Raw genomic sequence first — 56585 nt, forward strand, 5'->3', positions numbered from 1 at the left:
CCGCCGGCTCCGGCTCCGCCGATACCGCCCAGGGCGTTTGCGCTTATCAGCAGCGACGGGGTCTGCACGCTGCCGCCGCCGGTGATCGACAGGCTGGCCGATCCGCCGGTGGCATCGCCCGTCGCGGCGTCGAGTGCGCTGTCGCCGATGATCGATACATTGCCCAGCGCGCCGAAGGTGCCGCCGTTCACATTGACCGCAGCGGTTCCGGCTGTGCCCCCGGCGCCGCTCGCCTGGACAGCCAGGCTGCCGGTCGCGCTGACGATCTGGTCGGCGTTGACATTGATGGTCGCGCTGACGTCGCCGAGGAAGAGGCCGTCGCCCTCGACCTGGATGTGACCCAGGTGCGGCGGCGGAAGGAAGGAGCCGCCGGTCGCCGGGATCGTCGCCATCGGCTGGCCCAGGAAAGCTCCGCTGGCATGGGCGGTGGTGCTGCTGCGAAAGATGGTGTCGGTGACAGTGATGCTCGCCGCGGCGGCGCCCGCGGGCGCCGCCGCGATATCGCCTCCGACGATATTATAGCCGGCCGAGAGCACCACCGCGCCGTTGGGGTCGACCTGGGCCACGGCGGCGTCATAGCCGATCTGGCCCGACACCAGCATGGTCACCGCGTCGTTCTTGGGAACCGCGACCATATAGATGCGGTTCCGGTCGGTATCGTCCTGCACGTGCGCCGGGCCGCCGGTCGAGCCGCTGTGGACGATTGCCTCGCTCCCTGCAGCGCCGACCAGCACATTGATGTCGAACAGGCCGCCGTTAATGCGGATATCGGCCTGCTCGGCAGCGACATAGGCCGTCGATCCGTCGGCAGTCACCGCGCCGTTCTGGACGATGCGCGGCGCGACCATAGCGATATAGCTGCCGCCGGGATTACCCGGAATCGCGGCATTGATCGCGGCGCCCTGGGCGATCTCGATCGCCGGCGCGTTCGCCGCGCTGCTCGCCGTGCCGCGAAAGCGGATTTCGCCATTGGACCCGTAAAGTCCCCCGGTCGTGTCGATGGCGTTGCTGGTCAGCACCAGGTTGCCGACGTCGATGGTCGCGGTCGCGCCGATCAGCAGGCCGCCGGCGTTATAGAACCAGATGTTGCCGCCCTGCACATTGCCGCCCGTCGCAAAGGGCGATCCGACATAGCTGCTGACCGTGCCGTTGAGCGCGACCGGCCGCGCGGCGGCGGCGGGGCCGATGAAGCGGTTGAGGACGGTATAGTCGCCGGTGCCGTAGAATTCTAGATTGCTGATCGTCGGCAGGAAGTCGATCGGGCCGCCGCTGGGCGCCGTATCGTCCGGCGTCCAGTTGATGACCGTTTGCGCGCCGTTCACCGTGACCTGCGTGCTGTTCGGCGGCGCGCCGGGACCGAGCGGGCCGGGCGGTGAGATGGTGCCGCTGCCGATCGCGAACTCGCCCGTTCCAGCGACCTGCGCCAGCGCCGAACCACCGTGGGCGAGCGCGGTCATCGCCGCGGCGATCGCGCAGCCCTGGAGCAGGCGCTGCCGGGCGCGGATCGGCGGGCGGGAAGCGGTGGCACGCATGGCGGTCATCCTCGATACGAAGCTCATGGGTCAGCGCGCCCTCACGCCGAACTGGGTGGTCAGTGTCACCAGCAGGCGCGGGTCGGGCCGCCGGGCCAAGAGGTCGCGGCGGGTGAGGGGGGCGGCGAGCGTCACGTCGAGCCGCGCCGCATTGCCCCAGGCGATGCGGATGCCGCCGCCCGCCGAATAGAGCCGCTGTGGGTTGAGGCCGGCGAAGGTGCTGTCCTTATTCCGCACTGCCGCGGCATCCAGAAAGGCGAAGGGCTGGATCGCGAAGCTGTCGCGGTTGGCGGGGATCAGCGAGCCGTAGCGCGCCTCCAGCGCCACCGCGACGCCGCTATCGCCGATCACCGTGCCGGGATCGTAGCCGCGCCCGACGGTGAAGTTGCCGCCGGAAAATTCCTCATAGGACAGCAGCGGATCGCTCGCCCATTGCTCGCGCAGCGCCGCCGACAGCGTCACGTCGCGCACCGGCCGCCATTCGGCAGTGATGTTGGCGCGCAGCAGGAAGGCGTCGGGTTGGCCCTCGAGGCGCGACAGCGGCACGCGGCCGGGGGCGAAGCAGGCCAGGCCCGACGGCCCGCAATCGTCGCTGGCGCCAAGAGCGCTCAGACCCTTGCGCGCCTCGAACGACGTCGCGAGCGACCAGCGCGGCTCGGCGGGGCTGTAGCCGCCGCGTCCGGCGATCGAGGCGGCATCGATCCAGCCCGCGTCGGCGCGCAGGTTCACGACGCGCAGCCGGTCGCGATTGAGTTTGACGCCGCTGAGCGCGATATCCTGATCGATCAGGTCGAGCCCGCCGCCGACGGTCAATTGATGCGCCTGGGTCAGGACGACCGGATAGGAGGCAAAGAGGCTGACGACCTGGGTGTTCGACCTGATCGGCAGCCCGGTCAGGTCGGGCCGCGTCCAGGCGTAGGTATAGCTGCCGCCCAGCCGCAGGCCTTCGCCGCCGACGCGGAATTCGTGCGCGAGTTGGAGCACCTGCTGCTCGTCGGTGTCGGCGGTGGTATAGAAGCTGGCGGTGGTCATGTCGCCCATGCCGGTCAGCCCGGTGAAGCGCGCGCGCGCGATGCCGCCCCAGCGCCCGACGTCGTGCGATCCGAAATTCTGGATATTGGCGTCGAAGATCATGGGGATGCGGGTGACCACGACCTCGCCCACCACCTCGCCCGGATTGGTGCCGGGGCGTAGCGTCAGCCGCGCATCCATGCCGGGAATGTCGCGCGCAAGCAGCAGATAGCGTTCGGCATCGTTGATGTTGAATACCGGCGCGTCGTCGAGTCGCGACAAATAGCGTTGCAGCAAGCCTTCGTTGGTGCCTGCATCGCCGCGCACCTCGACCCGCGTCAGCCGCGCGGCGAGGATGTCGAGATGGACGATGCCGTCCTCGATCCGCTGCGGCGGCACGCGCACCGCGGCGAGATAGCCCTTGGCCCGCAGCACTGTCGCGGCGCGGTCGCGGATGTCGCAGACGACGGCGATCGGCAGCTCCTGTCCGACGCGATCGCGCCAGCTCGCGTCGAGCATGGCGGGGTCGATCCCCTCGACGCTGGAAAATTCCACCCCTCGCAGGGTGATGCGGACATTGGCGAACTCGGGGTTGGCAAGCGGGCAGGGCGCGCGCTCGATGCTGTCGTCGGCGGCGACCACCCGTTCGGGCGGCGGCGCGGCGGGGGGCAGGGTCGGGCGCTGGATCTCTTCGCGGGTCGGGATCTGCGGGGTCGCCTGCGCCGCAGCCACGGCGGGAAGCGCGGCGAGGACCGGAGCCAGCGCCGCACCGATCGAAAGCCGCGTGCGCCGGGCCGGTCGGCTGCTGCCGCAATCGTCCGTGTCGAAATCCCCTGATTGCCTCATCGCCACCCCTTGCGTGCTGCCGCGCGACCGGAGCCGCGAGCCTGATATCGCGCGCCGCCGGTCGGCGGGCGTCCGCGAATTTATCGACCCAAGGAAAGGACTTGCCGCTCGCCTGGCGGCTTCCTGCCATCATTATCAGATGGTACGGGTCGGTTCAATGGCGGCCGGCTCAGCCGCCCGCCGCCTCGTTTTCGGTCATCGCGTCGACCAGCCGGTCGAGCTGCGGCGTGCAGCCCTTCGCCATCAGCGTTTCTGCTGCGCCGTCGGCAGCGTCGGGCAGCGCGCCCAGCGCCGCGAAGCGCACCGTCACCGGTGCCGCGAGCCCCGCGCCCGACAGGCGATAGTCGACGCCATATTCGACCGGCAGCGTCTCGGCCGGCCATTTGCGGAAATTGGCGCCGGCGACGAAGGCCACCGTCTCGGTCTTCGTCCCCTGCTCGATCTTCAGGAGCTGGTCGCTTTCCATGTGCGGGCGCCACAGCATCAGTCGCGCCGGGTCGGCGACGCAGAAGGTGCCACCCTCGCGATAGTCGAGCAGCCACAGGTTGGGCGCGCGCATCTCGGCCGGTTCCGGCACGTCGGGCCCGCGAGAGAAGCCGCCGCGCGAGCGCATCGTCGGACCCTGCGCCAGCATCCGCGACACGGTGGAGCCCATTGTCTGGCTGCCCTGCACGCTGCCGCTGGCGCTGAAGGTGCCCGGCCCCGACAGGGTGCGGGTCTTGCCGGCCTGCATCAGCACGATCCGGTCGCCTGCCGCCAGGGTCAGCTTGTCGCTGGCCTTCAGCTTGGCGCCGGTCGGATATTTGCTCGCCGACGGGCCGGTCGAGCGGACGACCATCGACTGGGCGGCGGCGCTGCCGGCGACCGCGACCGCGATGACGGCGGCGACCGATGCCAGGGCACGGCGGCGCATCGACACGTCAGGACAGAACATAGCTTTCTCCTCTTTCGGTCTCGTTCAGGCGTTCCAGCAGGAACATCAAGGCTGGATCGTTAGCGAATTCGTCGCGCACCGCTGTGGCGCAGGTCACAAAGGCCGATTTTTCGCCCGCCGCATGCGCCGCGACCAGATCGGCGATCCGCGCGCGCTGCGCCGGGGTCAGGTCGGGGCGCGGGGTCAGGACGTCGACGGGCCGCGCCCGGCCGCGCAGCGTCACCCGGCCCATCGGCACCAGATCGTCGCGCCCGGCGCTCGCGGCGGCCTCGGCAGAGATCAATATGCCGGTCTTCAGGCTCTTGTTCGCCGATTCGAGGCGCGAGGCGGTGTTCATGCTGTCGCCGAGCGCGGTATACTGGATGCGGTCCTCGCCGCCGAAATTGCCGACGATCGCGTCGCCGACGTGCAGGCCGACGCGCGTCATGCCGATCGGCGGCACGCCCTCCGCCATGTCGGTGCGGAAGGTCTCACCCGCGCGCGACATGGCGATGGCGGCCGCCGCCGCCCGCTCGCCATCGTCGGGGCGGCTGAGCGGCGCGCCCCAGAAGGCGACGATGGCGTCGCCGACGAACTTGTCGATCGTCCCGCCATGGTCGAGCACGATGTCGGACAGGCGGTCGAGATATTCGTTGAGCAGCCGTGCGACCGTTTCCGGCGTCACCGCATGGCTGAGCTTGGTGAAGCCTTCGAGGTCGGTGAAGACGCAATAGATATTGCGTCGCTCGCCGTGCAGCGAAAGCTGGTCGGGGTCGCGCATGATCTGCGCTGCGACGTCGGCGGGCAGATATTTGCCCAGCGCCGACTGAGCGAAGGCGCGCTGGCGGGCGCCGATCGTCCGCGCCGCGGTGCCGACCGCGGCATAGCCGAACAGCCAGCCGAGCGCCCAGCCGAAGGCGGGCACCGTCGTCGTGTCGATGCCGTGCCCCTGCATCCAGAAGGGAAAGGCGAGGAAGAAGACGATCTGGGCGACGAAGGCGAGCGCGACCCAGCGCGCGCGTAGGTCGATCAGACTGGTCAGCCCGCCCGCCAGCACGACGGCGACGGCGAGCGCCCACAGCGCCGGGCCAGGGATCGGCGTCGTCCATGCGCCGTCGAGTTGCTGCGCGAGCATATGGGCGTGGACCTCCAGCCCGATCATCGTCTCGTGCCGACCGGTGACGGGGTCGATGAAGCGGCTGAGCGGGGTGTTGAACTGGTCGTAATCGATGATGTCGCCGCCGATCAGCACATAGCGTCCCTTGACCAGATCGGAAAAGCCCGCGCGCATGTCGGCATCCATCGGCATGGCGAAAGTATCGATCGGAATGTTCGCGAACACCGGTTCCTCTTGCCCCTTCGCGGCGCGGGCCGGGAGCAGGAAGCGGATATTGCCCTGGAAATCGGCGTGCGCCGCATCGACCGGGGCCAGCGCATTGGCCATCAGCGGCGGCAGCTCGGGCGGGCGGTCGGGCCAGGTGCGGATCACGCCATCGTCGTCGGTGCGGAACAGCACGCTGGTGGGCTTCGTGCGGTCGGTCGTTACCTCCTTGAGAAAGGACTGGAGGAATGTCTGCTGTTCGAAGAAGATGGCGTCGGGATTGCTCGACTGTTCGGCATAGGCGAGCCAGGTCGGCGTCCGCATCGCGCGAAGCTGATCCTTCAGCAGATCGTCGTCGGGGCGGGGCGAATCGAAGACGATGTCGATGCCGATCGCCTGCGCCCCCATCGCGTCGATATTCTCGAGCGCGCGCGCGAGGATGGTGCGGTCGAGCGGCGAGCGGATACCGGTGTTGAACAGCGTTTCGTCGTTATAGGTGATGAGCAGGACGCGCTTGTCCTGCCCAACGTGCGGCGCCATCGCGGTCGCGCGGGCGTCGTAGAGCGCGCGTTCGGCATCGCGGGTCAGCGGCAATTGCCAGCCGAGCCGGGCGATCAGCGCTGCGACGAGCAGGAACAGCAGCGTCCCGATCAGCCGCGCCGGGCCGAGCTGCGAGAGGAGCTGGCGGAGCCGCTTGCCGACTGGCACCCGCGCCGGCGCCTCCTCTGTCCTGTCGTCCCCCCTGGCCATCGGTTAGCCGCCGACGGCTTTCGTCGCTGCCGCGGCCGTCGTGGTTCCGTTGTGGAGCAGCGCCTGTGCGCCGTCGCCGACGATCGCGAAGCCCGCCCAATAATAGGGGTGCGAGGTCGCCTTGTCGTCCATCAGTTGCTGCTGCGTCGTCCACAGCGCATCGGCGATGCTTTCGCCCTCGCGCGCCGCGAACAGCCCGCCGATCAGTCGCTTGGTCGCGTCGAAATCGTCGGGCGCGGGCCAGTGGCTGGCGATGACCGAGCGGCCGCCGGCGCCGATGAAGGCGCGCACCAGCCCGTCGAGCGCATTGCCGCCGCCGCGCGCCACGCCCGCTTCGCGCGTCGCCGCGACCGAGGCCGCGCCGGCGGTATCGCATGCCGAGAGGATGACGAGATCGGCGTCGAGCTTGAGGTCGTAGATTTCCTGAAAGCTGAGCAGCCCGTCCGAATCGCCGCCGCCGAACGAGGTGACGAGCGCCGGGCGCGCCGGGCAGGCGGCGCGCGGCGCGGTGACGAGGCCGTGGGTCGCGAAGTGGATGATGCGATACTGATTCAGGTCGGCGCGATCCTTGACCGCGGTGTCGGTGAAGGCGGCGCCGGTCAGCAGCATCGCCGCGTCGGGGCTCATCGTCCGGCTGGCCGTCACCAGTTCGTCGGCGGAGACCGGCCGGTTCCACTGGCCGACGTCCCACCGGCAGTCGCCGTCGATGCTCCCCGCCAGCCCGCCGCGTGTGCCCACTGAGGGCAGCGCGCCGGTCACCGGCTGATTGTGGCCGAGGCCGAAATATTGGTGCGTCGCGCGCGACGGCGCCGCCTCGCGCGCGTTGCGGAAGGCGAGCGCCGACACCGAGGTGCTGGGGCGCACCGTCCGGCCGAGCCAGACGATCTGGCGCATGTCGAACGGATCCGCGTCGGGGTCGACCAGCCGCGCCTCATAATCGGCGAGCCCGCGGTCGGAGGTGACGAGCAGGTTGATCGGCAGCCGCAGCATCGCGCCGTCGGGCTCGAAGATCAGATGCGCGATGGTCGGCAGCCGGTCGGCGACCGGGCCGAAGAGCTGGGTATAGAGGTTGCGCGCAGTCGCGGCGTCGAAAGGATAGGTGACGCGCCGCCCGTTCTCGACCGTCGAGATAGTCAGGCGGATCGCGTCGACCGCGCGGTCGAGCCCCGCCGCGCTGACGTCGGCGCGCCAGACCCGCGCGTCCGACGGGCCGATCAGCATCGCATAGACGGCGTCGCCGACGACCAGCATCTTCAGATAGGCCTCGTCGCCGCGCAGCACCTGTTGCAGTTCGGCGAGATCGAGCTTGCCCGGCGCGACGACGCGATATTGCGGATAGGCGGCGAGCGCGGCGAGCGTTTCGGTCTGCTGCAGGCTCAGATTGTCGAGTCGGGTCTTGAGGTCGGCACGCAGCGCGCCGATCTCCGGCGTTTCGGGCATCTGCGCGAGCCGCGCATCCTCGATCCGCGCCCGCTCGATATCGCGGTCGAGATTGGTCGCCTGGCGGAACAATCGCGCGCCATCGTCGCTGCCGCTCGACAACTCGCGTGCGAGCAGCGCCTGCGTGTCGGCGACGCCGGGGCGCACCTGCAATTGGCTGGCGACGAAGAAATCGGCGACCGCCGATGGATCGCTCGCGGCGCGCTCGGCGAGTAGCCGGTAATAGGGCGCCATCATGTTCGCCATGCCTGTGGTCGATCGCTGCGCGCCGGCGAGCGTGTTCACGACCTCGCGATAGATGCCGAGGGCCTTGTCTGCCTGTCCCTGTCGGGTCAGGAAGGCGGCGTAGCGTGCCCGCGCCGAGGCGAGGGCGTTGGTCTCGGGATATTCGACCGCGAGCGCCGCGATCGACTCCTGAAAGCGCACGTCGGCCGCGGCGGTGTCGCCGAGCGCCTCCTCCGCCAGCGCAAGCTCGCCGAGCATCTGCGAGCGCAGGCGCACGATGGAGGTGACGCGCCCTTCGCGCACCGCGAGCGCGTCGGCGAGCCCCTCGATCTGCGCCGCCTTCGCCGCCTGCGCGTCGCCGCGCAGCCGCAGGGTGGTGCCCAGCAGGTGCGTCGCCTGTGCGTCGATGATCGTCGCTCGCTCGGCCGGGGTCAGTCGTTCCTCGTCCGATGTCTGCCGCACCGCGCGCGCGCTGGCGCCGCTGTTGATGCCCGCGACGATTTCGGGGGTCAGGGTGACGGCATCGCCCTCGACCGTGACCGCGCTGGTCAGCGGCGGGAGCGGCGTCTGCAATATCGCGGCGGCGCCGTCATAGTCCTGCTGGTTGAGCGCATGGATGGCGCGGAAATTGCGGCGCAGGCGCAGTTGCACCGGATCGCTCGTCGGCACCGCTTCGACCTCTGCGAACAGGCGGTCGGCTTCGGCGAATTCGCCGAGGTTCGATCTCTGCAGCGCGCGGTTCAGGGTGAATTCGCTGGGGTCGAGCCCCGCCATCTGCTTGTCGCCGAGCGCGCGCTGCGACAGCGCCGCAAAGAATTCGGCGGCATCGGCATAGTCGCCGGCATGGTTGCGGCGATAGCCTTCGGCCAGCGCCTTGTCGATGTCGATGGCCCCGGCGAGCGTGCGCGCGAAGCCGCTGTCGCCGCCCACAGAGGTAGTCGCGACCTTGATAACGCCGGGCACGACGGCGCGCCGCCGGATCGATTCGAGCGCGAGGGTCAGCGCGTCGTCATAGGCGGCAAAGCCTTCGGCGGTGTAGCTGGTGTCGCCGTCGGGCACGATCCGCGTGGTCCAGGCGACGCTGCTGCCCCTCACCGTGCAGGCGCCGGGAGCGGTGCAGACGATCGCGCCCTCGCGCCCGCGGTCGATCCGCGCCCGCGCCACCTGCGGGGTCGCGCGCAGCATCCGGACATATCCGACCGGCTGGCTCGCGTCGCGGCACAGGACCATCCAGGCGCGGTCGAACATCCCCTCGATGACGCTGTCGCGCACGGTCGCCCGCACTTCGCACAGCGCGCCGCCCTGGCTGCCGATCGCGAAACTGTCGCGCAGCGTCGGATCCTCGCTCTGCGCGCGCGCGGAAGCCGTCCCGCCCAGGGCGAGCGCGGCGAGGATCGGCATCAGCAAAGCCTGTCGAACGGACATCGGCGCAATCCCCCAAAATTCATGCTCGATGACGCCGTGCGGCGATCTTGCGGCACGGCGCAGTCTTACGGTGCTGCGGTGCGACCCATCCCGTTGCGGCGAACCCTAAACCCTTGAGCAGGGAAAGGGAAGTGATCTGCCGCACAGGCGGCTTGCGCCGCTGCGAGCGGCAACCTATCTGCGAGGGACAGGCTTTCCATCAGATGAGGACGAGATGAGCGCATTCGACGACCGCGGACGGGCCCATGAAGCAAAATTCGCCCGCGACCAGGAGGTGGAGTTTCGCATTACCGCGCGCCGCAACCGCCTGCTCGGCGAATGGGCGGCGGAACGCATGGGGCTGACGCCCGAGGAGACCGATGCCTATGCGAAGGCGGTCGTGCAGGCCGATTTCGAGGAAGCGGGCGACGAGGATGTGATCCGCAAGCTGGCGGGCGACCTGACCGCCGCCAATGTCGAGATCGGCGATGCCGAGATTCGCGCGATCCTGAACGAAAAGACCGCCGAAGCGCGCCGCCACTTCATCGACAGCCAGAATTGAGGCGTCGGTACCATGGCGATGCGTGAAGCGGAATTGCAGGCGATGATCGCGGCGGCCTTTCCCGGCGCCGAGGTGACGATCACCGACCTCGCCGGAGACGGCGACCATTATGCGGCGCATATCGTCAGCGAATCCTTTCGCGGATTGAGCCGCGTCGCGCAGCACAAGGCGGTCTATGCCGCGCTTGGCGGACGCATGGGCGGCGAACTTCATGCCTTGCAATTGACCACCGCCATCCCTTCATAGGAACCATTGATTATTGTCGGCGCGACTTGCGCCACCCGGAGACGAACCATGAGCGATCCCGCCGTCCACGACCGCATTGCCAAGCTGGTCGCCGATCATCCCGTCCTGCTGTTCATGAAGGGCACGCCGCTGTTTCCCCAGTGCGGCTTTTCCTCGCGCGCGGTCGCGATGCTCGACCGCCTCGGCGTCGAATATGACAGCGTCGACGTGCTGCAGGACATGGAAGTCCGTCAGGGCATCAAGGACTATTCCGACTGGCCGACGATCCCGCAGCTCTATGTGAAGGGCGAGTTCGTCGGCGGCTCCGACATCATGATGGAGATGTGGGAAGCCGGCGAACTGCATCAGTTGATGGACGGCATTCCTACCCGCACGGAGTGAGGCGGGCGCGTCGTGCGCCGCCTGCGAATTTCGGTTTATCGCGTCTTTGTCGCAGCTTGCGGGCAAGGCGAGGCGCGCGCGCGTTGGCTCGTCGGCCGAACCCTGTCATTATGGATGCGGCTGGGCATAGTGGTCCGGTTCAACAACCAGATAGGGTCTGAAGACTATGCGCAAACTTGCTATCGCTATGATCGCCGCCGCCGGTATCGCCGCGACGCCGGCTCTCGCCCAGGACCAGCAGACCGAGGGTACGCCCCCGGCCGAACAGGCTGAGCCGGCTCCGGCGCCCGATTCCACGACCGGCACGCCGACCGACGAATCGAAGGACGATGCCGACGATTCGAACACGGCGCCCACGACCGACACGACCGACGATTCGTCGGCGCAGCCTGCTCCGGCCCCGGAGCCGGCGCCCGAGGAACCGGCACCGCAGGGCTGAGCTCGAATATAGTGTCAGGAGAAAGGGCGGGATTTTTCCGCCCTTTTTTCATGTGCGCAAAGCAGCCGGGGGACGGGGCCGTTCGGCCGCTCCGTCCCCCATTTGCCTTCGGGGGGTAAGTGAGGCTTCCCGGTGAGGGCAGGGGACATCAGGGACCAGGCCGATGCCCCCCACCGCTCGTTTGAGCGGAACACTCGGGAACGTCCGATACCATACAAGCACCGTGCCAGATCGCGGCGGGCGGGCTTTGCGGCGCGATACGCTGGTTAGCGAGTCCTTGCCGGTCCGCCGATCTGTCAAATATTCCGACATGCGGCAGGTCGATTTCGTCGAAGCGCTTGCGACGGGCGGGCGTACTTGTGAAGCAGGCCCAAAGCGGATCCGGGAGACGGCATGGAGCGCCTTGACTGCCATGGGCAATTCCCGCATCGACTCCCCGGAGACAGGATCGATGTTCGGGAGAGGCTAGTCATTTCCACGCAAGTTCGAGCGGGCGCGGCGACTTCGGCGCCGCTGGTTCGCGCCAATGAAATCCTGCTCTATCTTCTCTTCGCCAGCGCCTTCGTGCTCGGTGGCAGTTCGGGTGATGCGAGCCTGCGCATCTTCCTGATCTGCGTGGCGGCGTCGGCCAGCTTGTCGGTTGCCCTCGCCGCAGGAGCCTGGGGCGCAGTTCGGAAACTGCCGATTTTGCTGCGTATCGCGCTGTTCCTGATCCCCCTGGTGCCGCTGCTTCAACTCATTCCGCTTCCGCCGGGGTTGTGGGACGCGCTGCCCGGTCGCGAGGTTCCGAAAGCCGTCTTCGCCCTGGTCGGGGTCGAAGGGCAGTCGCATCCGCTCAGCTTGACCCCGGCGGCGACATGGCTCGCGTTGCTGATGCTCCTGCCGCCCTACGCCGCCTTTTTCGCGGCGTCGCTTCTCGACGATCGCGGCCGGCAACGATGCGTTGGCCTATTCCTGGCGCTTGTCGTTCTCTCGGTTCTCGTCGGTGTGATCCAGGTCGGTAGCGCCGGCGGAGCCCTCAACTTCTATAACAGCGCGCACCGGGGCAACCTGATCGGCTTCTTCGCCAATCGCAACCACGAAGGCGTGGTGCTCGCGATCACGGCGGTCTTCAGCATCGCCTTCGTCAACGCCCGCGCGCCGTCGCGACAATCGGCGATCGCCTGGTCGGCCGTCCTGACGATCACCCTGCTCGCCGCGGTCATCGGCACCATTTCGCGCGCCGCGCTCGGGCTGACGCTGCTCGGCCTTTTCGCGTCGATCTCCCTCTATCTCGTTGGCGGGCAGGGCAAGCGACGTCTGTGGCTCCTCGCTACGTCGGCGGTCGTCTTGGCGGCCATGATCTATTTCTTCAGTTTCAGCACGGTCGTCGCAAACGCCCTCGCACGCTTCAACGATGTGGCCGAAAATGGCCGCAGCGAAATCTGGCACAATAGCTGGCCGCTCGTCGGGCAATATTTCCCGTGGGGCAGCGGCCTCGGCAGCTTCGTGTCCGTCTATGCTGCGCGCGAGCCGCTCGATCAGGTTAGCATCTATTATGTCAACAGCCCGCACGACGAATATCTGGGGCTGTTGATCGAAACGGGAATCCCGGGGATACTGGTTCTCGCCTTGTTCGCCGCTGCGCTGGTTGTGCGGGGAATCGGGCTGGTGCGCGATCCGGCGAGCGGCGGCACCTATGCCATTCCAGCCGGGCTTTCCATCGGCCTGATCGCCCTGCACTCGATCGTCGATTATCCGCTGCGAACCCCGACGGGGATCGTCCTTTTCGCGATTCTTCTCGTGCTTTTCTACTCAGGCCCCTCGGGGAGGAAGCGGGTGCGGGTCCGCGCGAACGATGTCGGCGCGGAGGGATAGGATCATGGCACGCATCATCGCTTCAGGACTGCTTTTCGTCGCGCTGCTGGCGTTCACCTTGTTCGCCTTCACGCAGCAGCGCGCCGAGCGGATTGCCGCGCAGCCCGGCTGGGCGCTGACCGCGATCGAGGACGTCGACATTCCGCCCGCCACCGCAGCCCAGGCGCGCGGCATCCTTGCGCGACGGCCGCTGAATCAGCCGGTCCTTAACCTGCTATTCGCGGTCGAATCGCGGGGCGACCTCGATCCCGCGCGCCGCGAAACCTTCATCGACACGATCAAGGCGCTCGGCTGGCGCGACACGCCCAGCCAGCAGAATCTGATCGTCGAGACGCTGCGCGACGGCGATCCGCGCGAAGCAGTGATGCGCGCCGATGCGCTGCTGCGCCGCGGCAAGCTGGCTTCGAACATCATTGCGGTGCTGGCGCAGATCGAAATCTATCCCCAGGCGGCGGACCTGTTGATCGAACGGCTCGACAAGCAACCGACATGGCGCAAGCGTTATTTCTCTTATTCGGGCACGCTGAGCAATCCGGCGTTGCTGGACGCACGCATCCAGCTCCTCGACAAGATGCTGGCCAAGGGCATGACCCTGAGCCGGTCGGACCTGAAAGCTTCACTCGACGCCATGGTGCGCGCGGGAAGGCAGGGAGAGGCGGTGCGTATCGCCATGGCCGCCAACCCCTCGGGAAGCGCGGGCACGTTGATCTATGATCCCGATTTCTCGAGGTTCGCCGCCCTGACGTCGCGCGATCGCGACAATGTCCTGCCCTTCGAATGGTCGCTCGCCAGCCGCCCGGGCATTTCGGTCATGATCGTCCCGCGGTCCGATGCCGGTCAGTTGCAGATCCGGTGGAACGGCATGGGCGCGCCGGTCATCGCGCATACGATGACCATGCTGCGCGAAGGGGCGCAGCCGCGGCTCGAGGTCCGCGTCGAAGGGGTCGATGCACTGAACGGCCTCGACAGCTTCGGGTTCAGTCTCGCCTGCCGCGGCAAGGGGGCCGTGGCGTTCGAACAGTCGCGGGCGCCAAGCAAGGACAATGTGGTCGGCTTCACCGCCTCGGTGCCGGTAATGTGCGATTATCCCGAATTCACCATCCTCGGCCGACCGCAGGCGGCCGACCGGGAAGCGGAAACGGCGATCGACTCGATCCGGCTGTCGACTTCGTAGCGCGGTTCGGGGGCTTCAGTCGCTGAACGGGTCTCGGATCAGGATGGTGTCCTCGCGTTCGGGGCTGGTCGATACCAGTGCGATCGGGGTCTCGATGAGTTCCTGCACGCGCTGGATATATTTGATCGCCTGCGCCGGCAGGTCGGCATAGCTGCGCGCGCCCGCGGTCGATTCGCTCCAGCCGTCCATTTCCTCGTAGATCGGTTCGACCGCGGCCTGGTCGGCGGCATGACTGGGGAAATAGTCGAGAATCTTGCCGCGCAGGCGATAGCCGGTGCAGATGCGGATCGTCTCGAACCCGTCGAGCACGTCGAGCTTGGTCAGCGCGATGCCGGTGACGCCCGACACGGCGCAGCTCTGGCGCACCAGCACCGCGTCGAACCAGCCGCAGCGGCGCTTGCGCCCGGTCACGGTGCCGAATTCATGCCCGCGCTCGCCGAGCTGTTGCCCGGTCTCGTCGTCGAGTTCGGTGGGGAAGGGGCCGCTGCCGACGCGCGTCGTATAGGCCTTGGCGATGCCGAGCACGAAGCCGACCGCCGAGGGGCCGAGGCCCGAGCCCGCCGCGGCGGTTGGTCGCGCGATCCACGACGTTCCGGCGCCGATCTTTCACCAGGGCAAGCAGGTGGGCGAGCGGTACGAATATCCTGAGTATCCGGCGGCGTCGGTTCCGCTTCCCGTTCAGCCGCCATTCAGCCAGTCGACTACATCTGTAATCATATTGCTGGATCGCGCCGAAGGGAGGGGTTTTCCGCCATGGCTGAACGCGCAAGCGAATCCGAAATGCAGGTGCTCACCGCGCTGTGGGAGGAGTCGCCGCAGACCGCGGCGGAACTGACGCAGCGCATCGGCGCCGCCAACGGCTGGACGCAGGCGACGGTGAAGACGCTGATCGCGCGGCTGGTCCAGAAGGGCGCGGTAACCGCCGAGGCCGACGGGCGCCGCTATCTCTATCGTCCCGCGATCGCCCGCGCCGATGCGGTGGGTGCGGAATCGCAGCGCTTCGTCGACCGCCTGTTCGGCGGCCGCGTCGGCCCGATGATCGCGCATCTCGCCGAGCGCGAGGCGCTGAGCGACGCCGATATCGAGGAGATCGAGGCGTTGTTGAGGAAGCTTAAGTCATGAGCGCCGCGATGCTGCTGCAGACATGGGGCGACACCCTGCTGACCACCGGCCTGCTCGTTGCCGCGATCCTGCTGATCCGCAAGCCCTTCGCGCGCGCCTTCGGACCCGGCCTGACTTATGCGCTGTGGACGATTCCCGCGCTGCGCTTCCTGCTGCCGCCGCTGCCTTTCGCGGCGCCGACGACTGCGGTCGCGCCCCAGGGGATTCCCGCCGATGTCGTGCTGGTCGAGGTCGCCGACACAGCGCAGGCGCTCGGCACGCCGGCGGCGCTGCCGGCGCCGGACTGGACCTTCGCCGACGCGCTGCCGCTGCTCTTCGCCTTGTGGCTGGCGGGGGCGGTCGTCGTGCTCGTCCGCGCCGCCGCGGCGCACCGCCGCTTCACGGCCACGGTCCTTGCCGAGGGCGTCGATCTCGAACCGATCGGCACAGTCCGGCTGGTCATGAGCGCTGCGGTCGATGGGCCGGTCGCCTTTGGCCTGCTGCGCCGCTTCGTCGCGGTGCCGCGCGATTTCTTTGCGCGCTATGCCGCCGAAGAGCGCGCGCTGGCGATCGACCACGAACTGGCCCACCATCGCCACGGCGACCTCTGGGCCAATGCGGCGGCGTTGCTGCTGCTCGCGGCGCAATGGTTCAACCCCTTCGCCTGGCGCGCGATCCGCGCCTTCCGCTTCGATCAGGAGGCGGCGTGCGATGCGCGGGTGCTGACGATGACCGGCGCCGACGGCCGCGGTGCCCGCACCGCGCGCTATGCGACCGCGATCGCCAAGGCGGCGGTCGGATCGCGCCTCGCGCTCGCGGCGCCGATGGCCTCGCGCGACAGTTTGCAGGAGAGACTGACCATGCTGATGCAAAAGGATATTTCACGGCGCCGCGGCCTCGCCGGTCGCCTGCTTGTCGGCGGCGCGGCCGTGGCGGCTCTTGCGGCGACGGCGACCCTGGTGCCCGCCGCGACCGCCAGCGCGCAGGCGAGCGACCTGCCGGTGCCGCCCGCGCCGCCTGAACCGCCCACGCTCGCCGTGCCGGCGCCGCCGCCCGCTCCGCCGCCGCCGCCGCCCGAAGCGATCGGTGAAGGGTCCGGGCTGATGATCTTCACCAGCGAGGATGAGGGCAAGGCGGGCAAGGCCGACGGCCGGCACCGCGAGGTCACCCGCACTATCGTGCGCCAGGTCGAGGGTGGCGACGGGCTGGGCGCGAGTGCCGAAACCCGCCGCTTCGAGTCCCGCGTCCCCGGTGGGCTGTCGCGCAACGACATACTCTCGACGCTGAAGGAACAGGGCGTCATCGGCGCGCAGGCCGATGCGATCGCCGACAAGCTGGAGGCGAAGCGCCGCCGCAGCTTCCGCACCGCGATGGCGCCGCTGCCCCCGATGCCGCCCGTTCCGCCGCTGCCCCCGGCCGCCTGGACGTCGACCGACGGCAAGGCGATGGCGATCGCGCATTGCGGGCCGGGACAGACGCCGGTGCCGCTCGTCGATCGCGACGACAGCCGGGGCGGGAAGCACAGCCGCGTGCTCATGCTGCGCTGCGGTGATAGCGCCGATCTTTCGCGCCAACTCGACGCGCTCAAAAAGGCGCGCGAACGCTTCGCAAAGGGCGAGACGGCCGACCATCTGTCCGCCGACATGCGGGCCAAGGTGATCGCCGACATGGACCGCGCCATCGCCGATATGGAGCACCGCAACCCATAGGAAAGCGGGACGATTTCGACGCCGGTCCACGTCCCCGGTTGGGGCCGGCGGCAGGGGCGGGGACGGGGGGCGGCGCTTCACCCGCCCCCTTTTCTCATGCGCTCACCCCTTTTCCTTTGGCCCGCGCGATGCCACATGATGGCGGTGACTGACGAAAAGCCCTGGCCCGACACGATCCGCGCCGGCGAGTGCGAACTGCACGAGCCGCTGGTGCGCCGCGTCCTCGCGCCCAATCCCTCGCCCTATACCTTCACCGGCACCCAGACCTGGATCGTCGGCGCCGGGCGCGACGTGGCGGTGATCGACCCGGGCCCGACCGGATCGGGGATGAGCATCGGCGATCCGCCCGACGCGAACGGTGCCGGCCATGTCGACGCGATCCTGCGCGCTGTCGAAGGCCAGCGCGTCGCGGCGATCCTCTGCACCCACACCCATCGCGACCACAGCCCCGCCGCGACACCGTTAAAGGCGGCGACCGGCGCCCCGATCATCGGCTGCGCGCCCCTGGCACTCCAGGATGATGGTCCGCGCGCCGATTCGGCCTTCGACCCCGACTATGCCCCCGACCGCGTTCTCGCCGACGGCGGGCGCGTCGCGGGCGACGGCTGGACGCTCGAGGCGGTCGCGACGCCGGGGCACACGTCGAACCACCTGTGCTTCGCGCTCGTCGAAAGCGGCGCGCTGTTCACCGGCGACCATGTCATGGCCTGGTCGACCAGTGTCGTCAGCCCGCCCGACGGCGACATGGCGGCCTATATGGCCAGCCTGCAAAAGCTCTACGACCGCGATGACCGCGTCTATTATCCCGCGCACGGCCCCGCGGTGACCAAGCCGCGGCAACTCGTCCGCGGCATGCTCGGCCATCGCCGGCAGCGCGAGCGGCAGATATTGCGCGAACTCGAAAAGGGAACAGCCGCAATTCCCCTGATGGTTAGCCATATGTACAAGGGCCTGGACCCGCGCCTGACCGGGGCCGCTGGCCGGTCGGTCCTGGCGCATCTGCTCGACCTGAAGGCGCGCGGCCTGGTCCGCGTCCGCGAAGAGGGGTGGGAATTGGCATGATGTTGCCGCTGATTCTGGCCGCGGTTGCTGCAGAACCTGCGGTGCCCGCGTCCGACCCGATGATTGCGCTGGTGGCGGGAGCGGATGGCGACCAATGCCTGCCCGACCGCAGCCTGTGCCTCGACATTCCGGCGGTCGAGGACGGGGGGGCGGATGCGGCCGTTCTGCGCGTTACCTCGCCGGGTGCCGAAGCCGCTTCGCTGCCCTTGCCCGATCTGGGCGAAACGGAGACGGTCAATCTGTGGCCGCACCTGATTGCGGGCGCGCAGGACAGCGGCGCGCCGCGCTATCTCGTCGGAATCCTCACAGGGCAGAGCAGCATGTATTCGGGCGGCGGCGGATCGGCGTCGCAGCTCCATCTGCTCGAACTGGACGGCGCGCCCGCCGCGCCTGCGCTCGGCGGCGAGGTGCTCGTCGTGCCATGGGAGGCCTCCCTGATGATCCGCGCCTGTTTTTCGGAAGAGGACATGAAGGACCGGCTGGAAGCATGCCACGACGAATATGATTTCGGCGCGACGCTCGCTGTCGCATCCATGGGCGGCGGCGCCTTCCCCACGCTCAGCTATCGCGTCGTCGCGACCGCCTTTCCGCGGACCTCGCGCCGCTCGACCGACAATAGCGAAAAGCCGCTGACGCGCGCCGACCTCGTCCGTGCGCAGGATCCGGTCTGCACCTATGACCGCGTGCTGCGTTACGACGCCGCGACCACGCGCTATAAAATCGACCGGCCCGCCCCCGATTGTTCGGACTATACGATCCCATGACGCCAACGAACCCCCGTCTTCTGCCCCGCCTGATCCTGCTCGCCGCTGCGGCGTTGCTCGCGCTCGCCGCCTGGTGGGCCGTCTCCGCCTGGCGCGACTGGCAGCGCGGCTATGATCCCGAAACCGTCGTCGCAGCGAGCCTGCAGGGGCTTCAGGAACAGAATATCCTCGTCCCCTTCACCGCGCGCTATGTCGCGGTCGTCACCTCGACGCAGAGCCGCCTCGGGCTCAGCGCGAAAAAGACGCTCATCATGCCGGGTACGGTGCGTTACGAGGTCGACCTCGCGAAGCTGAAGCCGTCGGACCTCGACTGGGATGCGGCGACGAACGCGCTCACCGTCACCCTGCCGCCGCTGCGGCTCGCGGGGCCGGAGATCGACATCGACGCGATCAGCGAGTTCCGCGACGGTGCGATCCTGCTGACCCTGACCGACGCCGAGCAGGTGCTCGACGCCGCGAACCGCAAGGCGGCGCAGCAGGAGCTGATCAAGCAGGCGAAAGGACCGACGCCGATGCGCCTCGCGCAGGGCGCCGCGCGGGCCGCGATCGAACAGAGTTTCGCCATGCCGCTGAAGGCCGCCGGCATCGACGCGACCGTGACCGCGCGCTTCGCCGGCCAGCCTGCCGGCTGAATCGGGCTTCCCGCGCTGCGCGGGCTGGAGTAGACAGGCGCCGGGTCGCATCGGGAGATGCGGATCATGGCGACAATTGCGGGCGCGGCGGACGCCGAACGGTTCTGGCAGCGGATGGCGATCGGCCTTGCCGTTTTCATTGTCTTCGGTTTCGCGCAATTCACGGCGCGCGGTTTCGTCGACCCGCTGCGCGCACCGTTCTGGGTGCATCTGCACGGCGCCGCGATGCTCGGCTGGCTCGCGCTGCTGATCGTCCAGCCGACGCTGGTGTCGCGCCGCAACCTCGTCCTCCATCGGCGGCTTGGCTGGGTCGGCGCTGCGCTCGCGCTGGTCATCGCCTGTCTCGGCGTCTTCATCGGCGCCATGGCGCTCGTGCTGCATCGCCAGCCGCCTTTCTTCACGCCGCCCTTTTTCCTGGCGCTGACCGCGGTCGAATCGCTGGTCTTCGGGGCGATGGCTGCCTGGGCGATCCGGCGGCGGCGGGCGACCGACTGGCATCGGCGGCTGATGATCGGCGCGACGATCGTGGTCCTCGAACCCGCGCTCGGCCGGCTGCTACCGATCCCGCTGATGGGGGTCTGGGCCGAACCGGCGGTGACGCTGTGTCAACTCGCGGCGGTCGCCATCGTCGCGGCCCACGACCGGCGGACGCGTGGCGCGGTCCATCCGGCGACATGGGCGGTGGCGGCGGTTGTCATCGCGGAACGCGTCGCCATATCGCTGCTTGCCATGACGCCTCCCGTCATTGCGCTCGCGGCGCGGCTCGCCGGCGGCTGATACGCCGAATTGCCCTGCTGCGGGACGCGGTGTAGGAGGCCCGTGGCCAACGCCACGACAAGGACAAGCCATGACTGCTCCCATCCGCGAAAATCTTTCGGGTCTCGACCTGCGCGCCGAGATCGACCGGCTGCGCAAGGACCGCAACGCCGTGATCCTCGCGCATTATTACCAGAAGCCCGAGATTCAGGATCTCGCCGATTTCGTCGGCGACTCGCTCGAACTGTCGCGCAAGGCGGCAGACACCGATGCCGAGGTCATCGCCTTCTGCGGCGTCAAGTTCATGGCCGAGACGGCGAAGATATTGTCGCCCGAAAAGATCGTCGTGCTGCCCGACATGGACGCGGGGTGCAGCCTCGAGGACAGTTGCCCGCCCGAACAGTTCGCGCGCTTCCGGGCGCAGCATCCCGATCATATCGCGCTGACCTACATCAACTGCTCGGCCGCGGTGAAGGCGCTCAGCGACATCATCGTCACCTCGTCGAGCGCCGAGACGATCATCGGCCAATTGCCCGCGGACCAGAAGATCATCTTCGGCCCCGACCGGCATCTCGGCGGCTATATGAACCGCAAGTTCGGGCGCGACATGCTGTTGTGGCCGGGCGTGTGCATCGTCCACGAGGCGTTCAGCGAAACCGAGCTGTTGAAGCTGAAGGCGCAGCACCCCGACGCGCCGGTCGCGGCGCATCCCGAATGCCCGCCCTATATCGTCGATCATGCCGATTATGTCGGATCGACCAGCGGCATATTGCAGTTCGCCAAGACCTTTCCCGGCGACACGCTGATCGTCGCGACCGAGCCGCACATCATCCACCAGATGGAAAAGGCGCTGCCCGAAAAGACCTTCATCGGCGCGCCGGGTGCCGACGGCAACTGCAACTGCAACATCTGCCCCTATATGGCGCTCAACACGATGGAAAAGCTCTACCTCGCGCTCCGCGACCTCCAACCCCGCATCGAAATGGACGAGGAGTTGCGCCTCGGCGCGAAGAAGAGCCTCGACCGGATGCTGGAGATGGCGTCGGGGACGGTGGGCAAGGGCGATCTGGGACGGGCGTGAGCCCGAGTCGCAGTTCCAGGGCAGGCGAGTCGCCGCCTTTGGCCGGTGAGATGCGGCGCGATTCGAATCCGAAAATGTTGCGGCGCTGATACAAAAATGCTGCGCAGCAAAGCCAAGTTGCTAATGCCCGACTTATCCACAAGCGCGGTGGCTTGCAGGGCGTTTTTTGTTGGCGGTGCGGCTGCTTCGTGTCAGCTTTCAATCATCGGACGACAGAGACGTCGGACCGCCGGGACACGAAGGACGGTTGCAAGACCGACCGGAAGAGAACGGACCGGATCGACGAGGACATTGACCGATGACCGATCACGGAACGCCGCAATTCCCACGAGTTGAAGTGGACCCGATCGGACAGGAAATGCAGTCCATCGCTTTAAAGAGCGGCTGTTTCGACAGAAGCTCGGACAAGATGATGAAGGGCTTTCCAGGTGCGGCCGGCCCCCGCAAGGGGGCCGACCAAACCGTCGCCGGATTGTTCCGGTGCCTGCCGCGCCGTCTCGTTTGGCGGACCGCCGATCGCAAGAAAAGCGGGCCGGGATGAAGCGGATCGCGACGCACGGGGATTGAGCCGGATAGTGGGGGTTGGCAGCGATGCCGGCCCCCATTTCGCATGGGCGCCGAGATCGGGCGCCCACGCGCGCCGGGGTCCCCGGCGCCCGACCGCCGCCGTCATCGTTGCGAAGGCGAACGAGCCGCAGGCCCCTTCGCCGCCGCGCACGGGAACCGCGCGGGTGGAAGCTTGTCCGATGCGTGCTTGGCGAAGCCGAGGGCCCGTGTATCGGGAGGCGCTCGCTGTTCGGCCGGCCCGCCCCGGCGGCTGATGAAGGCGCGGGGGATGCGGATCAGAGCGGCGTGAGCATCGCCCCGAAGGTGATCAGCGCCAGCAGGCCGATGGGGACGAGGATCAGGAGCGAGGAAATATCCTCGCCGCTCATCGAAAAGCCCGGTGCCTGCGACAGCATAGCGACCAGCGTCGGCGTCGTTGCCGGGCCGGCATCGGTGGCGACCGCTTCGGCGAACGGGTGGGCGCCCACGACAGGGTCATTACGGACGTATGCAACGGAACTAGACATATTCACTTTCTTTCATGGGGGAAGGGTTCATGGAGTCAGGGGCTGACGGCGAGTGAACAGGCGGGCGAGGCCGCTGGATCGCCTGACGCGACGACAGGAACGCTGGAGTCGCGGCAATCAGCCGAGAAACCACCAGAGCGCGGCGAGCGCTCCGACAAGCGGAAGCAGCAAGGACAGCGACAGCGCCGCGACCGGCGTATTCAACCGGCTGCCGTGATCGTGGCAGAAGGCTGCCAGCTTGTCCGACAAATGCGCGTCGGCCGACATCACCGCCTTGTCGATCAGCGGCACGGCGGGGAATGTTTCGACAAGGCGCGCCAGGTCTGCCTCATCGAGCCGGGGATAGCGGGCGAGCAGACGTTCCGCTTCCTGCGTCCTTTGCGACGCGCCGCGGATATGGAAATAGGTTCGGGTTGCCATTTCATACTCCTTTGCCCAGCAACAGGCACCGCACGGACACAGGTCCGCCCGGATGGAAAAAGATCAGCCTTGCATCGGGGGATAGGGCGACCGCGGTTATCGAAGGGGCCGTGGCGCGCCGCCTGGATGCCTTGCACCGGACGCAGCCTGGCAGGCGCGCGTCCGGCTAGACGCCGATCAGTAGGCGTCCGCAGTTCCAGAAATGGGTATAGACAATCATGGCACCCCGCAGATGGGACCGCGAATTTTATTTTCAAGTCCTAAGATAGAGATTCAGGAGGGAATCCCGAAAAAGCGGCCGCCCGGGCCGATTCCGACCCGGCGTGGCGCCTGGATGCGCGCCCGAAGGCGTGACGCCGGGGCCTTTCGCTTCGTCGTTTCCCGCTTGCGCCTTTGTGCGACTTTGCCGTCGGTCGGCGCTGAGTAGCGGGAGGGGGCGCAGAGCCGCTTGTCTCTGTGTGCCCTTTGCGGGCATAATGGGACCGGGTTTCAGGACGAATGGCATGAAATCCGAACCCCGCTGCTTGGAGGACCGCAGATGAAAATCCGGAAGATCGCAATGGCATTTGCCGTTGGCCTGTCGCTGGCCGTCATGCCGGTCCAGGGCATCGCGGCCCTCAAACAGGGCGCGAAGGCGCCCGATTTCACGCTGAACGCCGCGCAGGGCGGCAAGTCGTTCAGCCTGTCCCTGAAGCAGACGCTGCGGAACGGGCCGGTCGTGCTCTATTTCTTTCCCGCCGCCTTCACGGCGGGCTGCACGATCGAAGCCCATCTTTTCGCCGAAGCGAACGGCCGTTTCAACCAGTTGGGCGCGCGCGTCATCGGCGTGACCGCCGGCAATATCGATCGCGTCGCGGAATTTTCGCGTTCGGAATGCCGCGACAAATTCGCCGTCGCCGCCGATCCGGGCGCGAAGGTTGCGGCGCAATATGATACGCTGATGGAAGGCCCCAACAAGACGCCGCTCTCCGACCGGACGTCGTTCGTCATCGCACCCGACGGCACCATCTTGCTGAGCTATACCGACCGCAAGCCCCAGGCCCATATCGAAAAGACGATGGCGGCGGTTCGCGCCTGGAAGGCAAAGCACGGCTGACCCGGTTCCCCCGGCGGTCGCCCCAAAAATTTTTCGCTTTGTGATCTTTGTCACACCGCGCAGCGGGCGCGGCGCCTATGTCCGTGCCTGCGACCCGGAGCAGTTCCCCGATCGGAACTGATCCCACTCTCCCGGCCGGGCCGAATGCGGCACGGCCGGGAACCTTTTGCGCCTTTCTCGCATTGTGGACCTATCGGCGAACCGATGTCCGGACGCGGCAGGATGTGCAGCAAAACGCCTCCCGCGCGGCCGTCGGATTGGCCCATGTAGGGAGCAATATTCATGAACATCATCATCACGCTTATTGTCGGCGGCATCATCGGCTGGCTGGCGAGCATCGTCATGCGCACCGATGCGCAGCAGGGCATCATCCTGAACGTCGTGGTCGGCATCGTCGGCGCCTTCCTGGGCAACATCCTGGGCGGGATGTTCGGCATGGGCGCGACGCTCAGTTCGTTCAGCCCGATCGGCCTGCTCTGGGCCTTTATCGGGGCGGTGGTGCTGCTTGCCATCATCAACCTGTTCCGACGCGGCAGCGTGCGCTGATGTCGCGGCGCCCCGCTGCAGGGGCGCTGCCATTTCGCTAGGCGATTGCAAGGATTTGCGTTACCAATGAACAGCCTGTCCATCAGGCGACGCTATGATCGAAGGGGGTCAAGACATGATTGATTTCATTATCGCACTCGTCATGGGCGGCATCATTGGCTGGCTTGCCAGCATCGTGATGCGCACCGATGCCCAACAGGGCATCTTCCTGAACATCATCGTCGGTTGCATCGGCTCGATCCTCGGCCGGCTGTTGCTCGGCGGTCTGATCGGCGGCGGCCATCTGCGCGGCGACGCCTTCGACTGGCGGACGCTCGTGACGGCCTTCATCGGCGCGATCATCCTGCTCGCGATCGTCAACCTCGTCCGGCGCGGACGCGTTCGCTGACGCGGCGGGCATAGCCGGTTCGCGCCGCTGCGAACCGGTCCCGAAACGGGGCGGGCGGCACCACCGTCCGCCCCGTTTTGCTTTCTTGCGAAGGCTGGCGTCCTTGCCGCCGATTCCCCATGGGGCGACCGCGCCGCAGCAAGGAAATCGGCAATGTTTCCGCTTGCCAGCGGTGATCTAATTGGATAATACACCTTCGTCGGGCGCGATGTTCTATCGTGCGGATGGGGGGCGGATCGCCTGGGGCGATCTCCGCTCGGGCTGCCGTGCGCGGCGGATGAGGAATGCGGCGTGAACTACGAGCGGAAAGTGGATTCGATGGACAGCTTGGCGGGCGCGACCCACGATTTTTATGAAGAGGCGGACAACCGCCGCAAGCGTCGGCGTCTGATCGTCGGCGCGGTGCTCGCGGCGCTTGTGCTCGCGGCCGCCTGGTTCGCTTTCTCGATGAGCAAGGGCGACGGTGCGGCGGGCGCGGATGGCGCCGCTGGTACCGGCGCCGCCAACGTGCCGACGATCACGGTCATGGTCCCCGGGCTGCAGTCGGTGCAGACGGCCATTGCGGCCAATGGCTCGATCGCCGCGCGCCGCGAGATGCCGGTCGGCGTCGTCGGCGAGGGCGGGCAGGTGGTCAGCGTCCTGGTCGAGCCGGGCCAGTGGGTCCGCGCCGGTCAGGCGCTCGCGGTCATCGATCGCACCGTCCAGACGCAGCAGGCGGCAAGCCTTGCCGCCTCGATCCGCGTCGCACAGGCCGATGCCGATCTCGCCCAGTCCGAACTCGAACGCGCCGAGGCACTGGTGTCGCGCGGCTTCATCTCGAAGGCCGACATGGACCGCAAGCGCGCGACCCGCGATGCGGCGCAGGCGCGGGTACGCGTCGCGCAGGCGCAATATAAGGAAGCGGTGGCGCGCAACGGGCGGCTCAACATCGTCGCGCCGGCCGCGGGCCTCGTCCTCACACGGCAGGTCGAACCCGGCCAGGTCGTCGGTGCGGGCAGCGGCGTGCTGTTCCGCATGGCGAAGGGCGGCGAGATGGAAATGCTTGCGCAACTCGGCGAAGCGGACCTGCAGCATGTATCGGTCGGCACGCGCGCGACCGTGACGCCGGTCGGCACCAGCCTGCAGATCGCGGGTCAGGTGTGGCAGAAATCGCCGGTCATCAATCCCGAGACGCGTCAGGGCACGGTCCGCATCGCGCTGCCCTATAGCGAGACGCTGCGTCCCGGCGGCTTCGCCGATGCACGGCTCGTCGCGGGCACCGGCCAGGCGCCGCTGCTCCCCGAAAGCGCGGTGCAGAGCGGACCCGAGGGCAATTTCGTCCTGGTCGTGAACAAGAGCGATCAGATCGAGCGGCGTCCGGTGAAGGTCGGGACCGTCACCGACGACGGCGTATCAATCGCCTCCGGCCTGACCGGGAACGAGCGGGTCGTCGTGCTCGCCGGCGCCTTCCTCAACCCCGGCGACAAGGTGAAGCCGGTCCTGCAGAAATCGTCGCAATAACCGGCCCGCACCCGCACGAAGGCGCCTGACCCATGAGTTTCCGCAACATCTCCGCCTGGTGCATCCGCAATCCGGTGCCGCCGATCGTCCTGTTCATCCTGCTGCTGCTGGCCGGTCTCGTCAGCTTCAACCGGATGGACGTGAACGACAATCCCGACGTCGAATTTCCGGCGGTGCAGGTGGTCGTGGTGCAGCCCGGCGCGGCGCCGACCGAACTCGAAACGCAGGTCACCCAGCGCGTCGAGGCGGCGATCCGCGGCGTGAGCGGGGTCGACGAAATGTCGTCCTACGTCGGAGAAGGCAACAGCAGCACCTTCGTCCAGTTCGCGATCGGGACGCCGATCGACCGTGCCTATAACGACGTCAACCAGGCGGTTTCGCAGATTCGTAGCGAGCTGCCCGACGGCATCCTCGAACCGCAGGTCGTGCGCGTCGACATCTCCGCCGGCCCGATCACCTATTTCTCGGTCGAAGCGGCCGACATGACGCTGGAGCAGTTGAGCTGGTTCGTCGACAACACCGTCGCGAAGGAATTGCTGGCGATCCCCGGCATGGCCAAGGTCAGCCGCTCGGGCGGCGTCGACCGCGAGATTCGCGTCATCCTCGATCCGGCGCGGATGCAGAGCTATGGCCTGACCGCGAGCCAGGTGAACCAGGAACTGCGGCAGGTGAACCTCAACGCCGCGGGCGGGCGGACCGAGATCGCCGGGGCCGAACAGGCGGTGCGCGTGCTCGGCAACGCCGCCAGCGCCTATGAACTGGGCCAGACCCGCATCGCGATCGGTGGCGGGCGCACGATCCGTCTGTCCGACGTCGCCAAGGTCAGCGACGGCTATGCCGAACAGCGCAACCTCGCCAAGATCGGCGGGCGCCAGGTGCTCAGCTTCTCGATCGAACGGGCGAAGGGCGCGTCCGACGTCACCGTCCACGACGAAGCGATGAAAAAGCTGGCGGAAATCCAGAAGAACAACCCCAAGGTCGATTTCAAGATCCTCTTCACCCGCACCGAATATATCAAGGAGCAGTATCGCAGCTCGATGGCCGCGATGGTCGAGGGCGCGGTGCTCGCGGTCGTCGTCGTCTTCCTGTTCCTGCGCGACTGGCGCGCGACGCTGATCAGCGCGATGGCGATCCCGCTGTCGGCGATCCCGACCTTCTGGTTCATGGAGATGATGGGCTTTTCGCTGAACGGCCTGTCGCTGCTCGCCCTGAGCCTGGTCGCGGGCGTGCTGGTCGACGACGCGATCGTCGAGATCGAGAATATCGTCAGACATATGCGTATGGGCAAGACCGCCTATCAGGCGGCGATCGACGCGGCGGACGAGATCGGCCTCGCGGTCGTCGCGACGACGATGTCGATCGTCGCGGTGTTCCTGCCCGTCGCGCTGATGCCCGGCGTGTCGGGACAGTTCTTCATCCAGTTCGGCCTGACCATCGTCTTCGCGGTGCTGACCAGCTTGGCCGTCGCGCGCATGATCACCCCGATGATCGCCGCCTATTTCCTCGCGGCGCAGGGCGAACAGAGCCATGCCGAGGGGCCGTGGGTCGACCGGTACGAGCGCCTGCTGCGCTGGACGCTCGACAACAGCAAGCACAAGGCGAAGCGCGCGGGCTACGAACCGGTGCCGACGCGGCCGGGATTCCTGTGGTTCCCGTTCGCGGTCGCGGCGGTATCGGTGATCCTGTCCATCGTTCAATATTTTCAGCCGGTGCCGGCAGGGCAGAGCGCGCCCAATCCGGCGCTGCACTTCCTGCTGATGACGCCGATTTCGGCGATCGTCTCCTTTCTGGTGGCAGCGCTGGCGGCTATCCTCGTCGGCGCCCTCGCGTGGACGCTCGGCGCGCAGCGCTTCGACTTCACCGCCTGGGCGCGCTTCATGGTTCAGCGTGCCTGGGCGCGCCTGTCCGACCATCGCGTGTGGATCGTCGGCATCGGCGTGCTCGCATTCTTCTCCAGCATCGGGCTGCTGTTCGTCATCCCGCAGCAGTTCCAGCCGACCACCAACAGCGACTACAGCCAGGTCAAATATGAACTGCCGCCGGGCTCGACGCTGGAGCAGAGCGAGACGATCGCGCGGCAGATCGGCGCGATCCTCGACAAGAGCCCGGTCGTCGACACCGCCTTTTACGACATCAATGTCGGCGGCGGAAACGCCTTCCTGACGCTCAAGAAGCATCGCGATGTTTCGAGCGTCGAATGGGAGCGCAGCCTGCAGCCCAAGCTCGCCGCCATCCCCGACGCGCGCGTGTCGTTCCAGAGCCAGTCGGGCGGTTTTTCCGGCCGCGACATCACCTTCGTGATCGGCGGCGACGATCCGGCCGCGCTCGAGCAGCATGCGCTCAAGATCGTCGAGCAGATGAAGGGGCTGAAGGAAATCCGCGCGCCGCGGATCGAGGGCGATATTCCGCGGCCCGAGATCATCATCACCCCGCGGCTCGACCTCGCCGCCGACCTCGGCGTGACGACGGCGGCGCTCAGTCAGACGATCCGCATCGCGACGCTGGGCGATATCGACCAGAATGCGGCGAAATTCTCGCTGTCCGACCGCCAGATCCCGATCCGGGTGCTGCTGTCCGAAGATTCGCGCCGCAGCCTCGCGACGCTGGAGAATCTGCCCGTCCCGACCTCGACCGGAACCACGGTGCCGCTGAAATCGGTCGCCCAGATCGGCTTCGGCGCCGGGCCGACCGAACTGCGCCGCTATAACCAGACGCGGCGCATCGTGATCGGCGCCGACCTGGCGCCCGGCCTCGTCACCGGCGACGCGCAGGCGAAGATCGACGCGCTGCCCGCGGTCAAGACTATGCCGCAGGGCGTCCGCAAGGTCATCCAGGGCGATGCCAAATGGCAGGCCGAGATGATCCAGAATTTCGCGATCGCGGTCGTCTCCGGCCTGATGCTGGTGTTCGCGACGCTGGTGCTGCTCTATCGCCGCTTCCTGTCGCCGCTCGTCAACATGTCCTCGCTGCTCCTCGCGCCGCTCGGCGGGCTGCTTGGGCTGCTGATCGCGGGAATGGAAATCTCCATGCCCGTCTATATCGGCCTGCTGATGCTGCTGGGCATCGTCGCGAAGAATTCGATCCTGCTCGTCGACTTCGCGATCGAGGAAATGGATCACGGCATCGCCAAGGTCGACGCGCTGATCGACGCCGGGCGCAAGCGCGCGCAGCCGATCGTGATGACCACCGTCGCGATGGTCGCGGGCATGGTGCCGACGGCGCTGTCGCTGTCGGGCGACGGCGCGTGGCGCGCGCCGATGGGCGTCGTCGTGATCGGCGGCCTGATCCTGTCGACGCTGCTGACGCTGCTGATCGTCCCTGCGGGCTTCAGCCTGGCCGACAGCATCGAGAAGCGGCTGGGCCGCTTCCTGTCGCGCAACCTGCTGACCTACAAGCCCGGCGACGATACGAAGCCGCACGCGACTCCGGCGCCGCATCCGGCGGAGTGAGGCAAGGACGGCGCGGCCGGTCGGCCGCGCCGGTTGCAACCTTTGGCGCGCGGCGTCATTGGAAGGGTCATGACCGACCGCACTTCCTCGCCGACCGGGCGACCCAGCGCCCACCCTCCGCGGGTGGGTGTCGCCGTCCCGACCGGCGGGTTCAACATCCGCCTTGTCGCGACCGGCTTGCTGATCGTGATGGCGGCGATCTTCGTGACCGCCAAATATTTCCAGGACGTGCATCCGACGATCGGTTTCGTCCGCGCCTTTGCCGAGGCGGCGATGGTCGGCGGGCTGGCCGACTGGTTCGCGGTCACCGCGCTGTTCCGCCACCCGATGGGACTGCCGATTCCGCACACGGCCATCGTGCCGCGCAACAAGAACCGCATCGCCGACACGCTTGCGCGCTTTCTGCTGACCAATTTCCTGATCCCACGGTTGATCGCGCGCAAGATGCGCGAGGTCGACATCGCGGGCGCGGTCGGCAAATTCCTGTCGCAGCCGGCCGAGGGCGGCGGGCGGCTGCGGCTCGGCGCGTCGCGGATCATCGCCGACGCGCTGGGCGCGCTCGACCAGCAGCGGCTGGGCGGCATGGTCAAGTCGGCGATCGCCGACCGGCTGCGCGAACTCGACGTCGCGCCCCTGCTCGGCCAGGCGTTGCAGGCGGCGCTGGCCGAAGGGCGGCATCAGCCGCTGCTCGACGCGATGGTCAAATGGGGGTCGAAGACGCTCGACCTCAACGAGCATCTGATTCACCAGATGGTCCACGACAATTCGAACGCGATCGTGCGCTTCACCGGGCTCGACGAGAGCATTGCGAACCGCATCGTCAAGGGGCTGGCGAAGCTGCTCACCGACATGGCGGCCGAACCCGATCATCCGATCCGCCTGCGCGTCGAGGAGGGGCTGGCGAAGCTGGCGCTTGACCTGCAGCAGGACCCGGAGGTGCAGGCGAAGGTCGCGCGGGTGCGGGACGAACTGCTCGATAATCCGGCGGTCAAGCGCTGGCTCGACGGATTGTGGGAACAGGGCCGCGCGGCGCTGCTCAAGGCGGCGCGCGATCCCGAAACGATGCTCGCGGGGCGGATCGGCGAGCTGGTGACGCAGTTCGGCGCCATGCTGGGCGAGGACGCGGGCATCAAGCACACACTCAACCGCTATGCGCGCCGCGCGGCCGTCGGCGCGGTCGACAGCTATGGCGAGACGGCGCTGCGGCTGGTGTCGGACACGATCCGCGGCTGGGATGCGAAGACCATCACCGACCGGCTGGAAAATGCGGTCGGCGACGATCTGCAATATATCCGCATCAACGGGACGCTGGTCGGCGGGCTGGTCGGGGTGCTGATCCATGGGGTCGATGTGTTGCTATAGGGTTCGTCGCCCCTGCGAAGACAGGATCGCTGGCAATCTTGCAGGGACGACGGATCAGACGCAGGTGACCAATCCCTCGCGATAGGATGGATAGCGCGGCGTCCAGCCCAGCAGCCGCTTCGCCTTGCCGTTCGCGACGCGGCGGTTTTCGGAATAGAAGGCGCGCGCGGCGGGCGACAGGCCGGCGTCGTCCAGCGATTGCAGCGGCGGCAGCGGGGCGCCGAGCAGCGCGCAGCCCCATTCGATGAGGCGGTTGCGATGCACGGGTTCGTCGTCGGCGAGGTTGTAGGTGCCCGGCGGCCCCGCGAAGGAGGCGATCACGCCGTCCGCGATATCGTCGACATGGATGCGGCTGAACACCTGTCCTGGCAGGTCGATGCGGTGCGCCGTTCCCGCGCGGATGCGGTCGAGCATCGAGCGGCCGGGGCCGTAGATGCCGGGGAGGCGGAAGTTGTAGAAAGTGCCGCGCAACGTGCACCAGGCTGCGTCGGCGGCGTTGCGGTCGGCGCGGCGGCCTTTGACCGGCGCGCCTTCGTCGACCCACGCACCGCCGGTATCGCCATAGACGCCGGCAGAGGAGAGGTAGCCGACCCAGGTCGCCGGGGCGACGGCGATCGCGTCGCCATAGCTTGCCAGCACCGGATCGAAGGTGCCGTCCGGCGGGACCGACGAGAGGATGTGGGTCGCAGAGCGCAGTCTTTCAAGAACCAAGCCTTTGTTTTCAAAAGGAATTGTTCCCGTGCGGCCATCGCGCGTGGTCCCGCCGACATCCCAGCCGCGCGCGAGCAGGCGTTCTGCGAGCCGGCTCGCGGCATAGCCCATTCCGAAAATCAGCATATTGCTCATGGGCGGTCTTATTGCGCAGCGGACCGCCCAAGCCTAGGACAATGACCAGCAGTCTTTTTCCGTTCGTGCTGGGCCTGTCGAAGCACCGTCCTTCGCCTTCGCGGGCAGAGAAGAACGGCCCTTCGACAAGCTGAGGGCGAACGGATGATAGTTAGGACCCGACATTCGGCATGACCGACGCATCCTCCACACCCGCTCTCCCCGTCACCATCCACCGCGGCGACTATCGCCCGCCCGAATGGCAGATTCCCGACATCGCGCTCGATTTCGAGCTGGGGATCGAGGCGACGCGAGTGACGGCGGCGCTGTCGGTCGTGCGCGCCGCCGCGGCGCCCGCGCCGCTGCTGCTGCGCGGCGACGGGCTGACCCCGTCCGCGGTGCGCGTCGACGGCGCGGTCTGGAACGACTGGCGGCTGGAGGGCAGCGACCTGATCGTCGACCTTGGCGACCGACAGGCGGCGACGGTCGAGGTCGATGCCGTCATCGACCCGTCGGCCAACACGCAGCTCATGGGCCTCTATGCCTCGAACGGCATGCTGTGCACCCAGTGCGAGGCCGAGGGCTTCCGCCGCATCGCCTTCCACCCCGACCGGCCCGACGTGCTGAGCCGCTACCGGGTGCGGATGGCGGGGGACAAGGCGGCCTTTCCGATCCTGCTGTCGAACGGCAATATCATCGAATCCGGCGAAGGGGAAGGCGGCACGCATTGGGCGCTGTGGGAGGACCCGTGGCCCAAGCCCTCCTATCTCTTCGCGCTCGTCGCGGGCGACCTCGTCGTCAACCGCGACCGCTTCACGACGATGTCGGGCCGCGCGGTCGAACTCGGCATCTGGGTGCGCGCGGGCGACCTCGACCGCACCCATCATGCGATGACGGCGCTGAAGCACAGCATGAAATGGGATGAGGAGGTCTATGGCCGCGAATATGACCTCGACCGCTTCAACATTGTCGCGGTCAGCGATTTCAATATGGGGGCGATGGAGAACAAGGGTCTGAACATCTTCAACACCCGCTATATCCTCGCCGACCCCGACACCGCGACCGATGCCGATTACGACGGGGTCGAGGGCGTCGTCGCGCACGAATATTTCCACAACTGGTCGGGCAACCGCGTCACCTGCCGCGACTGGTTCCAGCTCAGCCTGAAAGAGGGCTTCACCGTCTATCGCGACCAGAGCTTCTCGGCCGCCATGGGATCGGCGCCGGTCAAGCGGATCGAGGATGTTCGCGTGCTGCGCGCGGCGCAATTCCCCGAGGATGCGGGGCCGCTCGCGCACCCGATCCGGCCCGATAGCTATCAGGAGATTTCGAACTTCTACACCGCGACCGTCTATAACAAGGGCGCCGAGGTCATCCGGATGATGGCGACGCTGCTTGGGCCCGAGCGGTTCCGCAAGGGCACCGACCTTTATTTCGCGCGCCACGACGGCGAGGCGGCGACTTGCGAGGATTTCGTGCGCGCGATGGAGGAGGGCGGGGACATCGACCTGTCGCAGTTCCGCCGCTGGTACGAGCAGGCGGGGACGCCGAAGCTGCACCTCGCGCTCGCGCAGGAAGGCGAGGACTGGTTTCTCGACGTGACGCAGACGGTGCCGCCGACGCCGGGGCAGGACGACAAGGCGCCGATGATGATGCCGCTGCGCCTCGCCGCCTTCGCGATGGACGGCAGCGGGGCGGCGCTGCCCGATACGCTGGCGACGCTGACCGACGTGGTGCAGCGCATCCCGCTCGGCCGCTTCACGGCGCGGCCGGCGCTGTCGGTCAACCGCGGCTTCTCGGCCCCGGTCATCGTCGATTATGAGCGCGCGCCGGGCGAACTGGCCTGGCTTGCGGCACATGACGACGATCCCTTCGCGCGCTATGAGGCGCTCCAGCAGTTGATGCTCGACACCTTGGTTGCGGCGGTATCGGGCGAGGCGAAGGGCCGCGAGGCGGTGATCGGCGCGGTGGCGCAGACGCTGACCGGCGCGGCCGACGACCCGGCCTTCGTCGCCGAGGCGGTGCTGCTTCCCAGCGAAGCCTTCATCGGCGACCAGATGGTGACCGTCGACCCCGACGCGATCCGCCGCGAGCGGCTGGCCTTGCAGGCGGCGATCGGCGCGGCGCTGGAGCGCGAATGGCGGGCCATTCTGGCGCAGGCCGCGCCGCCCGCGACCGACCTCACCCCCGCTGCCAAGGGGCGCCGCCGTCTGCGCGGCGTCGCGCTCGCCTATCTCGCGGCGAGCGGGAAGGGCGATGTGCCCGGCCTCGCCTTCGCCATTTTCTCGAATGCCGACGGGATGACCGAGCGGCAGGCGGCGCTCGCGACGCTCGCGCACGGCGACAGCGACGAGCGCGCCCATGCGCTCGACATCTTCTATCAGCGCTATCGCGACAATCCGTTGGTGCTCGACAAATGGTTCCAGGTGCAGGCCTGGTCGCAGCGCGCCGATACGGTGGCGGCGGTCGCCGAACTGGCGCGGCACGCCGATTTCACCCTTGCCAACCCCAACCGCGTACGGGCGCTCTACGGTGCCTTCGCGGGCAATCAGGCGGCGTTTCATCAGGCCGACGGCGCGGGATATCGCCTGCTTGCGGACCTCGTCATCGCGCTCGATCCCCGCAACCCGCAGACCGCCGCGCGGATGATCCCGCCGCTCGGCCGCTGGAAGCGCTTCGACGAGGCGCGGCAGGCGCTGATGAAGGCCGAGCTCGAACGGATATTGGCGCAGCCCGGCCTGTCGCGCGACGTGACCGAGCAGGCGTCGAAGAGCCTGATGGGGTAGGGTCCGTAAAAAGCCCTCTCCCCTTCAGGGGAGAGGGTTGGGAGAGGGGGAAGCACGCACGCTGGCCCCTCTCAACTCCGGCTAGAGCGGCGTGCCGTAAATCTGCATCACTCATCCCCGTTCGCCCTGAGCTTGTCGAAGGGCTGTTCTTTCTTTCAAGCGTAGCAAGAAAAAGGACGGTGCTTCGACAAGCTCAGCACGAACGGAAAAAAGGGTGATCCAGATTTAATGCACGTCGCTTTAGCGCGCAAGCTCGCAAGCCTGCGTATCTCTCCCCTGAAGGGGAGAGAGCCCGTATCCAGACTCCGCCACCGCTGGAAATCGTGGTCGCGCCGTTCAACTCGCCGCGAACAGCTTGGTCCCCACCACGCCGATCACGATCAGCGCCATGAAGCCGATCTGCACCGCGCTGACTTTCTCGTCGAACAGGATGATCCCGCCGATGATGACCCCGACCGCGCCCAGCCCGGTCCAGATCGCATAGGCGGTGCCGGCCGAAATCTCGCGCATCGCGAAGGCGAGCAGCGCCATGTTGACGAAGCTCAGCGTCACCGGCACCGCAGAGGCCTGCCACGTCCCCTGCATCGCGGCCCATTTGAGGCTGAGCGCCCAGCAGATTTCGGTGAAGACGGCGATGGCGAGGATGATCCATCCCACGAGCGAGTCCTTTCGGTCGGCGGGCTCGTCGGAAAGGTGCAGGGCCGGAAACCCGGAAAGAGGCGCTGCACGGGGCGACCTTCAGGTCGCGCGCGAGCCCCCTAGAGGCGGCAGAGCGAAATGGCAAGCACAGGCGCGGTCAGCCCGCGAGCCACCCCGCGACATCGCCCGCGACCTTGTTCGCCGCGGTGGTCAGCGCCTCGCCGACGCGCTTGGCCTCAATCTTGCCGCCGATCGGCTCGCGCGCCTCGAAGCGGCGCTGGGTGACGCTCTTGCCGCCGGCACCCACCAGCATCGCCTGATAGACGACCACCGCCTCGTTCGTCGCCTCGTCGACGCCGAAGTCGAGGAGCTGGCCGGCGAGCTGCTCGCCCGGCGCGGTCAGATATTGGCCTTCGTCGAGGATGACGCGATTGGTGCGGGCGGCGACGGTTTCGGACAGCAGGCGCTGGAACAGGCGCTGCGGCGCCTCGACCCATTGCGCATCCTTGACATAGGCGATGCTGGCGTCGTCCTGCTGCACCGGGATGCGCTGGGTGCGCAGCTTCTGCGGCGCGGTCGGGATCAGGATGGTCAGCGCCTCCGCCTCGCCCGTGGTGCGCGCCTGGCCGGCGGCGGGCGCGGCGTCGGCGGTCAGGGTCAGCAGGAAGGGCGGGGGCTCGCTGCCGAAGCTGACGCAGGCGGACAGCGTCGCCGCGCCGAGGGCGGCGAGCATCGGGGTGCGGAGGCTGCGGGACATGGTCGGATACCTCATGGCTTGTAATCGGGGAGCTTGCTGCCGCCGAGGACCGCGCCGGCGCCCTGCTGGTCGAGCTTGTCGGTCAGGCTCGACAGCGAGGCGGAGGTGCGGCGCAGGTCGCGGATCAGCGCATTGGCTTCGGGAATGGTCTTGTCGCTGAAGGTCTGGAGGCCCGGGCGGGCGTCGGCGATCGCGCCCTCCAGCGTCTTCATCGATTCATTGGCGGAGGCGAGCGTGTCGCGCAAATTTCGCATCGCCGGGTCGACGTTGCGGTCGATCGTCCCCTGGGTGGCGGCGGCGAGATTGCCGATCTGTTCGGCGGCGTTGCCCGTCTGCTGGATCGCGATGCGCGTGTCGGCGAGCGCCTTTTCGAGCGCGGGGCCGTTACGCGCGAGGATCGCGGTCGATTGCTCGACATTCTTCAGGATGCCGCGGATGCTCGCCTGATTCTCGTCGTCCGCCAGTTCGGCGAGCCGCTCGGTCAGCGTCGACAGGCGTTGCAGCAATTGCGGCGCGGTGTTCAGTATCTCGCCGAGGCCGCCGACGCGGTTCGGGATCACCGGCTTGCCGGCCGGCCCCTTGTCGGTGATCGGCGGCGCGCCCTTGACCGCGCCGTCGAGCGCGATCTGCGACACGCCGGTGAAGCCGACGCCTTCCAGCGCGGCGGTGGTGCCCTGAAGGATCGGTACGCTTTCGTCGACTTCGATGCGCACGCGGACGAATTGCGGGTCGTCGCGCCACAGCTCGATCTGGCGCACCTGGCCGACCGGGACGCCGGAAAATTGCACCTGCGATCCCTTGCTCAGCCCGTCGACCGACTGTTTGAAGAAGATGTCATACTCGCGCTTCGCGCCGCCGCTGTCGTTCGCCATCCAGACGACGAAGATCGCGATCGCGAGAGTGAAGAAGAGCACGAAGGCGCCCACCAGCACATTGTTCGAGCGAGTTTCCATCAGCTTTTCCTGTCGTGCGCGGCGCGGCCGTGCGACGTCGTCGCGGCGCGGCCGCGCGGCCCGTTGAAATAATCCTGTATCCACGGATGCTCGGTGGCAAGCAGTTCCGGGATGGTGCCGACCGCGATGACCTTTTTCTCCGCCAGCACCGCGACCCGGTCGCAGGTCGCATAGAGCGAGTCGAGATCGTGGGTGATGAGGAAGACGGTGAGCCCCATCGTGTCGGCGAGCTCGCGGATCAGCTCGTCGAACTTGGCGGCGCCGATCGGGTCGAGCCCGGCGGTCGGCTCGTCGAGGAACAGGAGCGCGGGGTCGAGCGCGAGCGCGCGGGCAAGGCCGGCGCGCTTGACCATGCCGCCCGACAACTCGGCCGGATATTTGGGGCCGGCGTCGGGCGGCAGGCCGACCATCGCGACCTTGTAGGCGGCGATTTCATCGAGCAGGGTCTGGTCGAGCCGCGGATAATATTCGCGCAGCGGCACCTGGATATTCTCCGCGACGCTGAGCGTCGAGAACAGCGCCCCGCCCTGGAACATCACGCCCCAGCGGCGGCGCAGGTCGCGCGATTCCTCGGCATCGGTGATGGTGTCGAGGGTGCGGCCATAGACCTCGATCTCGCCCGCGGTCGGCGTCTGCAGCCCGACGATCGAGCGCATCAGCACCGACTTGCCGGTGCCCGAACCGCCGACCACGCCCAATATCTCGCCCGAGCGCACGTCGAGGTCGAGATGATCGTGGATCACCGCGTCGCCGAACTGGTTGACCAGCCCGCGCACGTGGATCGCGACGTCGAATTTCTCGGGGCGCACCGCGTCGGCGGACGCGATCTCCTGCCGGATTTCCTCCTGTTCCTCTTCGTCCACCATCAGTTCCACCCGATCGACGAGAAGAAGACGGCGAAGAAGGCGTCGAGCACGATGACGAGGAAGATGGCGGCGACGACGGCGGAGGTGGTGCGGCGCCCGACCTCTTCGGCATTCTGGCGCACCTGCATCCCCGAATAGCAGCCGGTGACGCCGACCAGGATGCCGAACACCGGCGCCTTGATCAGCATCGCCCAGAAATCGGTCATCGGGATGATCTCGCGCAGCCGCTGGATATAGGTGATCGGCGGAATGTCGAGCCCGATCCACGAAAAGACCCCGCCGCCGACGATCGCGCAGATGCTGGCATAGAAGCCGAGCAGCGGCATGATGATCGTCGAGGCGGCGACGCGGGGCAGCACGATCGCCTCCATCGGCGACACGCCGATCGTGCGCATCGCATCGACCTCTTCGGTCAGCTTCATCGTGCCGATCTGTGCCGCGAAGGCCGATCCCGAGCGGCCCGCGACCATGATCGCGGTCATCAGCAGGCCCAGCTCGCGAACCGAGGCGCGGCCGACGAGGTTGATCGTGAACACCTCCAGCCCGAACTGGCGGAGCTGCACCGCGCCCTGCTGCGCGATGACGATGCCGATCAGAAAGGCCATCAGCCCGATGATCGGCAGCGCGTCGACCCCGACGCTCTGGAATCGGGTGACGATCGCGTGCCAGCGAATGCGGCGACGCGCGCGAATCTGGGTGACGAAGGCGACGATCATCGCGCCGAAAAAGCCGACGATGCCGATGAACTCGGTCCACACGCCGACGCTGGCGGTGCCCAGTTCCTCGAGCATCCGCGTCCACATCGGCCGGCGGTCGCGGTGAACGCGATAGTCGCTCTTGTCGTCGGCGAGCGCTTTCAGCAGCCGTTGCGCATCTTCGCTCGCGCCGATGACCTCGGCGTCATGCGCGTGGGCGGTGCGGGTGACGATCCAGGCACCGACGGTGTCGATCCGCTCGATGTCCGACAGGTCGAGCGCCCTGATGGGGCCGAGCGCGTCGAGCCGCGCCGGCAGGTCGCCGAGGCGCGCGAGCGTCAGGCGCCCGGTGAAGCGCACATCGACGCCGTCGGCTCCTTCGTCCGTTTCGAAATCCGCGCTGGCCGCCATTGTGCGGGCGACATTGGATGATTTGCCGAAGGACGGCAAGCTAATCCATGGCATAGGGGCCGGGCTTGGCCGGCGGGCACGCCGGGAGTAAGGCGCGACGCATGGATGCGCCCACCACCCCGACGACCCGCCCTGTCGCTCACCGCGTCGCCCTGTACGACATGGACCGCACGATCACCCGCGCGGGCACCTACAGCGGCTTTCTGATCCATGTCGCGCGGCGCCGCCAGCCGTGGCGGCTCCTCCTGCTGCCGCTCGTCGGGCTGGCGGGGCTCGCCTATGCGCTGCGGCTGATCGACCGCGCGTGGCTGAAGGCGATCAATTTGCGGCTGCTGGTCGGAAAGCGCTTCCGCCGCGCCGAGATCGCGCCGCTCGCCGAAAGCTATGCCGACCGGGTGGTCGCGCGCGGTCTGCACCCCGCGGCGCTCGACCAGATCGCGGCCGACCGGGCGGCGGGGTACCGGCTGCTGCTAGCGACCGCCTCCTTCCACCTCTATGTCGACGCGATCGCGCGGCGGCTGGGCATGGACGACGTGCTCGCGACGCGGCTCGACGAGCCGGATGGCGGCGACCATATCCACGCGCGGCTGAGCGGCGACAATTGCTATGGCGAGGCGAAGTTCGCGCGGATCACCGGCTGGCTCGCCGACAATGCGATCACCCGCGAGGATGCGCATATCCGCGCCTATTCGGACCATGTCTCCGACCACCCGATGCTGCGCTTCGCCGATGAGGCGGTCGCGACGACGCCGTCGCGGAAGCTGCGCCGCCTCGCGCCGCGCATGGGGTGGCAGGTGGTCGACTGGCGAGGGCGGAAATAGGCTGCCAGCCCGGAATGCAAAGGTCCGTTTTGGGATGGAAAGGGGGGCACTCCCCACCTTTGTCATTCCCGCGCAAGCGGGGATCCAGAGCGCGCGTAGGCTGACCCCACGCTGGATTTCCGCTTTCGCGATATCATCTCATCGAATTACCTGCCCGCCCAGACGGGACGGCGGCCTTCCTTTGCAGCCTGGTCCCGTTCCATGACATCCTCGCTTGCGGCGTAGCGCTCGATTTCCTCGAAACGGGTCGCCAGCGCCGTTTCCAGCGGATGGCCCGCGCGACCGAGCGCCGCCGCCTTGGCCGCCTGGTTGGCGAGCGGGGCGCATTTGTTGATCTTTTCGGCCCAGGCGGCGGCGGCGGTTTCGAGGTTGCCGGTCGGCACCACCTCATTCACCAGTCCGTGCCGCAGCGCGGTTCCGGCGTCGATGCGTTCGCCGGTGAGGATCATGGCCATCGCGACGCGCTGCGGCAACTGCCGCACCGCGCGGTGGACGACGCCGCATTCACCGATGATGCCGTGCCGGGTTTCGGGGAGACCGAACTGGGCATTCTCTGCGGCGACGATGACGTCGGCGCACATCGCCAGCTCAAAGCCACCGCCCACGCAAAAGCCCTGTACCGCGGCGATCAGCGGCTTTTTCAGCGTCACCAGCGGCCCGCCGATGCCCGTCAGCCCCCCGGCAAGCGCCATGCGCGTCTTGCGCTCGGGGCCTTCCGAAACGTCGGCGCCGATGCAGAACGCCTTTTCGCCGGTCGCGGACAGGATCGCGCACCAGATGTCCGCCTCCGCGTTGATCCTCTGCCATGCCGCGTGCAGCAGCTCGTCCATCTCACCCGTGATCGCGTTCATTCCGCTTTCGCGGTTCAGGCGAACGTGGGCGACCTTGCCCACGACCTGGAATTCGACGTCAGCCATCAATAGTCTTCCTACCGGATTGTGTGAGTATCTGCTGCGAACGGGGCCCCGCGAAACGGGCCAGAACCGCCTTGAGGCCAAGCGACGCGATGTCCTGCCGCAGCGCCAGGACCGACGGCTCCAGATGGAGGATGGCGTCGCTTTCCGCGATGGCGTTCACCGAAGCGAGAAAGCCCTGCGCCTCCATCGCCCGGTTGATCGAGAGCTTCTTCATGGCGAGGACCGGCGCCGGGATCAGCGCCATGCGTTCGGCCAGCGCCTCGGCGCACGCAACCAGCCGGTCGGCGGGGACGGCGGCGTTGGCCCAGCCCCAGGCGGCGGCCTCGGCGCCCGTAACGTGGTTGCCGGGAATCAGCGCCAGTTCCTTCGCGCGTTTCGCCCCGACCTGAGACACCCAGGTCGGGGCGATGAAGCCGCCGCCCAGCGGGATACCCGGCTCGCCAATCCGCGCGTCCTCCGCAACCAGCGTGATGTCCGCGAAGCTGGGCAACTGGGCAGCGATGCCCATGCAAAAGCCGTGGACGGCGACGATCACCGGCTTGGGATGGCGCCAGATGTCCAGCCAGCGCTCGACGTTGCGGCGCAGCCGCGCGGCATCCGCGGTTGGAGTCGCGGCGGCGTTATATTCGGACAGATCGACGCCCGCGCTGAAGCCCTTGCCCGCGCCGCGAATCCCGATCACGGGCGCGCCGCTGTCCCGCAGCCGCACCAGCGCTTCGGACAGCGCGTCGAGCAGTGGCGTCGACAGCGCGTTCGCCGCCTCGGGCCGGTCGAACACGATCCAGTCGATCACCTCGCCCGCCTCGATTCGCAAAGGCGCGTTCACGCCGCTCATCCGTCGTTGCGGCCGATCGGATTGCCCGCGCGGACGTGATAATCGGTCGTCAAGGCGGTGCGCAGTTCGCGCGTCTTGAACTTCCAGGCGCCGTCCACCTTGACCAGCGTGTCGTGATATTGCCCGTGGAGGATGCCGTCGGGCCGGTCCTTGGCATAACGGTGGACAGCCAGCACGATCGTGCGGGTGCGCGCCTCGGTCGAGGAGACGAAATCGATTACAGTGCCCGAATTATGATGGCTCGTCGCCGTGAAGAAGGTGCCGATCCCTTCCAGCGTCTTCTTATAGGCCTCCATCCCCTTTGCGCCGAAATTCGGCGCATAATCGACTTCGCAATCCTCAACGAACAGCTCGGCCATCCGGTCGGGCATGTTCATGTCGAGATAATAGGCGTAATCGGACAACACCCGTTCGATTGCGCGTTCCTCCACCAAGCGTTCGAGGTCGCTGAGCGTGGCAATATCGGTCATAGATCCATCCCGTTTCTTGAGGTCGGTGAAGCTTGGCCGGACGGAGCGTCGGCGCCGTCCAGCAGGAAGGTGGCGTCCATGTCGGCGACGGGTCGGCCGTCGGCTTCGGCGCGGCAGCGCAGCGTCATGCGCTGTGCATCGGGCGTCACCTCGTGGATGACGCCGGTACATTCCAGCCTGTCTCCCGCGAAGACATTGCCCAGAAACCGGATTCGCGCCTGGCGGAGGCCGTCGTGGCCCCCGACCGCGCGCGCCGCCATGACGAGAAGATAGCCGAAGGTCAGGGGGCCTTGCGCGACCGGCCGGTCCCCGAGCCCGGCGGCCCGGGCGGCGGCCGTATCGAAATGAATCGGATTGGGATCGTCCATCAGCGCGGCGACAAGCTTGAGCGTCGCGGGGTCGATGTGGGCGACCGTCAGCGGTGCCAGGGCCTCTCCGGCGACCGGGAAGGAGAGGTCATGCGTCACGGGAGATGATCCACGTCTGCGTGACCGTCGCCGCGCGTCGGTCGCCTTCGGACAGCGCATAGCGGAGCGTCACCTTGTCGAACGGCCCCGTCTTGCGGCCATGCTTGTGCTCACTGCCGACGATCGCGGTGTCGATGGAATAGGTGAGGCCGGCTCGGAGCGGCCTGTCGATCTCCAGCTCGATCTCGCCGAACAGAACCCGCTCCGGCTTCGTGTCCAGGATCGCCATGATGTCGTCGATCGACGCGCCCGCGCCGTTGAAGCACAGCAGCAGCGCGATCGAAGGCAGGACGCCTCCGATCCGGGCGGCTTCATTTGCATCGCCCGCTACCGCGTCGGTCCAGAGCGCGACATGGTGCGGCCGAAGCGTGAACCGGCCGGGCGCAAAGATGTGGGGCATCCGCATCAGGGCGTCGCTTCCGCCGGATGGGCATAGGGATGCTGGCGGACGGTTCGGCCCGAGAAATCGGGAGCTCCGGCGCAGGTCGCGTCCCAGAATTGCAGCAGTCGGTCCTCGGCCGCATAGTCGAAGTCGGCGGCCCCCAACCGCCCGTCCTCGCCGTCCACGGTCGGCGGATTCTTCAGCCAGTGCTGGACGGTCGTCGTCATCCAGTCGAGAGGGTCGACCTTGTCGGCGTAGCCCAGTACCTCGCGGCCATAGAGATTGCTGAGCAACTGGTGGCGGATGAGCCCCTGTTCGACGTCGCTCTTGCGAATCCAGCTATATTCCCCGGCCATCGGCACCGCGGACGAGCCGAGCGGAGCGATGGAGGCCGGGATGTCGACGAACTCGAATTCCCAATCCAGGCTGGCGGCGATCGCCGATACCCATTCGCGCGTGGTGAACTGGCGCGAATCGGCGGCGTTGAAAATCCGGCCGTCCGCGGCCTCCGGCCTGTCGAGCGCGCGCAGGACGAATTCGGCGGCGTTGGGGGACGCGCAGCGGGAGGAGATGCCAAGCCCGCCCGCCTGCACGATCCATCGCTTGCGCCTGTCGAGGACACGCTGGACGACATGCCATTCGAGCGGCGCGACCGCGTGGGGCCCATAGACATAGGGATAGCGGACGACCGACGCCCGGAACGCGCCTTGCTCTCCGGCCTTCAGGACGGCGCGTTCGGTCTCCGCGATGCGCGGCAGGATGCCGCCCAGGCCCGCCGGTGCGTTCTCCGCCGCTTCATAGGGGGTGTCCTCGGTCGTGGGGACGCCGACGGAGGCGCCGATGACCGGCGCGCCGCTGACCGACACGAAGTGGCCGGTCCGGTTCGCCAGCGCCTCGGCCAGATAGCGAATCCGGCCATAGGTCGCGACCACGACATCCCACCGGCGTGTGCCGAGATCGGCGGCGATGGTGGCGCGGTGATGCGGGTCGCCGTGGATATGTTCCAGATCGTCCAGCTCGGGAAGCTCGTGCGTTCCGCGATGATAGATGGTGACGTCGTATCCGCGTTCGCGAAGGCCCGCGACGATCGATACGCCCGTCGCCGCCGTTCCTCCAACCACCAGAGCCGTTGCCATTGCCGAACCTTTTCAAAACGCGATGGGGGACATCCGGCCCGCCATGGGATCGCTTGGACGGTAGGGAGGCGCCCTGCGCTAGTCAACAACTATGTTGACGAACGCATTGCAATTTGGTTTGGTGCTGGCACAACAAGGGAAAGAGGATGTCGGAGACCGTGATCTTGACGAGCGAGAGAGAGAATGAGGCACCGCCGATCGGGCACGACGCGCCCGTGGAAGCAGGCGTGACAGGACTGCCGATGGAGCAGGTGATTCGGCATCATGCCCGGACGATCCCCGACTTTCCGGCGATCACGTTCGAGGAGGAAACGCTCTCCTATCGGGCGTTCGACCGCGAAACGAACCGGATCGCCAATGAGCTGGCGGCCCATGGCGTGGGCCGGGAGGACCGGGTCGCGGTCGCGCTCAAAAATTGCCCCGAAAGCTATCTGACCTTCTTTGCCGCGCGCAAGCTCGGCGCGGTGCAGGTCGCCGTAAACTGGCGCTATTCCGCCGAGGAAATCGCCTGGATCCTGAACAATTGCCGTTCGAAGATTTTCGTCATGGATCCCGGCCTCGCCCATATGGCGGAGGCGATTCGCGCCGCGCTGACGCATCCGGTGCACATGTTCGTCGCGGGCGAGCCGGTCGCGGGCATCCCCCACCTGCGCGCGGAGGCGCGCGCCCGTCCCGACACCGATCCGGGGGCGGTTTCAGGGCCGGGGGACGTCGCCGTCCAGCTCTACACCTCTGGCACGTCGGGCTGGCCGAAAGGCGCCCTGATCACCAACGCCAATCTGACCGCCTTCTTCCGGAATGCCGCGGAGGCGATGCCGCTGTCGCCCCGCGGCGCGCAACTCGTCATTCTGCCGCTGTTCCATGTGGCGGCGCTCATCGGGTCGCTGCGGACGTTCGACATGGGCGGGCATTGTGTCGGGCAAAGCGCGTTCGACAAGGACCAAATGGTCGAATTGATCGCGCGCCATCAGGTCCGCAGCTTCGTGATGGTCAACACCGTCCTCGCCATGGTGGTCGAGGAATCCGACGCTGCGGCCGATTTTTCCAGCCTGGAAGGCGTCATCGTCGGTGGCGGCGCCCTGTCCCTCAACAGCGCCCGCCAGACGATCGAATTGTTCGGCTGCCCCCTCTATTCCATGTATGGCTCGACCGAATTGACTTTCGGCGTCACGGTCCTGCGCATCGACGCGGACTTGCTGGAGACGCCCGAACTGCTCCATTCCTGCGGTCGTCCCATGAAGGACGTGGAAATCGGCATCTTCGACCCGGAAAGCGGGCAGCCGCTCCCCGACGGTGAAATTGGCGAGCTGTGGGCCAGGGGAGGGCAGCGCAGCCTCGGATATTGGGAGAATCCCGCCGCCACCGCAGAGGCGTTTCTAGAAGGCGGCTGGTTTCGCACCGGCGACATGGGGCGGATAGAGGAGGGCTATCTCTATATCCGGGATCGCCTGAAGGATATGGTTCGCAGCGGCGGGGAAAACGTCTATCCCGCTGAAGTCGAGCGCCATTTGACCAACCATCCCGATATCGTCGAGGCCATCGTCTTCGGCGTGCCCGATAGGAAGTGGGGCGAGGCGGTGCATGCGCTCGTGATCCTGCGCAAGGGCGCCGAACTGACGGAGGCCGATGTCATCGGCTTTGCGCGGAACGGGCTTGCGCACTTCAAATGCCCGCGCCGCGTGGAATTCGCGAGCGACGTCCCGCGCACCCCGTCCGGAAAGCCCAAGAAGAACGTGATTCGGGAGCGTTATTGGGAAGGGATGGACAGGCGGATCGGCTGAAGGGCCGCCCTTTGCGGGCGGTCGAAGGGGGGCGAACGGGCGTCGCGCTTCCGCGCGTCGTGGCCTCTATGCATCGGGCGGCAGGAGCCGGCGCATCCCGGCGATCCAGCGATCGATGTCGCGGGCCTTGGCCTCTGCATATCTTGCGGTCTCGGGGTGCGGCAGGATCAGGAAGCGCTCGTCGGCGAGGCCCGCGATCACGCTGTCCACGACCTCTTCGGCTTCCAGCAGATTTCCCCCCGACGACACAGCGGCCCCGGCCCCCGCGGCGGCGGCCTCGGCGATCATCTTCGTGCGGACGGCCTGCGGGCACAGCGCGCTGACGCCGATGCCTTTCCCGCCATAGGTGACGGCAAGCCATTCCGAAAAGGCGAGCGCGGCATGTTTCGAAACCGCATAGGGTGCGGCCCCCAGGCTCGTCAGCAACCCGGCCGCGGACACCGTGTTGAGAAGATAACCGGCGCCGCGTTCGAGCATCGACGGCAGGACAGCCTGCGCGGCATGGACATGGGCCATGACGTTGACGTCCCAGGCGCGCTGCCATTCGGCGACGGGCGCCGTCTCGTCGCCCGGCGCCAATATGCCCGCGTTCGAACAGAACAGGTCGATCCGCCCGAATCGCGCGAGCGCCATGTCCACAAGGCGCTGGACCTCTTCCCGGTCCGCGACGTCGCAGCCGACGCCCGCCCGGCGATCCTCGGGCAGATCGAGGTCGGCCGCGACGTCGCGCGCGCCGTCCGAGTCGAGGTCGCAGAGCAGCAGCGCTTCGGCTCCGGCCAGCGCGAAGCGGCGCGCCAGAGCGGCGCCGATGCCATTGGCGGCCCCAGTCACCACTATAATTTTCCCTTTAATTTCCATGGTATATCACCCATTTTCATCGCTAGTAAACACATGTGTTGACTGATCGATTACGCTTACTACTATATGCCTGTCAATGTCGACCACAGGGTCGGATTCGCGGCGAACGGGCCGTCGGTTTTGGGAGGAATCTATGTCTTTCAGCAAAAAGCGTCCATTTCTCGTCGGGGTCTCGCTGCTCGCGATGCCCGTGCTGTCGTCTGCGCCGCTTCACGCCCAGACCGCATCCTCTTCTGTCGACAGTAATGTTGATCAGGCGCCCACCGGTGCGAAAGCGGCGTCGGACGGGGACATCGTCGTCACGGCGCGCCTGCGCAATGAATCGCTGATGGATGTGCCGGTAGCGATCACGGCGCTCAACGCGCAGAAGATCGAGCAATACAAGGCCGCGGATCTGACCGACATCGGCTCCCTCGTCCCCAATGTGATCGTCAGCGACTACAAGATCAACGGCGGCGGTTCGCTGTCGATCCGCGGCATCAGTTCGCCCGCGACGCAGATCGGCTTCGAACAGCCCGTCTCGGTGTCGATCGACGGCGTTCAGACCTCGGCCGGGCGCGTCGCCATGCTGGGCTTCTTCGACCTCGGCAGCGTCGAGGTCATGCGCGGGCCGCAGGCGCTGTTCTTTGGCAAGAACAGTCCCGCGGGTGTGATTTCGGTGACCTCGGCCGGTCCGACGCGCCAGTTCGAATTCGGGGGGACGCTGAGCTATGAGTTCGCGGGCCGGGAAATGGTCGGCGAGGCGCATGTCGCGGGCCCGATCAGCGACAGCCTCGGCGGGCGGCTTGCCGTCCGCTATCGTTCGATGGGCGGGTGGCTGCACAACAACGCCGGGCCCATCGCCAACCCCTATTACGACCCCGCCGTCCTGCCCGCCGGGACCGCGATCCTGCCCGGCCGGTCGTCGAAGCGGATCGGCGAGCACGAATGGATGGGCCGCGCGACGCTGGAATTCGACAACGGCGGTCCGTTCACCGCCAGCGCGAAACTTTTCGCCACGCGTTATAACGGCGACGGGGCGGGCGCCTTTGCCCAGAATATCGGGCCGTGCGCCGCGGACGGCAAGCCGCGGTCCTATGGCAATGTCGACCCCTATGGCGATTGCCGCCCTGACGATCAGACCAGCTATGGCGATATCCCCGACGTCGTGGCGGCGGCGATGCCGCGCGGTGGCGGCGACGGCCGGGCGCGCGATCACATGACGGCCTATATCGGTTCGCTGAACCTGAAATATGATTTCGGCCCGCTGATGCTTACGTCGATCACGGGCTATGTCCGGCATGATTATTTCTATCTGTCGGCGCTCGACCAGACCGTTTACGGCGGGCTCGTCGTGCTGGAGGACAATAGTCTCGAATCCGTCAGCCAGGAGCTTCGCCTCGCGTCGGATTTCGACGGGCCGCTGAATTTCTTCCTGGGCGGCTATTATCAGCACAGCAAGGATGATCTTTACAACAACGCGCTGATCACCCCCTACGTCTTTTACGGCCTGGCCGGAAACGGGCGTTACGACGCCTATGAGAAGGTCGCCGACCTCGTGAGCGACACCATTTCCGTCTTCGGCCAGATGTCCTTCGACATCGCCGACAATCTGGAACTGGCCGGCGGTCTGCGCTACACGCACGAGAAGCGCACGACGACCAACCGCAATCTTTACGGTTTCGGGCCGTTCAATACGGCGAACACGATCTTTCCGGGATCCACCGATCCGACACCCGGCGTGCTCGCGGGCTCCTTTTCCGATAATAATGTCTCGCCCGAAGTGACGTTGACGTACCGTCCGAGCTCGTCGCTGACGACCTGGATCGCCTACAAGACGGGGTTCAAGTCCGGCGGGTTCGCGCTGACCAGCCCGATGCAGTCGACGGCGCGGCTCAGCGACATCGATTTCGATTCCGAGACGGTCAAGGGTGGCGAAGTCGGCCTGCGCGGCGATTTTGGCGCCTTCAAGTTCAACGCCACCGCTTTCCTCTATGACTTCAAGGATTTGCAGGCAACCGTCTATAATCCGGTCGAGGTCCGCTATGTGATCAGCAACGCGGGAAAGCTGAAGCAGCGCGGCGTGGAATTCGACGCGCAATACGACATCGCGCCCGGCTTTGAGGTGCATGGGGCGCTGGCCTATGTCCGCAACCGCTTCCACGACTATATCGGCCAATGCTATGCCTATACCTATGCGGCGGGCACCTTGCCCGCGGATGCGAACCCGCCGCCGGGCTGCTCCTTCCTCGACCCGGGGAAGAGTCTGGTGCTCCAGCAGGATTTCGAGGGCACGGTTCCTGCGCGCTCGCCCGACCTGACCGGCAGTTTCGGTGCGTCCTATGAAGGCGATGTCGGCGCGAACATGATTTTCGGCCTTTCGGCCGATGCCTATTACAGCGATTCCTACAACGCCAGCGACGCGCGGTCGCCGGGCGGCGCGCAAGCCTCCTTCTGGCGCTACAACGCCGGTGTGCGCGTCGGTGCGGCGGACAAGAGGTGGGAAGTGGCGCTGATCGGCAAGAATCTGACGAACAAGCATTACCTGCTTTTCGCCGCCGACCGGACGGGCGGCGCGACCATTCCCGGAGCGGGCGAACAGCGCGGCGCCGTCGCCCGCGGCCGCGAAGTCAATTTGCAGTTCTCTTTCAAATTTTGATTCGCCTGTTTCCACCAGCTATTCCTGCGACGGGAGATGATCGTGCAGAATTCGGTTCAAAAGCAGTTGTTCGAGGAGATAAGCGGCTATATCCGGAACAGGACGACGTCGCTGGCCGAGAGCGCGATGCCGCACCCCGCCGCCAGCTATTTCGACCCGGAGCATCTCGCGCGGGAAAAGCGGCTGTTTCACGGCTTTCCGCTGGTCGCGGGCCATTCGCAGCAATTGCCGGAGCCGGGGGCGTTCATCTGTGACAGGATATTGGGCGTTTCCCTGATCATCGCGCGGCAGGAGGACGGCGGCCTCAAGGCGTTCCGCAACATATGCAGCCATCGCGGATCGCCGCTGACGATGGAGCAAGAGGGGCAGGCGAAACAGTTTGTCTGTCCCTATCATTCCTGGTCCTATCATATCGACGGTTCGTTGAAGGCCGTTTACAAGCCCGGCTTTCCCGATATCGACCGGCGCGCGCTGGGCCTGCCGCAGGTCAGCGTCGCCGAGCGCCATGGCCTGATCTGGGTGCAGATGGACGGGGCGCCGATCGATCTGGAAACCTATCTTGGCGACATCGACGCGGAACTTGCCTCGTTTGACATCGAAGGCCATGCGCTGGTGCGGCGCGAGGTGTTCGAGGCGGACATCAATTGGAAATCGGTTCTCGACGGCTTTCTCGAGGCTTATCATTTCGCGCCGCTTCACGCCAATTCCATTGCGCCCTATTTCTATCCCAACCTGTCGCCCTACAAGGCGTTCGGGATCAACGGGCGGATGGTCGGCGTCCGCAAATCCTTTGCCTCTCTGCTGGACCAGCCGTTCCGCGAGGACGAGATGCTGCCGCATATCGCCTCCAACTATCAGCTTTTCCCGAATACGGTGGTGGTCTGGCAGGGCGACCATTTCGAGGCATGGACCTCCTTCCCCGGGGACGAGCCCGGCAAATGCCGCGTCCTGTTCATGATGCTGGTGCCCCGAAACGCGGTCGAAAGCTCGGCCCGGCGCTGGGAGCGCAACATGGAGATTATCCGCGCCACGGTGATGGACGAGGACTGGCGGATGTCGCAATATGTGCAGGCCGGGTTGCCGCATATCGCCAACCGGCAGGTCGTGTTCGGCGCCAACGAACCGGCGCTGCAGCATTTTCACGGAACGCTGGTCCGCAAGATCGCCGAGATGAACTGAGGCAGCCCATGATCGACGAGTCCCCTTTCGCCGACCTCATGGCGCAGGTGGAGGAACGCCTGGCGGACGTCCCCGAAGGCGACGGAATGGACCCACTGGATGCGGCGCTGGTGCGTCTGGCGGTGAGCGTCAGCGTCACGTGCCTGGACAGCGAAGCGATCGACGAGGCGGTCGTCGCGGCGCTGGAAAGCGGCGCGACGGCGGCGCAGGTTCAGGAGGTCGTCGCCCTCGTCTCCGGCCTCGGCGTCCATTCGATCATGGCCAGTGCGACCGTCGTGCTGCAACGCGCGGCGGAGCGCGGCCTCGTCGATCCGGCGGCGCCGCTGGACGAGGAAAGGCGCGCGCTGTGGGACCGCTTCGTCGGCGACGATCCCTATTGGGACGCCTTCTCCCGGCATGTGCCAGGGTTCCTCGATGCGATGCTGTGTCTTTCCCCCGATATCTTCTCTGGCTTTTTCGCCTATTGCGCGATTCCGTGGAAGTCGGGGACCGTCCCCGCGTTGACGAAGGAACTGGCGGCCATAGCCTGCGATGTGACGCCGACGCACCTCTTCCTTCCGGGCGTTCGCCTTCACCTGCAGAATGCGATCGGGCTCGGCGCGACGCGCACGGTGGTGCGTCAGGCGATCGCCATCGGAACGCAGGCCCGCGCGGCCGCGATGATCCGCTGAATTCCGGTCGGCCTCAAGAGGTCTTGCGGCGCCGCGAGAGCGCGGAGGGTTCAGGGTTCGGCCGCGTCATGCCATCGAAGAAGATCCGAGAAAAGGCTTCCGACACGTCCCCGGCGCTGTAATGGTCCTCGGGATTGTACCAGCGATGCGTCCAGTTCAACATGCCGAAAACGGCGTTGGCCGCCAGCATCACGGGAATGTCGCTGCGCAATTCTCCATTTTCCATCGCCTCGGCGATCAGCTTGATGACGATTTGTTCGAACAATCGGGTCTGACCCATGATCTCGTGAGCCCAGACGCTCTTTTCGCTGGCGATCTTCTCCATATCTTCCTGGATATAGACGTACATGTTGGGGAAGTTGTCGCTGTAGGCGCGCATGAGCTGTTCCATGATATCCTTCAGGCGCTCGCTCGCCGTCCGCGAGGATTCTTCGAATATGCGGACGCACTGCTTGATGTTCGCCTCCACGCCGCTGCGGAGGCATTCGCGGAACAATTCTTCCTTGCTGCCGAAATAATAATAAACGGTGGCGCGATCGAGGCCGGCCTTGAGCCCGATCTCGGCAAGCTTGGCGGAGCGATAGCCCTTCGTCTTGAATTGATTGGCGGCGATCGCCAGCAGTTCCGCGCGCTTCGCCAGATATTCGGCACTGCCCTCCTTCAGGGCAGAGGAGCGGCGCTTGGAAATATTCGAAGCCTTGATCATGCTGATATTCGATCCTCCGACGGGGCGCTGATCCGTGAACCGGGTTTATCCGATCAGCCCGTCAGCCTGATAGCTTGCCGCGCCTTTATCAAGTGCGCTCTTCTCCGCCATCCCGATATCTCCTCCGCAAACGGCAGGCCACGCGGCGCGTCGTGGCTTGTGGCGATGTCGTACCGATAAGATTATAAATGTTCTTGACGGTATAAATATATACCAGCTAGTATATTCTCCGACGACAAGCTCACGGGAGAAGCCGAATGATGTGCGATGCAGACACCGGCCCATATGATGCCATGGTGATCGGGGCGGGGATCACCGGAATCTATCAGACCTATCTGCTGGCCCGGAATGGGCTGAAGGTCCGGGGGATAGAGGCGGCGCCCGATGTCGGCGGCACCTGGTACTGGAACCGGTATCCGGGCTGCCGGCTCGACACCGAAAGCTATGCCTACGGCTATTTCGCGCTGGTCGGGCTCATGTCCGACTGGAGTTGGAGCGAACGCTTCGCCGGTCAGCCGGAGATGCTGCGATATGTGCGTCATGCGGCCGACAGGATGGACGTCCGTCGGCATTATTCCTTCTCCACGAAGGTCGTCGCCGCCGTCTATAGCGACGAACGGACCATGTGGGACGTCACGCTCGACGACGGACGGGTTCTGACCTGCCGCTTTCTCATTTCCGCATCGGGACCCCTCTCGGCCTCCCGTCTTCCCGATTTCGAGGGAATCAATGATTTCGAGGGACAGTCCTTCCACTCTTCGGACTGGCCCACGGACGAACAGGGGCAGGCGACGGGCTATGACTTCACGGGCAAGCGCGTCGGGGTGATCGGCACGGGGGCGACGGGCGTCCAGATCATCCCCATTGCGGCGCAGACCGCCGAACAGCTCTTCGTTTTCCAGCGTTCGCCCAACTGGTGTACGCCGCTGGGCAACACTCCGATCAGCGAGGAGGAGATGGGCCATCTGCGCGCGCGCGCGCTGACCATTCTCGAATATGTGAAGTCCACCGACACCGCCTTTCCCTATCACCGCGACCCGCGCAAGGGCATCGACGTTCCGAAAGAAGAGCGCGACGCCCTGTTCGAATCGCTCTACGACCAGCCGGGCTATGGCATCTGGCTGAGCGGATTCCGCGATCTGCTGCTCAACAAGCAATCCAACGATTTTCTCGCCGAATTCATCGCCGACAAGATCCGGGCGCGCGTCAAGAACCCGGCGGTCGCGGAAAAGCTGATACCCAAGGACCATCCCTTCGGGGGCAAGCGCGTGCCGATGGAGACCAATTATTACGAGACCTACAACAAGGAGTCCGTCCATCTGGTCGACATCAAGGAAAATCCGATCCAGAGGATCAACGCAAAGGGGATCGAGACGGCCGAGGGTTTCCACGAACTCGACGTGATCATTTTCGCCACGGGCTTCGACGCCGTGACCGGCGCGCTCGACCGGATCGACATCCGCGGTAGCGGCGGCCTGCGCCTAAAAGACTGCTGGTCGGACGGGCCGACGACATTTCTGGGTCTCCAGTCGCGCGGCTTCCCCAATTTCTTCACGCTGGTGGGGCCGCACAACGGGTCGACATTCTGCAATGTCGGCGTTTGCGGAGGCCTGCAGGCGGAGTGGGTAGCGCGGATGATCGCCTATATGACGGACCACGGGCTGACCTTTTCGCAGCCGCTTGCGGAGGCGGAGGAGGCGTGGACCGAAGAAATCTATCGGGATTTCTCGCGAACCCTGCTGGCGGAGGCGAACGCCTGGTGGGTCAAGGTCACTGAAAAGCCCGACGGCAGCATTGTCCGGCGCACTCTGGTCCATGTCGGCGGCGGCCCCGCTTATCGCAAGCGCTGCGAGGAAGTTGCTTATGGAGGATATGAGGGGTTCGAACTGGCCTGACCCGACGGCAGCCCGGATGCCGCCTCCTCCGCCTTGACGCGCCCTCGCTTGTTCATGCAGGAGGCCGGGGACCGGACATCGGATCTCCGGCCGCCGTGCAAGCGTCTGCTTGGGCGCGCAGACTTCGAGGTGAAGTGAAATGCCGTCAGACAAGCCCCGCGGCGCGCGAAGCAAGCGCTCCATCAAGGCGGAGATCGATGAAATAAAGCGGCGGGAAATACTGGCCGAAGCGGTCCGGCTGTTTTACGAAAACGGGTTCGATACGACGACGCTCGAATCCATCGCCGACGCTCTGGGCGTTACCAAACCCTATATTTATTCCAGGTTTTCCAGTAAGATGGATATTCTCGCGGCCATCTGCCTGCTCGGCGCCGCGCCCGCGCAAAAGACCGTGGAATTCAGCACGACGCTTGGCGGCGATGCGCCGACCCAACTTGCGCAGGTCATGGAGTATTTCATCACCCTCCAGATCGCGCATCGCATGGAGGTCGCGCTCTTCTTCCGCGACGCCCATAACCTGCCGCCGGACAAGAGCCGGGAAATCGACAAGTCCAGGATGGCGTTTCACAAGATGCTGTGCAGCATCCTCGACGAAGGGAAGAAGGCGGGCGATTTCCATTTCGATAATGTCAGCCTCACCGCTTCGGCGCTGGGCGGCATGGCATCATGGATTTTCACCTGGTATCAACCCGACGGACGGTGGACGTCGCCTGTCGTAGCGAAGAGCATCGCGAAACTGTCCCTAAAGACAGCCGGAAAATCCTGATCTCCGAGCGATCTCCGGCCCGTTGCAACCTTGCCTGCTAGCTGATCGATACGATAGGCCGCGTTATCGAACCGCGCGCACCTTCTCCAGCGCGGGCTGTCCGCCGCGCGGGCAAAGCCGTTGATCGTCGCACACATCTTTTCGAGCAAAGCGGCCATCTCGCCGAGCGTCTCGCGAGCATTCTTGGGCTTGGACGGGGGACATTCGCAGGTCGAGCTTGAGCTGGATCGTGCGCTCATGCCCAGCGAACTTCTTCTTCTTGGCGTGCAGGAAAGAGCGGATAGCCGGTCGTACGGAAAGGCGGCCGACGATGTCCGGACTCTCGGCCGTCATGTCAGGCGCCCAGTTTCCGAAGATTGAGCCTGTTCCGGGGTATGATGACCGATTTCTGATGCGTGTAAAAGGCTTCTGCAGCGCGCCCGCCTTCGGCGCCGACGCCCGATTCCCGGATGCCGCCAAAGGGCGCATGCAGGTCGCGCATCATCGGCGTGTTGCACCAGATGGTGCCGGCAGCGATGCGGTCCTGCGCCGTCAATATCCGGTCGATGTCGCGGGACCAGGCATAGCCGACCAGCCCGAACCGCGAATCGTTGGCGATGCGATAGGCCTGTTCGTCGGTGTCGAACCGCATCAGCGACGCGAAGGGACCGAAAATCTCCTCCTGGCACAGGCGATGGCTGTTGGAATCGACTTCCGCCACGGTCGGGCTGAAATAGAAACCGCGGTCGAAGCCCTTTGGCCGCTCGCCGCCGACCAGGATGCGGGCGCCGCGGTCGGCGGCGTCGGGGACGAAACCCATCACATGCCGATAGTGATTGCGGTTGGCCAGCGGGCCGACTTCGGTATCCGGAGCGCGCGGGTCGCCGACGCATATGCGGCGGGCGCGTTCGACCAGCGCCTCGGTGAAGCGATCCGCGATGCCGCTCTGGACGAGGATGCGCGAACCCGCCAGGCATTGCTGGCCATTGTTGCTGAAGATGCCGAGCAGGGCGCCGTCGAGCGCCTGATCGAAATCCGCATCGTCGAAAATGATGTTCGCCGACTTGCCACCCAATTCCATGATCGACGGCTTCAGATTTTCCCCGGCCGCCGCCATGATCCGGCGGCCGGTGTGGGTGCCGCCGGTAAAGGAAATGCGGTCGGCGTGGGGATGGCGGACCAGCCGTTCGCCGACGCTGGCGCCGAAGCCGTTGACGAGATTGACGACGCCGGGGGGCAGGCCGGCGCCCTGGATCACCTCGACCAGCCGGGTCAGCCCGAGCGGCGCCTGTTCCGCCGGCTTGAGGACGCAACTGTTCCCGAAAGCAATGGCGGAAGCGACCTTCATCGATCCCAGCGCCAACGGGGAATTCCAGGGCGAGATCAGGACCGCGACGCCCACCGGCTCCCGCCGCACGAGAGTCAGATAATCCCTGGCTTGCTCATATAGTTCGCCCGCCATCTGACCGATATAATCCGCAAAGAAGCGGAAATTGCCGGCGGCGCGTATCGCTGCTCCGTTGCGGATCTGCGCCAGCGGGATGCCGGTATTGGAACATTCGATCTCGGCGATCTCGGCGGCCGCGGCCTCGATCGCATCGGCGCAGGCGCGTAATATCCGTTGCCGTTCCTCGACGCTCATCAGGCGCCAATCGCCGCGCTCGAAGGCGGCGCGCGCCGACGTCATCGCGCGCTCCACCAACGCCTCGTCCGCTTCGGGGATTTCGGCGATCACCTCTTCGTTGGCCGGGTTCACCACGGGAATCGGCGCGCCCTGGCCGACGAGGGATTCCGAATCGATGATTGCGCTTGGTGTCCAGGTCATTGCGAAGGTCCGGTCGGAAGGGCGGTGGCGGCAGCCAGGCGCGGACCCCAGTCCTCCACGGTCGGGGCGGAAATATTCGCTACGTCGCAGAGCCGCATGGCCAGACAATAGTTCGATGAGACCAGCGGCGGCCCCGATCGGCCGTGGGCGTCCGCGATCAGGCGCAGCGACGGCATGCCGGTGCCGCTCAGCAGGATCGCGTCGACCGGCAAGGCGCTCAGCGGCGCGGTCACCCGGCCGGCATCCGTGCTGCCGAGGGCGTAAATGCCCCGCGTGTCGGCGATGGC

Annotated in this window: 52 protein-coding genes and 1 pseudogene (2 of these 53 cut by a window edge); 28 read left to right on the forward strand and 25 right to left on the reverse strand. The window is 66.7% G+C overall.

Features of this window, described 5'->3' with window-relative positions; translation table 11 throughout:
* The 5 genes from FHR21_RS11635 to FHR21_RS11655 all read right to left on the reverse strand — a co-directional run.
* Window positions 1-1532, reverse strand: the 5' portion of a protein-coding gene (locus FHR21_RS11635) for a beta strand repeat-containing protein (RefSeq protein WP_184098442.1). Its footprint begins 7801 nt before the window's first position; 1532 of the gene's 9333 nt are visible here — the first part of the coding sequence; the start codon lies at window positions 1530-1532; its stop codon lies beyond the left edge, outside the window.
* 30 nt (window positions 1533-1562) lie between these two features.
* Window positions 1563-3389: a ShlB/FhaC/HecB family hemolysin secretion/activation protein gene (locus tag FHR21_RS11640; protein WP_184098444.1), complete on the reverse strand. Its 1827-nt coding sequence runs from the start codon at window positions 3387-3389 to the stop codon at window positions 1563-1565.
* Window positions 3390-3558: 169 nt separating this feature from the next.
* The gene (locus tag FHR21_RS11645; RefSeq protein WP_184098446.1) at window positions 3559-4323 is read right to left on the reverse strand and encodes a hypothetical protein; all 765 of its coding nucleotides are present in this window, start codon (window positions 4321-4323) and stop codon (window positions 3559-3561) included.
* Window positions 4310-6373 (reverse strand): adenylate/guanylate cyclase domain-containing protein, encoded by a 2064-nt coding sequence (locus tag FHR21_RS11650; protein WP_184098448.1) that lies wholly within the window; start codon window positions 6371-6373, stop codon window positions 4310-4312. The genes FHR21_RS11645 and FHR21_RS11650 overlap by 14 nt, the downstream gene beginning before the upstream one ends.
* A 3-nt stretch (window positions 6374-6376) precedes the next feature.
* Window positions 6377-9463, reverse strand: a complete 3087-nt coding sequence (locus tag FHR21_RS11655; RefSeq protein ID WP_184098450.1) for a CHAT domain-containing protein — start codon at window positions 9461-9463, stop codon at window positions 6377-6379.
* A 214-nt stretch (window positions 9464-9677) separates the two neighbouring features.
* Between FHR21_RS11655 and FHR21_RS11660 the strand changes: the two genes are divergently transcribed.
* The 6 genes from FHR21_RS11660 to FHR21_RS11685 all read left to right on the forward strand — a co-directional run bounded on the left by FHR21_RS11660 (window position 9678) and on the right by FHR21_RS11685 (window position 14101).
* Window positions 9678-10004 (forward strand): DUF1476 domain-containing protein, encoded by a 327-nt coding sequence (locus FHR21_RS11660; protein ID WP_184098452.1) that lies wholly within the window; start codon window positions 9678-9680, stop codon window positions 10002-10004.
* A gap of 12 nt (window positions 10005-10016) precedes the next feature.
* The gene (locus FHR21_RS11665; protein ID WP_184098455.1) at window positions 10017-10250 is read left to right on the forward strand and encodes a BolA/IbaG family iron-sulfur metabolism protein; all 234 of its coding nucleotides are present in this window, start codon (window positions 10017-10019) and stop codon (window positions 10248-10250) included.
* Window positions 10251-10298: 48 nt separating this feature from the next.
* Window positions 10299-10631 (forward strand): Grx4 family monothiol glutaredoxin, encoded by a 333-nt coding sequence (grxD, locus tag FHR21_RS11670; protein ID WP_184098457.1) that lies wholly within the window; start codon window positions 10299-10301, stop codon window positions 10629-10631.
* Between the two features lie 166 nt (window positions 10632-10797).
* Window positions 10798-11070: a hypothetical protein gene (locus tag FHR21_RS11675; protein ID WP_184098459.1), complete on the forward strand. Its 273-nt coding sequence runs from the start codon at window positions 10798-10800 to the stop codon at window positions 11068-11070.
* 393 nt (window positions 11071-11463) lie between these two features.
* Entirely contained in the window at window positions 11464-12927 is a 1464-nt protein-coding gene (locus FHR21_RS11680; RefSeq protein ID WP_184098461.1) for an O-antigen ligase family protein, read from the forward strand.
* A 4-nt stretch (window positions 12928-12931) separates the two neighbouring features.
* Window positions 12932-14101 carry a hypothetical protein gene (locus tag FHR21_RS11685; RefSeq protein WP_184098463.1) on the forward strand — a complete coding sequence of 390 codons (1170 nt, stop codon included), beginning with the start codon at window positions 12932-12934 and terminating at the stop codon, window positions 14099-14101.
* 15 nt (window positions 14102-14116) lie between these two features.
* On the opposite strand, the pseudogene FHR21_RS11690 reads toward FHR21_RS11685, so the two are convergent.
* Window positions 14117-14671, reverse strand: a pseudogene (locus tag FHR21_RS11690) (adenylosuccinate synthetase); the annotation flags it as partial.
* A 183-nt stretch (window positions 14672-14854) separates the two neighbouring features.
* Here FHR21_RS11690 and FHR21_RS11695 point away from each other — a divergent pair.
* The 8 genes from FHR21_RS11695 (at window position 14855) to FHR21_RS11730 (ending at window position 21747) form a co-directional block, all read left to right on the forward strand.
* Entirely contained in the window at window positions 14855-15223 is a 369-nt protein-coding gene (locus tag FHR21_RS11695; protein WP_184098465.1) for a BlaI/MecI/CopY family transcriptional regulator, read from the forward strand.
* Window positions 15220-16911 carry a M56 family metallopeptidase gene (locus FHR21_RS11700; RefSeq protein WP_184098467.1) on the forward strand — a complete coding sequence of 564 codons (1692 nt, stop codon included), beginning with the start codon at window positions 15220-15222 and terminating at the stop codon, window positions 16909-16911. Before FHR21_RS11695 ends, FHR21_RS11700 begins: the two co-directional genes overlap by 4 nt.
* Window positions 16912-17049: 138 nt before the next feature.
* Window positions 17050-17973, forward strand: a complete 924-nt coding sequence (locus FHR21_RS11705; protein ID WP_420825282.1) for an MBL fold metallo-hydrolase — start codon at window positions 17050-17052, stop codon at window positions 17971-17973.
* Window positions 17973-18737 (forward strand): hypothetical protein, encoded by a 765-nt coding sequence (locus FHR21_RS11710; RefSeq protein WP_184098471.1) that lies wholly within the window; start codon window positions 17973-17975, stop codon window positions 18735-18737. Before FHR21_RS11705 ends, FHR21_RS11710 begins: the two co-directional genes overlap by 1 nt.
* Entirely contained in the window at window positions 18734-19369 is a 636-nt protein-coding gene (locus tag FHR21_RS11715) for a DUF4230 domain-containing protein (protein WP_184098473.1), read from the forward strand. The genes FHR21_RS11710 and FHR21_RS11715 overlap by 4 nt, the downstream gene beginning before the upstream one ends.
* Window positions 19370-19435: 66 nt before the next feature.
* A complete protein-coding gene (locus FHR21_RS11720) occupies window positions 19436-20146 on the forward strand; it encodes an adenylate cyclase (RefSeq protein ID WP_184098475.1) in 711 nt (236 codons plus the stop codon).
* Window positions 20147-20216: 70 nt separating this feature from the next.
* Window positions 20217-21206: a quinolinate synthase NadA gene (nadA, locus tag FHR21_RS11725; protein WP_184098477.1), complete on the forward strand. Its 990-nt coding sequence runs from the start codon at window positions 20217-20219 to the stop codon at window positions 21204-21206.
* A gap of 298 nt (window positions 21207-21504) precedes the next feature.
* Window positions 21505-21747: a hypothetical protein gene (locus FHR21_RS11730; RefSeq protein WP_184098479.1), complete on the forward strand. Its 243-nt coding sequence runs from the start codon at window positions 21505-21507 to the stop codon at window positions 21745-21747.
* Between the two features lie 301 nt (window positions 21748-22048).
* Here the strand turns inward: FHR21_RS11730 and FHR21_RS11735 are convergent, their stop codons facing one another.
* Entirely contained in the window at window positions 22049-22240 is a 192-nt protein-coding gene (locus FHR21_RS11735; RefSeq protein ID WP_184098481.1) for a hypothetical protein, read from the reverse strand.
* 156 nt (window positions 22241-22396) lie between these two features.
* Window positions 22397-22699: a hypothetical protein gene (locus FHR21_RS11740; protein ID WP_184098483.1), complete on the reverse strand. Its 303-nt coding sequence runs from the start codon at window positions 22697-22699 to the stop codon at window positions 22397-22399.
* Window positions 22700-23258: 559 nt separating this feature from the next.
* On the opposite strand from FHR21_RS11740, the gene FHR21_RS11745 reads away from it, so the two are divergent.
* From FHR21_RS11745 to FHR21_RS11770, 6 genes are all read left to right on the forward strand, one after another.
* Window positions 23259-23795 carry a peroxiredoxin gene (locus tag FHR21_RS11745; protein ID WP_246427184.1) on the forward strand — a complete coding sequence of 179 codons (537 nt, stop codon included), beginning with the start codon at window positions 23259-23261 and terminating at the stop codon, window positions 23793-23795.
* 282 nt (window positions 23796-24077) lie between these two features.
* Window positions 24078-24341 (forward strand): GlsB/YeaQ/YmgE family stress response membrane protein, encoded by a 264-nt coding sequence (locus FHR21_RS11750; protein ID WP_184098487.1) that lies wholly within the window; start codon window positions 24078-24080, stop codon window positions 24339-24341.
* 115 nt (window positions 24342-24456) lie between these two features.
* Window positions 24457-24729, forward strand: a complete 273-nt coding sequence (locus FHR21_RS11755) for a GlsB/YeaQ/YmgE family stress response membrane protein (RefSeq protein WP_221235142.1) — start codon at window positions 24457-24459, stop codon at window positions 24727-24729.
* Between the two features lie 291 nt (window positions 24730-25020).
* Window positions 25021-26229 carry an efflux RND transporter periplasmic adaptor subunit gene (locus FHR21_RS11760; RefSeq protein WP_420825283.1) on the forward strand — a complete coding sequence of 403 codons (1209 nt, stop codon included), beginning with the start codon at window positions 25021-25023 and terminating at the stop codon, window positions 26227-26229.
* A 32-nt stretch (window positions 26230-26261) separates the two neighbouring features.
* Window positions 26262-29678, forward strand: a complete 3417-nt coding sequence (locus tag FHR21_RS11765) for an efflux RND transporter permease subunit (RefSeq protein WP_184098489.1) — start codon at window positions 26262-26264, stop codon at window positions 29676-29678.
* Window positions 29679-29747: 69 nt separating this feature from the next.
* Complete coding sequence (locus tag FHR21_RS11770) at window positions 29748-31040, forward strand: DUF445 domain-containing protein (RefSeq protein WP_221235143.1); 1293 nt, start codon at window positions 29748-29750, stop codon at window positions 31038-31040.
* Between the two features lie 54 nt (window positions 31041-31094).
* Here FHR21_RS11770 and FHR21_RS11775 read toward each other — a convergent pair whose 3' ends face one another.
* Window positions 31095-31886, reverse strand: a complete 792-nt coding sequence (locus tag FHR21_RS11775) for a Rossmann-fold NAD(P)-binding domain-containing protein (protein WP_184098491.1) — start codon at window positions 31884-31886, stop codon at window positions 31095-31097.
* Between the two features lie 170 nt (window positions 31887-32056).
* Here FHR21_RS11775 and pepN point away from each other — a divergent pair, with 170 nt between their 5' ends.
* Entirely contained in the window at window positions 32057-34651 is a 2595-nt protein-coding gene (gene pepN, locus FHR21_RS11780) for an aminopeptidase N (RefSeq protein WP_184098492.1), read from the forward strand.
* Between the two features lie 336 nt (window positions 34652-34987).
* Here the strand turns inward: pepN and FHR21_RS11785 are convergent, their stop codons facing one another.
* From FHR21_RS11785 to FHR21_RS11805, 5 genes are all read right to left on the reverse strand, one after another.
* Window positions 34988-35308, reverse strand: a complete 321-nt coding sequence (locus FHR21_RS11785; protein ID WP_184098494.1) for an SMR family transporter — start codon at window positions 35306-35308, stop codon at window positions 34988-34990.
* A gap of 139 nt (window positions 35309-35447) precedes the next feature.
* Window positions 35448-36047, reverse strand: a complete 600-nt coding sequence (locus tag FHR21_RS11790) for an ABC-type transport auxiliary lipoprotein family protein (protein WP_184098496.1) — start codon at window positions 36045-36047, stop codon at window positions 35448-35450.
* Window positions 36048-36058: 11 nt separating this feature from the next.
* The gene (locus FHR21_RS11795) at window positions 36059-37000 is read right to left on the reverse strand and encodes an MlaD family protein (protein ID WP_184098498.1); all 942 of its coding nucleotides are present in this window, start codon (window positions 36998-37000) and stop codon (window positions 36059-36061) included.
* Window positions 37000-37866 (reverse strand): ABC transporter ATP-binding protein, encoded by an 867-nt coding sequence (locus FHR21_RS11800; protein ID WP_184098704.1) that lies wholly within the window; start codon window positions 37864-37866, stop codon window positions 37000-37002. Before FHR21_RS11800 ends, FHR21_RS11795 begins: the two co-directional genes overlap by 1 nt.
* Window positions 37866-38972 (reverse strand): ABC transporter permease, encoded by a 1107-nt coding sequence (locus FHR21_RS11805; RefSeq protein WP_184098500.1) that lies wholly within the window; start codon window positions 38970-38972, stop codon window positions 37866-37868. The genes FHR21_RS11800 and FHR21_RS11805 overlap by 1 nt, the downstream gene beginning before the upstream one ends.
* Before the next feature lie 101 nt (window positions 38973-39073).
* Here FHR21_RS11805 and FHR21_RS11810 point away from each other — a divergent pair, with 101 nt between their 5' ends.
* Entirely contained in the window at window positions 39074-39793 is a 720-nt protein-coding gene (locus FHR21_RS11810) for an HAD family hydrolase (protein ID WP_246427185.1), read from the forward strand.
* Between the two features lie 146 nt (window positions 39794-39939).
* On the opposite strand, the gene FHR21_RS11815 is transcribed toward FHR21_RS11810, so the two are convergent.
* The 6 genes from FHR21_RS11815 to FHR21_RS11840 are packed head-to-tail and all read right to left on the reverse strand — an operon-like array spanning window position 39940 to window position 44000.
* Window positions 39940-40710 (reverse strand): enoyl-CoA hydratase-related protein, encoded by a 771-nt coding sequence (locus FHR21_RS11815; RefSeq protein WP_184098502.1) that lies wholly within the window; start codon window positions 40708-40710, stop codon window positions 39940-39942.
* The gene (locus FHR21_RS11820) at window positions 40703-41536 is read right to left on the reverse strand and encodes an enoyl-CoA hydratase-related protein (RefSeq protein WP_420825284.1); all 834 of its coding nucleotides are present in this window, start codon (window positions 41534-41536) and stop codon (window positions 40703-40705) included. Before FHR21_RS11820 ends, FHR21_RS11815 begins: the two co-directional genes overlap by 8 nt.
* Before the next feature lie 5 nt (window positions 41537-41541).
* Window positions 41542-42015, reverse strand: a complete 474-nt coding sequence (locus tag FHR21_RS11825) for a nuclear transport factor 2 family protein (RefSeq protein WP_184098506.1) — start codon at window positions 42013-42015, stop codon at window positions 41542-41544.
* Entirely contained in the window at window positions 42012-42482 is a 471-nt protein-coding gene (locus FHR21_RS11830; RefSeq protein WP_184098508.1) for a MaoC/PaaZ C-terminal domain-containing protein, read from the reverse strand. Before FHR21_RS11830 ends, FHR21_RS11825 begins: the two co-directional genes overlap by 4 nt.
* Window positions 42472-42882, reverse strand: a complete 411-nt coding sequence (locus FHR21_RS11835; RefSeq protein ID WP_184098510.1) for a hypothetical protein — start codon at window positions 42880-42882, stop codon at window positions 42472-42474. Before FHR21_RS11835 ends, FHR21_RS11830 begins: the two co-directional genes overlap by 11 nt.
* A 5-nt stretch (window positions 42883-42887) precedes the next feature.
* The gene (locus FHR21_RS11840) at window positions 42888-44000 is read right to left on the reverse strand and encodes an NAD-dependent epimerase/dehydratase family protein (RefSeq protein WP_184098512.1); all 1113 of its coding nucleotides are present in this window, start codon (window positions 43998-44000) and stop codon (window positions 42888-42890) included.
* A gap of 146 nt (window positions 44001-44146) precedes the next feature.
* On the opposite strand from FHR21_RS11840, the gene FHR21_RS11845 reads away from it, so the two are divergent.
* Window positions 44147-45781, forward strand: coding sequence for an AMP-binding protein (locus FHR21_RS11845; RefSeq protein WP_184098514.1), 1635 nt, complete (start codon window positions 44147-44149; stop codon window positions 45779-45781).
* A gap of 66 nt (window positions 45782-45847) precedes the next feature.
* Here FHR21_RS11845 and FHR21_RS11850 read toward each other — a convergent pair whose 3' ends face one another.
* Entirely contained in the window at window positions 45848-46615 is a 768-nt protein-coding gene (locus FHR21_RS11850; protein WP_221235144.1) for an SDR family NAD(P)-dependent oxidoreductase, read from the reverse strand.
* 157 nt (window positions 46616-46772) lie between these two features.
* On the opposite strand from FHR21_RS11850, the gene FHR21_RS11855 reads away from it, so the two are divergent.
* Genes FHR21_RS11855 through FHR21_RS11865 form a run of 3 tightly spaced genes read left to right on the forward strand, consistent with a single transcriptional unit; the run spans window position 46773 to window position 51127 of the window.
* Window positions 46773-49277 carry a TonB-dependent receptor gene (locus FHR21_RS11855; protein WP_184098518.1) on the forward strand — a complete coding sequence of 835 codons (2505 nt, stop codon included), beginning with the start codon at window positions 46773-46775 and terminating at the stop codon, window positions 49275-49277.
* Window positions 49278-49319: 42 nt separating this feature from the next.
* Complete coding sequence (locus FHR21_RS11860; RefSeq protein ID WP_184098520.1) at window positions 49320-50456, forward strand: SRPBCC family protein; 1137 nt, start codon at window positions 49320-49322, stop codon at window positions 50454-50456.
* Window positions 50457-50464: 8 nt separating this feature from the next.
* Complete coding sequence (locus FHR21_RS11865) at window positions 50465-51127, forward strand: carboxymuconolactone decarboxylase family protein (RefSeq protein WP_246427186.1); 663 nt, start codon at window positions 50465-50467, stop codon at window positions 51125-51127.
* 13 nt (window positions 51128-51140) lie between these two features.
* On the opposite strand, the gene FHR21_RS11870 is transcribed toward FHR21_RS11865, so the two are convergent.
* Window positions 51141-51833 carry a TetR/AcrR family transcriptional regulator gene (locus FHR21_RS11870; protein WP_184098522.1) on the reverse strand — a complete coding sequence of 231 codons (693 nt, stop codon included), beginning with the start codon at window positions 51831-51833 and terminating at the stop codon, window positions 51141-51143.
* A gap of 260 nt (window positions 51834-52093) precedes the next feature.
* Between FHR21_RS11870 and FHR21_RS11875 the strand changes: the two genes are divergently transcribed.
* Complete coding sequence (locus FHR21_RS11875; protein ID WP_246427187.1) at window positions 52094-53728, forward strand: flavin-containing monooxygenase; 1635 nt, start codon at window positions 52094-52096, stop codon at window positions 53726-53728.
* A gap of 139 nt (window positions 53729-53867) precedes the next feature.
* Window positions 53868-54494 carry a TetR/AcrR family transcriptional regulator gene (locus FHR21_RS11880; protein ID WP_184098526.1) on the forward strand — a complete coding sequence of 209 codons (627 nt, stop codon included), beginning with the start codon at window positions 53868-53870 and terminating at the stop codon, window positions 54492-54494.
* 63 nt (window positions 54495-54557) lie between these two features.
* Here FHR21_RS11880 and FHR21_RS11885 read toward each other — a convergent pair whose 3' ends face one another.
* The 3 genes in view from FHR21_RS11885 to FHR21_RS11895 are tightly spaced (at most 1 nt apart) and all read right to left on the reverse strand, a layout consistent with a single transcriptional unit that may run on beyond the window.
* On the reverse strand, window positions 54558-54827 hold the full coding sequence (locus FHR21_RS11885) for a hypothetical protein (RefSeq protein WP_184098528.1): 270 nt from the start codon (window positions 54825-54827) through the stop codon (window positions 54558-54560).
* Between the two features lies 1 nt (window position 54828).
* Window positions 54829-56298: an aldehyde dehydrogenase gene (locus FHR21_RS11890; RefSeq protein ID WP_184098530.1), complete on the reverse strand. Its 1470-nt coding sequence runs from the start codon at window positions 56296-56298 to the stop codon at window positions 54829-54831.
* A protein-coding gene (locus tag FHR21_RS11895; RefSeq protein WP_184098532.1) for a maleate cis-trans isomerase family protein crosses the window boundary here: on the reverse strand, window positions 56295-56585 show its 3' end. Its footprint extends 477 nt past the window's final position; only the last 291 of its 768 coding nucleotides appear in the window; its start codon lies beyond the right edge, outside the window — the gene reads right to left on this strand; its stop codon occupies window positions 56295-56297. Before FHR21_RS11895 ends, FHR21_RS11890 begins: the two co-directional genes overlap by 4 nt.

This window comes from Sphingopyxis panaciterrulae, from assembly GCF_014199295.1.
GTDB lineage: Bacteria > Pseudomonadota > Alphaproteobacteria > Sphingomonadales > Sphingomonadaceae > Sphingopyxis > Sphingopyxis panaciterrulae.

Excerpts from the sequence above, each read along its gene's own strand:
- FHR21_RS11870 (WP_184098522.1), bottom strand. The coding sequence starts at position 51,833 with ATGATCAAGGCTTCGAATATTTCCAAGCGCCGCTCCTCTGCCCTGAAG.
- FHR21_RS11645 (WP_184098446.1), bottom strand. The coding sequence starts at position 4,323 with ATGTTCTGTCCTGACGTGTCGATGCGCCGCCGTGCCCTGGCATCGGTC.
- FHR21_RS11855 (WP_184098518.1), top strand. The coding sequence starts at position 46,773 with ATGTCTTTCAGCAAAAAGCGTCCATTTCTCGTCGGGGTCTCGCTGCTC.
- FHR21_RS11770 (WP_221235143.1), top strand. The coding sequence starts at position 29,748 with ATGACCGACCGCACTTCCTCGCCGACCGGGCGACCCAGCGCCCACCCT.
- grxD (WP_184098457.1), top strand. The coding sequence starts at position 10,299 with ATGAGCGATCCCGCCGTCCACGACCGCATTGCCAAGCTGGTCGCCGAT.
- FHR21_RS11675 (WP_184098459.1), top strand. The coding sequence starts at position 10,798 with ATGCGCAAACTTGCTATCGCTATGATCGCCGCCGCCGGTATCGCCGCG.
- FHR21_RS11795 (WP_184098498.1), bottom strand. The coding sequence starts at position 37,000 with ATGGAAACTCGCTCGAACAATGTGCTGGTGGGCGCCTTCGTGCTCTTC.
- FHR21_RS11750 (WP_184098487.1), top strand. The coding sequence starts at position 24,078 with ATGAACATCATCATCACGCTTATTGTCGGCGGCATCATCGGCTGGCTG.
- FHR21_RS11875 (WP_246427187.1), top strand. The coding sequence starts at position 52,094 with ATGTGCGATGCAGACACCGGCCCATATGATGCCATGGTGATCGGGGCG.
- FHR21_RS11660 (WP_184098452.1), top strand. The coding sequence starts at position 9,678 with ATGAGCGCATTCGACGACCGCGGACGGGCCCATGAAGCAAAATTCGCC.
- FHR21_RS11810 (WP_246427185.1), top strand. The coding sequence starts at position 39,074 with ATGGATGCGCCCACCACCCCGACGACCCGCCCTGTCGCTCACCGCGTC.
- FHR21_RS11695 (WP_184098465.1), top strand. The coding sequence starts at position 14,855 with ATGGCTGAACGCGCAAGCGAATCCGAAATGCAGGTGCTCACCGCGCTG.
- FHR21_RS11815 (WP_184098502.1), bottom strand. The coding sequence starts at position 40,710 with ATGGCTGACGTCGAATTCCAGGTCGTGGGCAAGGTCGCCCACGTTCGC.
- FHR21_RS11700 (WP_184098467.1), top strand. The coding sequence starts at position 15,220 with ATGAGCGCCGCGATGCTGCTGCAGACATGGGGCGACACCCTGCTGACC.
- FHR21_RS11680 (WP_184098461.1), top strand. The coding sequence starts at position 11,464 with ATGGAGCGCCTTGACTGCCATGGGCAATTCCCGCATCGACTCCCCGGA.
- FHR21_RS11835 (WP_184098510.1), bottom strand. The coding sequence starts at position 42,882 with ATGCCCCACATCTTTGCGCCCGGCCGGTTCACGCTTCGGCCGCACCAT.
- FHR21_RS11755 (WP_221235142.1), top strand. The coding sequence starts at position 24,457 with ATGATTGATTTCATTATCGCACTCGTCATGGGCGGCATCATTGGCTGG.
- FHR21_RS11840 (WP_184098512.1), bottom strand. The coding sequence starts at position 44,000 with ATGGCAACGGCTCTGGTGGTTGGAGGAACGGCGGCGACGGGCGTATCG.
- FHR21_RS11790 (WP_184098496.1), bottom strand. The coding sequence starts at position 36,047 with ATGTCCCGCAGCCTCCGCACCCCGATGCTCGCCGCCCTCGGCGCGGCG.
- FHR21_RS11740 (WP_184098483.1), bottom strand. The coding sequence starts at position 22,699 with ATGGCAACCCGAACCTATTTCCATATCCGCGGCGCGTCGCAAAGGACG.
- FHR21_RS11845 (WP_184098514.1), top strand. The coding sequence starts at position 44,147 with ATGTCGGAGACCGTGATCTTGACGAGCGAGAGAGAGAATGAGGCACCG.
- FHR21_RS11765 (WP_184098489.1), top strand. The coding sequence starts at position 26,262 with ATGAGTTTCCGCAACATCTCCGCCTGGTGCATCCGCAATCCGGTGCCG.
- FHR21_RS11685 (WP_184098463.1), top strand. The coding sequence starts at position 12,932 with ATGGCACGCATCATCGCTTCAGGACTGCTTTTCGTCGCGCTGCTGGCG.
- FHR21_RS11705 (WP_420825282.1), top strand. The coding sequence starts at position 17,050 with ATGGCGGTGACTGACGAAAAGCCCTGGCCCGACACGATCCGCGCCGGC.
- FHR21_RS11655 (WP_184098450.1), bottom strand. The coding sequence starts at position 9,463 with ATGTCCGTTCGACAGGCTTTGCTGATGCCGATCCTCGCCGCGCTCGCC.
- FHR21_RS11885 (WP_184098528.1), bottom strand. The coding sequence starts at position 54,827 with ATGACGGCCGAGAGTCCGGACATCGTCGGCCGCCTTTCCGTACGACCG.
- FHR21_RS11730 (WP_184098479.1), top strand. The coding sequence starts at position 21,505 with ATGACCGATCACGGAACGCCGCAATTCCCACGAGTTGAAGTGGACCCG.
- FHR21_RS11825 (WP_184098506.1), bottom strand. The coding sequence starts at position 42,015 with ATGACCGATATTGCCACGCTCAGCGACCTCGAACGCTTGGTGGAGGAA.
- FHR21_RS11880 (WP_184098526.1), top strand. The coding sequence starts at position 53,868 with ATGCCGTCAGACAAGCCCCGCGGCGCGCGAAGCAAGCGCTCCATCAAG.
- FHR21_RS11800 (WP_184098704.1), bottom strand. The coding sequence starts at position 37,866 with ATGGTGGACGAAGAGGAACAGGAGGAAATCCGGCAGGAGATCGCGTCC.
- FHR21_RS11745 (WP_246427184.1), top strand. The coding sequence starts at position 23,259 with ATGGCATTTGCCGTTGGCCTGTCGCTGGCCGTCATGCCGGTCCAGGGC.
- FHR21_RS11665 (WP_184098455.1), top strand. The coding sequence starts at position 10,017 with ATGGCGATGCGTGAAGCGGAATTGCAGGCGATGATCGCGGCGGCCTTT.
- FHR21_RS11865 (WP_246427186.1), top strand. The coding sequence starts at position 50,465 with ATGATCGACGAGTCCCCTTTCGCCGACCTCATGGCGCAGGTGGAGGAA.
- FHR21_RS11805 (WP_184098500.1), bottom strand. The coding sequence starts at position 38,972 with ATGGCGGCCAGCGCGGATTTCGAAACGGACGAAGGAGCCGACGGCGTC.
- FHR21_RS11710 (WP_184098471.1), top strand. The coding sequence starts at position 17,973 with ATGTTGCCGCTGATTCTGGCCGCGGTTGCTGCAGAACCTGCGGTGCCC.
- pepN (WP_184098492.1), top strand. The coding sequence starts at position 32,057 with ATGACCGACGCATCCTCCACACCCGCTCTCCCCGTCACCATCCACCGC.
- nadA (WP_184098477.1), top strand. The coding sequence starts at position 20,217 with ATGACTGCTCCCATCCGCGAAAATCTTTCGGGTCTCGACCTGCGCGCC.
- FHR21_RS11720 (WP_184098475.1), top strand. The coding sequence starts at position 19,436 with ATGGCGACAATTGCGGGCGCGGCGGACGCCGAACGGTTCTGGCAGCGG.
- FHR21_RS11775 (WP_184098491.1), bottom strand. The coding sequence starts at position 31,886 with ATGAGCAATATGCTGATTTTCGGAATGGGCTATGCCGCGAGCCGGCTC.
- FHR21_RS11715 (WP_184098473.1), top strand. The coding sequence starts at position 18,734 with ATGACGCCAACGAACCCCCGTCTTCTGCCCCGCCTGATCCTGCTCGCC.
- FHR21_RS11650 (WP_184098448.1), bottom strand. The coding sequence starts at position 6,373 with ATGGCCAGGGGGGACGACAGGACAGAGGAGGCGCCGGCGCGGGTGCCA.
- FHR21_RS11640 (WP_184098444.1), bottom strand. The coding sequence starts at position 3,389 with ATGAGGCAATCAGGGGATTTCGACACGGACGATTGCGGCAGCAGCCGA.
- FHR21_RS11890 (WP_184098530.1), bottom strand. The coding sequence starts at position 56,298 with ATGACCTGGACACCAAGCGCAATCATCGATTCGGAATCCCTCGTCGGC.